Source organism: Almyronema sp., assembly GCF_052168255.1.
GTDB classification, from domain to species: Bacteria; Cyanobacteriota; Cyanobacteriia; order Phormidesmidales; family Phormidesmidaceae; genus Sphaerothrix; species Sphaerothrix epifaneia.
Window position 1 is genome coordinate 1 of record NZ_JBQLZL010000061.1, and the last position, 57,671, is coordinate 57,671.

A 57,671-nucleotide genomic window follows, 5' to 3' on the forward strand; every position below is an offset into this window, starting at 1 on the left:
TTCATTAGCTCTGTTGGCGAAGGATAGATCAAAGCGGGTGGGGTACCAGCCTTATGCTGGTTTACTCACACCCGCTTTTGAGTGAATCCATTGCAAAAGAGAGTAGACAGCAGCAGTTCTCTAGCTATAACTAAAGACAGAGGGCTGAGAGCAGAATGAAAGGCTTTCTGTCAGCGACTTTCAGCTTTAGGTGTCTTAATCCTAATGGCTACAGCTATAGCTGACTGGTCGGCAACTTTTTACCTTATCTTGCTTCACAGTTAATGTGGCTGTTGATGGCTTTGATCCAGATGCCTAATTCAGGGTGGATCAACTAAACTGCGCTAGTCCTTTTGGCCGTAGGGCAATCCGCTTTTGAGGGAGGGTTGCGAAAGCGGGGGTGAATGAAAACAGCGATCGCGATCGCTTTTTACTCGCCCAACGGGGAAATCATTCAATTTTTGGCAAAAGATATTTCTTTTTTATCGCACTTCTTTAGAAAAAATCTGGAAATATGCAGATTTAGAATAAGAGATGTTTCAACCTGGGCTGAGCTGATTTATATTTGCGAAAATTGGGCTGAGATTTTGGTGAAAGCCGTGGTTTTAGTCGAGCGCTAGTGTATGCAACCCTTTTTATAATTTAGACGTTTTGATAACGTCAATATTGGTGTTAAAGCAACTGCTGAATTAAATTTGGCCGTTGGAAAAGTTGCTTTTTCGATTTTATTTTTACCTCAAAGCTTAAGGAAGCTATCTACAAAAACTGCTTCCTCAGCTTTTGCAATATTTACCTAACCGGAGCTAACCAGGATGGCAACAGTTGTCCCTAAGTTTTCTGTGACTTTTGTGATTGGTGGTAAAGATATTACGCTGTCTTCCTCCGATTTACCCGATTCGCTGTTAGACGAAATTAAAGCACTCAAAGATCAGGGCAACCGCCAAGCCGCTCAAGAAAAGTTTAAGTCGGCTTTGAAGGAAGCTTTGTCTTTTAGCTTGCCTGCCGGACAGACGGTTTCGGTCAAAATGCAGGAATTGTTGAATTGGCTGCAAAGCAAAGGCTTTGATGTTTCTGCTGCTGACCTATTTGAAGATACGGTGATTACGATTACGGCTTTTTCAATTTCGGCTAAAGGAGAATTTGTGATTGCCTTTGAAATTGATTTAAATCTAGATATTTCAGAGGATCTTAAAGCCATTATTGACGTTCAAGAAATTGGTATTGGGTTCTCCTATAAAAAAGATGCGGCTTAGTGAATGCTTATGATTGATGCTTTGACGCTGACCATTGATGATCAAACCATTGTTCTAAATTTGCACGATTTAAACTCCGCCAATTTAGAAGCGGCGATCGCACGTTTAGGCGATCACTTTAGCGCAGCGCTAGCTGCCGAGGCCAGTTTAAGTTTGCAGTCAACCACGGGCAAAGTCGATTTTAGTAAGCTGCAACAGTGGCTCAGCGATCGCAGCTTTGAGCCGGGACAAACGGAGCTGCTAAACGATTTGCTCAGTCAAATTTTGGTTGATATTTCAGCTTTTTCAATTGCGGCTAACGGCGGCTTTACCATTGCCTTTCAAGCCAGCTTTGCCGATGCGATCGAAACCCAAAATTTATCTGCTGAGCTAAGCCAAATTATTGCCGCTTCGGAAGTCGGTTTGGGCTTGTGCTACCACCCCACTGCTTAAAGCTTCTGTTCGCGCCACCTATGGCGCTACCTTCCCCGCCAAGTTTGGATTTTGATCGCGAGTTTACCTGATTTTGTTTGGCTTAGCTGCTTGATTCGATGGCTCGGTTCTGCGCCTCTCCCCAGATACGGTGCTGTCTCTGTTGCCCCCCCTTGAAATGACCAGGAGTTCCTTTTGACTTCGACCCTCTCCCCCGGCTCTGGCAAATCGATTTCCGCTCAGGCTTATATTCTCGGTTCCCTGGGTGGCGTTGATATTCGCCTCGAAGCTGCTTACACCAGCGATTTTGAACAGCAAACGACGCGCACCTACCGGGGTGCTTTAGCCCAAGAATCGTCTATCAGTTTGCTGGGGCTAGCCAGCAAGCTAGGTGGCTTTACCCTGCCTGCTGGCATTCCTGATTTGCACCTGCTTGATATTAATATCGAACTCAAAACGACGGCACAGGGGGTAGAGTATTTTGCCTTCACGGGCAAGTCTACGCTGGCGTTGGGTAAAAAGTTTGACCTTTTGGGCGTCACCGTTGAACCGCCGCAGGGTATTTTGTTGACGTTTAGCTTGGTACGGCAGACGGTGGTGCAGGCAGGGCAAAAGGTGATCGAAGGCCGCTTTTTGCTGACGCTGGCGATGCCTGCTAACGAGCGACTGGTGGTATCTAGTGCGCTGGCTTGGACGCGGGATATTCCTGGTTTAGACACGCTGCGGGAGTTGCAGAATGATGAGGACTTGCCGCCGCAGGGATCGGCGTCTTCAGCCGAGGCCATCAGCCTGATTTTGCACGCTAACCAGGCGATCGCCCTTACGCTAGTCGATAAAACCTTAGGCTCAGCCGCCGCCGCCAAATACCTGGTCAACTTTGAGCCTACTGACTGGGCGTTGACGCTGCAATTTTTAGGCGAAGCTTTTCCCCTATCGCTGCCGAGTTCAAGTAGCAGCCCCCCTGTAGCCGCTCGGATGGTTGCACCCGCCGCCGCGCTCTCAACGCCTGCTGCTACTAGCGCGGCGGCTGAGTCAAAGCCAGCAGAATTTACGTTTCCCTTTCTCAAGTCAGACGGCCAGGAAGATACAACTCCCCCGGCTCAACCTGCTGGGCCTCCCAATGGAGCGGCATCCGGGCGATCGCCCTCTTCGCTGAAGCAGCTTAGCCAAAAGATTACCCTGGGCAAGCCCACCGACTTGGGTTTTGAAAGCGACCCCGAAACCGGAGCCAGCTTAATTAAAATCAGCTTTCCGGCCACCGTTACGATTGGCGGCATGAAGTTGCGCAGTAAACTGCCTGTCAAGTTCGCGATCGATCGCTTTGCCATTGCGGTTAGTCATCCCACGGGGCTAGAACTGTTCTCTGAGACGGAAAAGCTCCAGCCGCCGAAAAAGGAAGGTGCCACATCGGCGGCAGCTAGCGATAAGTTTCAGCTTTTGGGTTTAGAGTGGGAGTTTTTTGGCGTCAAGGTGCCGGATTTTGACCCCGAAAAGCCTCTGTACCACCACCTGACGCTGGTCACTAAAGACTTTAACTATCAAATTCAGCAGGCTGAAGGGGCCAGAATTGAGATTGCTTACACTCAGGCCAGCCGCGACCCGATTGTTTTTATTGTCGAAGATTTTGCGCTTTCGCCTAAAGGCATTAGTTTAACGGCGACGGTGAGCGATCGCCCTGCTCGGCTCAACGGCATCGACACCCAATACCGCTTTCACGGTAGCCAGCTACGTATTGTTGACAACGAAATTTTAGACTTCACCCTCAGCGGCTCCGGGCCATTGCCGCCTAAGCTGGTGGGCGATGCTATGGCCGATATTTCGCTGCAGTTTAAGCAGGTAGACGGCCATCTGAAGCTAGTGGCAGGCGGTGCCAAAATTCAGGGCAACAAGATTCTCGATTGTAAAGGCACCCGCTTCCGCTTCTCAATTGACGCTATGGGGCTGAAGTTCGTCAACGACGATCGCTTCCATCTTTATTTCACCCTGACGGGCAGCGCCCGCTTCACGTTGCAAAAGGGAGACGATCGCAAAAATGGGGCGCTTTCGCTACTGCCCAATATTCAAATTGATTTGGTCGATTGTCCGCTGACGGGCGATGCCAGCGTTATTGCCAAGCATGTCAAGTTTTTGATTGAACTGCCCAAGCCGATTGCCTTTCCCTTCTTAGGAGCCTACGAGTTTGAACTGCGGGCGATCGGCTTTATTCCTCAGTTTGCGCCTTTTGGCAACGATGTGGCGATGCAGATTAGCGGCCAGCTCAAGTTTGCTCAGGGCAAAGGCGACGTCGCCAGCGACAGACCCGATCTGCATTCGCTGTTTATTGGCTTGCCGGAGCCTGGTGGCTTTTTGCCCCGGCTGTATATGGATAAGCTGCCGCTGGATATCAGCGCTGGTGAAGCCTTTAAGCTTAACGGCGTAGTTGAATTCAAAGACGATGAACTGCTAAAGGGCTTTGAAGGCGAAGGCGTCTTAGAAATTCAAGGAATGCCGCCGATCGCTGCTAGCTTTGGCTTTTACCGGGTGCGCAAAAGTGAAGATCAGCCCTGGGTGCGGGCTTGGTTCATCTACATCGAAATTCGTCAGGTCAGCTTCCGGGTGCCCGTGGTCGAATTCTACATTCGTGAAGTCGGCCTCGGCTTTGGTTACCGCTATACCCTAGTCGGCATCAAGCGAGCCGACGAAGCCCAGAGCTTGACTGAGTTGCTAAAAGAGTTGAAGGTACTGTCGCGGACGCAAGGGGATTTGTCGCGTCGCGATCGCTGGTCGATTGACCTAGAAGCCGTCGGTCAAGATCCGCGTTGGACGATTGTGCTGCGGGCGATGATTGCCCAGCTTTCAGCGGCTCCCTCGCCGCTGACCTGGAATGCCGCCAAAGAAGAAGCCTTAGCCTGTGTTTACCTATTTGATGCGGTGATTGCCTTCCGCAGCGACCTCACCTTCTTTATGAACGTGCGCGGTTGGATCAACACCAGCTATGGCGCTTTTGTTCAAGCCCGCAACCAGGGCAAGAACCTGGAACCGCTCTTTAGTGGCTTTGTCTTTCTCTGGCCGCGACAAAAACGCTTTTTAGCCCATCTGGCTTCTAACCCTAACGGTCATCTGGGGAGCAAGCCGCCACTGCCAGAATTTGCCCAGTCGGCCATTCGCAGTTCTCAGTTTTCAGCGACGCTGTTGATTGAGCCAGGGCTGATGCATTTTGAGCTGGGCTGGCCGAATATGCTGCGCTGGTCAAACCAACTGGGGCCGCTCAATGCTGACATTCGCGGCGGCTTTATTTTCCGCATTAGCACCACCGAAATGGTGCTGGGCATTAGCTTTTTGGCGCGAGCCAGCCTAGAAATTTCTGCCAGCGTTAGTTTGGGGCTAGTGGGGGCTAGCGTCACCGCGCGAGCCAATGCTGCCTATGGAGCCCGTTATATTGGCGTGGTGGGCTTTGGCGCTAACGACCAGCCAACGCTTTATGGGGCAATTGGCTTAGAGTTGCGAATTCAGCTAGCGGTTTCTTTGTGGATTAAAATTCCGCTGCTGTTTAAGACCCTTCGCCTTAGCTACCGCTTTAGCTTCAACATCAACTTTACGGCAGGTTTAGAGTTTGCCGTTAATGGCTTGCGAGATGCCGGACTGCGCGGTTCGGGTACGCTGGCGATTTCGGCTATGGGGCATCGTTTGCAGTTTAATGTGCAGCTCAAGGCCAACCCCGATGCCGTTACCTTAGCGCGGCAGCGAACTGAGAAATATCTCAACTTAGGACTGGAAGCTACTGAAGTAGATACCTCGCTGCCGGGAGTAGATGCCAGCCAGCCCCAACCTGCCGCCCTGCGATCGCCTCAACCTGCCGCCCTGCGATCAGTCGTTGCTCAACCTGTGAGCTTTGCGGCTGCGCCTCAGCCAGAAGCGTTGACTCTAGAAGAGACGCCGATAACAGCAGCGGCGGCTGAAGGCGCGACAGCGTCGTTTGCGGAACCGTCTCAACCCAAAATTGAACGGCTACCGGATACCGCCTTCGATACACCAGACTATTCCGTTTTTGTGGTGCGAGAAGGCCCGGAGCAGTTTGCTTACTTTGTCTTGTTTCCGCGATCGATGCGCGATGGTGGCCAGCCAGGATTTTTGCCCGTACCGCCTGACAGCAGCGTTGCCTTTACCGCTGCTACCTACCGCGATTTTCGGCTGGCTTTCCCCACCGGGCTACCCCCCTACTTACAGTGGTTTAACCCCGTCAGCGATGCGTTTGAAGCCGTCGAGGCGATCGCCGCGGATCGAGCCGAAGTTTCTCAAACCGAAGACGGCCTTACCTGGCGGGCTGACTGGGGTCAAGCGCTGTTTGAAGACGCCGACACCTTTGAAAATGGCTCAGAACAGCCCGATCCAACCCAGCAGACGGTAACGCTGCAAGATTATCTGCGCAATGCCTACCTCACCGACGCCGACCCCCAGACCCAGGAGGTGATTCCGGTGCAGGATCCGGCTTCGCTGGCAATGACTGAAGCGGCCTTAGAAGATGAGCGGGTGCAAAATCCGTCAGACAATGCCTTTGAAGCGGCGGTGCGGGGAGCAACAGAGCAGTTTCGCGGTTCGCCCTTTTTTAAGCGTGACCCTAACTATGCCTATGAGCGGGTGCTAGAAGCCGCTTTTAGCTCGGAAACAACAATCTACGACGGCGATCGCGCGTCGAGCGACCCCAGCCAGGTTTTAGAGGCCAATCAGCAGGCTCATCAGGTTCGCAGTATGGTGATCAATGATTTGATGGGCGACCTGCAAAAATACGTCAACAGTGCCAACGCCGCCGAACGGCAGCAGGTGGCGCAACGCTCGGTGGCGTTTCAGATGGGGTTGGTGTTCCGGCTGCCCCAGCACCAGCGCCCGACTTGGCTAGATGAAAACGTGCCTCAAGCTGAAGCGCCGAAGCTGTTTCAGCGCGATCGCCGTCGCGGTACCCAGCCTGCTAGCCGCGATCGCTATTTGCGTACCTTTAATACCTTTGCAACTGACTTTGGCAAAAATCCGCCCCAGTTCCAGCGGGTGCAGCATTTTACCGACGCCAATACGATCGCCATTACCTGGGATTTGGTTCAGGCGCATTCCCCTACGGCAACGGCTGATGCCGAAACCAGCCTCACCCGTCTGCAGCAAGACCCCGAACATCATCTGCAATATTACCAGGTGCGGCGACGGCCTCTGAGCAGTCAAGCGCCAGAAGTGGTCTACCCGGTTAAAGGCGCGGCTGTGCTCAACCGTAGCCAAACCGCCGATCGCTCTGTCCTCAACATTCTCAAACCGCGTTTTCAAATTGTCGATCACTTTACCGAAGAAAGCCTTGACGACATTGTCAACCTGCCAGCCGAAGGACTCAGCTATCTCTACACCATCACCCCCTACGACTTTGCAGGCAATGCCGGACATCCGCTGACGCTAGTAGCTACACGCTACCCCAATGAGCCGCCCCCGGTGCCTGTAGACGCTGAATTTCAGGTGAACTATCAGCTCACGACAGCCAACACCCAATTGCAGGCGGTGGCGGCTGATCAGGCGATCGCGGCTGCACTGGTGCCCCCGGCGGCTTGCACCGTCACCTGGACGGAACCCAGCGATGCCCAAGCAGGCGTGCGGGTGCCAATTCAAGCCTATTACCTGATCTTTCGGCGGGAGACAACGCTCCCCATCGGCAGCTACGGCCTGGATAGCGCTACCCAGCGTCCGCGTACCAAGCTGCTGCCAACCAGCAACTCACGGGCTTTGCCCACTGATATCAAAATTGAGCTAACGCCTGAAGGGTTGCGCCGCGCCAGAAAAGCCACGGTGTCGTTAACCGAACTGCACCAGCAGGGAATTTTGACCGCTAATTGGCAGCCCCACTCCTGGAAAATCTATTTTCAGACGGTTTCGCTCAACCAGGTGCCTTCGGCGCTAGCGCCTGTGCAATTGTTGCTGCGGTTCAACTCAGCGGCTACTGATCAGTCAGACCAGGTAGAAGAACGCCGCCCCGCTGAGCTGGAATGGCTACCACAGCCGCTGCGGTTGCCGCTGTTGCCGCCAGAAGACCAGCGGGCTATTGTCGGCACAGCCCATTTCCCGATGCCGACGGCGCAGCTTAGCGCCCAGGGCATTGAAACTGCTGGGTTGAAGTTTGCCTTTGACGGCACCCCCGACAGCTTAAAGCTGGCTTATCGGCAGCATCCGCAGGGCATTCGCTGTATTCGATTTCGCTGGAATCAAGGCCCCAGCCAGCCGCTCACCTATCCGTTAGCGCTGACGGCTAGCTATGACCTGCTGGCGTTAGATATTGACGCTCACACGACGGAAACTTTTAGCGATCGCGATTTGCTAGCCAAAGCGCTGCGACCCATTCAAGAAGTGCAGATGCTTTCTGCCGCCGATCGCTTGCTGACTCCAGGTGATACCCTGGCTGTCAACCAATGGGAAGCCTGGTATCCCAGCGCGATCGCGCGGCGGTTGCACTATCAAGCCCATCCGGTGGCGGGGGCTGATATTGCTGAAAGCCCCTGGTATTCTTGGCGGGAGTCGATTTTGGTGTGGCCTCAATGGGTGGGGGTTACAGAGGGGGCGGGCGATCGCGCCACTGCCCTACACCCCTACTTAAACGACCTAACCCAAACGTTGCAAGCAACCTACCTGGTGTCGTTGCAGACTAGCCCACCGCTCCAACCCCAGACGCTGACGACTTTTTTGCAAGCCACCGCGCCTGAGGCGGATCCCTATGGTTGGGGGGTGTTGCAGCGTTTTGGCCTCACCACTACCTTCTCGCTGCGTCAGGCAGAGACAGGTGACGTTCTAGCAGGCGATCGCTTGCTTCAGGCGGTGCAAACCGTTATCCAACAGCTTGCCCCCCGCTACCCTGACCTAGCTCCCCATCTCCAGGTCGAGTTGCTGTTTCAGGCGGGGCAGAGCGTTAGTCTAGAGGCCGAGGCGGCTGTACCGCTAGCGGGTTTGCTGGGTCTTATCCAGATCAGTTTGCGACCAGTGATTCAGCAAGTGCAGCAGTACGGTATGGTGGCGATCGCGGGTGAAAACAATGCTCAAGCCCGCTTGCGGTTTGAATTTACGCAACCCTTTACGCTCATTGATCAATCTGACCCCAACGGCCCGCAGCTAACGCTAACGCCCACAATAGACCCGACGGGCAACCCCCAACAAACTCAAATTGAACGCACAGTTACCGTCCCGCTCAACGGCCAGGTGAATTTGCTGCTGCGGGCTGCGACTTTGCCCAGCGTTAGCCAGGTGATAGGGCAATCAGGGGCGGCTGATCAGACGTTGCCGATAGTCATTACACCGCTGGCGGTGAGCGATCCGCGCTCGGCTTACTTCACCGCTGACCCTGATCGCCTAGCGGCTGACTTTCAGACTGCTGCTGTCGCGGCGCAGCAGTGGCAAATCTTTAAACACTATGCTGAATCGCTCAACAGCAGCGAGGCTGAAACTCAAATTCAGGTGCCCACCAGTGGCAACGAACTTAAAACCGTGCTGCCCGATGTGCTGCTGTGGTCACTGCGTTTCTTTAACGCCGCTGCCGTCCCCAGTCAGACTGAACAGGGCTTAGCCCATACAGCAGCCGGTCCCTGGCTGGCAACAGCCTACCCCCGGATTGATACGCCCGCCCCCGCTACCCCAGACGAGAGCGGACGGCTGCAATACGACCATCTGCTGCCCGACAAGTGGGCCCATACCTACCGCTATTACATTCGGCCCAACAACCGCTACGGGTTGCTGTGGTCGAGCTTGCTCAAGTCTCCGGCGCTGTTTCCCGATCGCCGGGATGAGGCCGATTTAGCTGCAGCCCAGCCCGATCCGGCTGCGGGGGGGCTAGATGTCGTGCTAGATCGCATCAGCCCGCTGGCGATGCCTGTGGTGCTGAGTTCGGCTCGTTTAGATCCCCCAGCGGCTCCTGGTCAGCCTGTGCCGCCGGGACGAACTTGGGAAGTGATCATTGCCCGACACCCTGAACAAACGCTGATGGAGCGCAACCAAACCCTGGCGCGACAGCTACAGTTCCGTCAGGTGGCGTTTAGCTTGCTGCGCCGCTTTGCCTACACGGCCACCAACGGCGATGACTGGGTCAGCCGGATCAATAATCTCATGCGGATTCAGGGAACGGCAGCGGCGCAAAGCAGCCACAGACTCAGCCTCAAATGGGTTGAAAATACCTATCCGCAGGCCCTGCCCGCTGCTGCCGATGGCCCTCTCCCCGATCATATAAACTACCAGCGAATTCCCCTAACCGACGCCGACTTTGCCCAACTCAGCGCTGAAGATTTAGGGCAAATTGACGCTGACCTGCGCAGCCTAGATTTACCGCTGCGGCTGGGTAACTTCCAGCAAGGGGCGCTGGTGTTGCAGTGGGATGCTTTGCCTTTTTTCTATCAGCATCAGTTATTGGTGATTGCCCAAAGCGATTGCGTGGTTTCTCCCGTCAACAGTCTGATTCAGAAAGACTTTGAATACCGCTCTCCTATCCCCTCAGCCTGGATGGCCGGACAAGACCCGCAACCCGTGCCCTTACCTGCCCCGTTTGGCCGCCTTGGCATCCCTCCGGCTACCCTAGAGCTGGCTTTGCCCAGCCGTCAGGTGCGAATTTCGTTAAGCCAGCTTTGGGATAGCCTGCCGCCAGCGGTGCGCGATCAGTGGCCCAGTGAGCAACCTCAGGTGGAGGCCAACAATCAGCGTACCCCCTCGGCGCTGCCCGATTTAGCCGTGGTCTACCAGTTGGTGCAGGTGCAAGAAGGCAACCTAGAAGTACAGGTAGAAACCTGGGTAGCCCAGCCAGAAGGCGAACCCGAACAGTATCAGATTCGCCAGTTGGGCAAAACTTTCTGCGGCAACGTTACGGCAATTGAACCGCCGACAGCCCCCCAGAGCGACTACGGTTTGAATTTAGCCATTCGTCAGATTAACCAGGTACCGCTACAGCGACCCTATGACTTTTCGACGGTGGCTGAAACGACCCGTTATCGGCTGGCGTTTGAGGCTAGCGACCAGCGCTTGCAGGTTTTAAGCGTATTTACCCAGCGCGATCGCGATGCCCTCTGGCAAGTTTTGGCTCAAGCAACTGCTGAATCACAGCTTTTACTGGCAGCGGGTTTGACGACTGCTTCTGCCCTGCTCAACGACTGGTATGCCAGCCGCATTGTCGCCACTCAGGCTTTTTTACCCCCCGGTGAAGTTCAGCCTGTTGCTTTGCCCAATCTGACGGGGCTAGACTACCGCCATGTGCCTGCGACGCTGCTCTTGCTGACAGATGCCGCTGATCAATCTGCGATGCAAGCGCTAGCCGATCGCTGTGATGCTAAACTTCAGTTTGCTCTGTACCAGCTTTTAGGCCAAACGCCGCCACCGGGTGACGGTGCCGGGGTGGCGGTGGTGCGATCGCCCGATTTTAACGCTGCTGAAACCGCCTTTGCGATCGCCGCTGTGCCCTACCTCAGCCAGACAGATGTGCCCAGCCCGCTTCATGCCAACGTTCAATTAGACGGGCAGCAGCCCGTGCTGACCTGGTCTGGCTCAATGACCGCTGAGCAAGCCGCTGACCTGCGCCGTCTGATTTTTGATCACGCTGTCGATCGCCTGATAGCCAAACTCGAAGCGGCACAAGCCAGCAGCTTCTATAGCCCGCCCCCGCCTGCCCCGCCGCTGCCGCCTGCCGTAGAACCCAAACTGCGGCTGACGGCTGATGGCGAGGGGGCTACCTGGAGCTTGCAATGGACGGGAGAAATCACGGCGGCGGCTCTGAGTACGGTTTACAACTGGGTGCCGGGTGCGACTTATCAAAGCGGGGCGATCGCCCTGTTTAGATTGGTTTTAGCTGGGCAAAAAGCCTACGTCCAAGCGAGCGAACAAGCTCTGGCGGCGCAGCAGCGCGACCTGGCTAACCAACGGCAAACGCTGCAAAGCCAAATAGCGGTCATTGAACAGCAAATTCGCCTTCTAGAAGAATTGCCGCTCAACTTGGGCAGTAGCCAAATTGCCGCTTTACGGCGACAGCAGCAGGCGCTAACCCAAGACCTACAAGCCCTAGACTCGCAAGCACAAAGCCTACAGCAACAGCAGTCAGCGTTGACAACGGCTCAACAGCGGCTAGCGGCGGCGCTCACCCAGTTTGCCAACTTCACCACACCGGGAGAGGCCAACGCCATTGCGGCGACGCCAGCAGCAGGCGATTTTTTGACGACGGCCTATACCGTCACGCTGGTTTGGCGGGTGACACCGACTTTGCTGGTACAACGGCTGCAAGCCCAGGGCAATAACGCTGCTGCTGACTGGACTCAAACCCGCTTGACGATTCCGACCGAGACGGCGGCGCTAATCTGGCGCGACCTTTATGCAGTCGATGCGAGAAGCTGGCAAAGCCAGGTACAGGCCGTACTGGCTGGCTTTGTTCGGGGAACACCGCTGCAAACCTTCCTAACGGCTTTTAATCAGTTGATTGAGGCTAGCGAAGGCGTGACGTGCCGGGTTGACTATCGACCCTGCCAAAGTGACCTGTCGCCAGAGCAGAGGGCTGATGTGATTGTGCGGGGACAGTTGCTGCGCGGCAGGCGATCGCTTACCGAAACCGCAGGCAACCAGCTACGCGATCGCTTTGCCGCCCAGGGATCTGCCACGCAGACGTCTTTGCAGCGGCTCTTGGTGGACTTGCAAGATCGACAGGTGCTTGACAACCTCTACCAGCGCTGGTGGGTGCAGGGTTATCTGACGACGGTTTTTGATCTCAATCGTCTGCCGCCAGCCTTGCACGCCAAAGTATCGCTCACCCCGCTACCGGCTCCTACCGACTATGCGCTGATTTGGCGGGGCGTCATGACAGCTGCTGACCAAAGCGCGCTCAAACGCTGGCGTCAAGACCTGCCAGATTTAGCTCTGATTGATGCCCTTGATCAACTCATGCGGCTGGCTCCACAGCCGGATGAAGCCGATCGCCTCGATCCGGCTACCGAAACGATTGTGCTAGGGCAAGGCGCTGCCCCGGCTGTGCCGACGACGCTATCGACTCGGCTGCGCTTGGGTGAAGGTGCTATTTTGCGCTACCACGGCCTGATGACGGTGGCTGAAGCCCAAACCCTACAAACGCTGGTGACCGCTGGCGATCGCGCTGCGATTCAACAGTTGTTTAACCAATCGCTGACCCAAAGTCTGCAAGGGGGGCAACTCCACCTGATGGCTCGCCGAGGCAGTGCCAAACCAAGCGGTTTGGTTCGACTACAGCCGCTTGAACTGCCCCGCGATGTCGCCCAGCCTTGACCGATTTGACTTCAGCCTGATAGGGCTAACCCTTTTAGCCCTGCTGCTTGCCTGCTTCTATCTGTCGCTTTTGCCCCGCCGCCACCAGGAGACCCCCATGTCCCGCATTGCCGCTGATGCTCTAAAACAAGTCCAGATTACGGGGCCGCTTTGGTCGGCTGAGGTTGAGGTTTTACAGGCGATCGATTCGCAAAACTGGGCGTTTCGGACGCTCTTTCTGGAGACGACGCCCCAGACCCGCTGGGAGCAAAGCCAACTCTTTTTGCCGGGAACCCTGCTGCTGCTGAGCTTTGTGCGCCAGGTTAGGGTGCAGCCCAACGGGGAGGCAGGCGATCGCTATCTCTGGCAGCGATCGCCCGCAGAGATAGCGCCAACGGATTTATCCGTACCTGGGCTAAAAGCCAGCTTGGCCAGCGGCCAGTTGGCCTTGCTGCTAGTACAGGCCGAAGCCGCCGCTTGGCCAGCGGCAACGGGTGACCCCAGCGGCGATCGGTTTTTGCCGCCGTCGCTGCAGTGCATTGCTGGCGAGATAAGTTTGGCCGAACTCACACCGCAGTCCGGGGCGATCGAACGGCTGTACCAGGCGTTACCCCTTGAACGAGCTGCCGCCGCGTTTCAGCATCGCCAGCCCGCCTCTGAGCCGGATCAGCCCCCCCAACCTGCCCGCCTGCTGGCAGAAATAACGGTTCACAGCAGCGGGTTGTCGGTTTATGGGCAGACCTGGCTACCCTGGCAAAAAGAAGATGCCAGCCCGGTGCAGGCTCCTTTTTGGCTGCGGCGCGATTTTAGCCGAGATGCGGCAGGCAACGTCCGGCTGGGTGAGTTTAGGGTGCAGCCTGAAAAAGAGCGCTTGACCCCGGCTGAAGCCCAAACCTGGAAGGCGGTGTGGCAGCAGCTCAGCCGCTACCTGAATCCCGCCCATCCCCTAAGTGCACCTCAGTCAGAAGTGACAAGCGATCGCCTGCCGCAGTGGGTAACGCTGGAGATGACAGCACCGCTAGCTGTGCCCGATCTGTTTTGGCTGATGCCTGACTGGGGCGATCCGGCCAGCCTTCAGTTTGCCCCCGATGAATTTAGCCTGATTATCAGCGATCGCCCGCCCTATAACAGTCAGAAGCCGCCGACTTCGCTAGCTCGCATTGCCCCGACTCAGGTAGCGATCGCTGCTGCCGCCAGCGGCTTACAGCTCACCTTCACAACCACAAAGCCCGCCGCCCCGCCCCCCCTCGCCGCCGGGTCGTTGGGCTATCAGTATCAGGTGGCGGCTGACGGCATTCAAGAGCGCCTGACCACTACGGCGCTGAAAACCGCCTTTAGCCCGGTCGCCGTCGCCCGTTTTTTGCGCCATACTCAGAACCTCGCCGAGCCAGAGTGGATCCAAGCTAGCGATCCAACCCAGCAGCAACCCATCCAGCCGCCGCTGGTTTGGGGCTTCATGCCGCTCGAAAACGGCTGGGCGCAGATCCCGGTGGCTAACCTAACCGAGCAAATCTATCTCGACAGCACCCTGGAAAATCCGCTACCGACCGCTACCCCGGCTATGCTACAAGGCGCGATCGCCCTGGGTAACGAAGCGGTGCTGACCCAATACCCAGCCGAGCAACCCTGGAACCTGACCTGGACAGATGGCGATCGGCTGACGGGTACCTGGCAGCTTAGCACCACAGCGGCAGGCTTTCGCCTGAGTCAGATTGACCTAGACGTCAGCAATCCGGTGATTACCCTTAACGGCTTTTTCTGGCTGAGTCCGGCGGCACCGCGAATTGAAGATGCCCTACCCGATTTAGACGATTGGGTGACTGGGCTACAGTCTTTTGCCCTGAAAACGGCTCAACCGGATCAAGATTTATTTCCAGCGCCGATGCTGATGAGCCTCCCAGATCTGACGCTAGCTGTGCGCGATCGCAACAGCCAACAACCCTCGGCTGAACTGGGGCCTTGGCGTCTGCGTTACGAAATAGACGATCGCGTTCTTACCTGGGCCACCGAGGATGTTTCGGCGGCGACAACGGCCACGGTCTTTGCCCGCATGGTGCAGCAAGGGGTTTTACGAGCCGATACCTTTAGCGTTCAGCTACCTTTAATTTGGCAACGGCACGGGCGTCTGCCTATGGTGCAAGCTCTGCCCCTAACCCAGTCACAGACCCCCCCCAACTATGCCAGCGCCAGCCGCCAGCTCGTCCCGTTTGAATTGCCTGTAGACTCTCTGGGCTTACCGCAACAGTGGCTATTTGCCGCTGCGAGCGCGGCTAGCTGGCTGCGCCTGAGCGATCAAAGCTCGTCTGCCCCGGCTACCGACTGGCGATCGCAGTTTGATTTACCGCTGGTGGCTTTGTCCTTACCGGGGGTACTGCTCGATCCGCTGGCTGATTTAACGCCCCTGGGCATAGAGGCCGATCCGCTGGGGCTAACGCCCAATTACCGCTTTGATCTGCCCTATACCGACGAAATTAACGCCTTTGCTCAACTGCCCAGCCCGGTGGTCGATCCGACCGCTGTTTCGCCACTGCCCGACTCACCGACACCTGAAGCGCCGCAGCCGCTGACGCGCGAAACCTTAGGCGCTCACTGGCAAACCTTGAGTCAACTGGCCAGCTTAGCCAGCGCTGATGGCGTGACGGCTTGGGGCTGTTTGCAGGTTTACCAGGCTGGCCCCCCTGAAACCTGGCTTTTTAGCGTTGATGAAGTGGCGCTGGCAGAGGTGCTAACGGCTGGCGGCGTATCAGCCCGACTGCGGCAGCTCTTGAAGACCCAAGGAATAGCGTTGTCGGCGGCGGCGACGGTACAGCCCGATGGCGAACACTGGCTGCTGACAGACGGTGAAAGCCGCTACAGGCTTAAGCTCAAGCGGGGGCTGCAACACCTGATTGAACCTTTTGAATGGCTTGTGCAGCCCAGGTTTCAACTGAGCGAGTATCCGGGGACGCTGACCCTGCAAAATGGCGCGGCTACCAGCCTCTCGGCAGAGACGGCTCTAGCGGGTATTTCCGGCCAGTTTGCCGTAACCGCCGACCAGATCAGCCACCTGCCAGCGCCAACGCCTACGGCCTATACCCTGACGGCGGGGAGTATGGCCGCTCAGCTACAGGCAGACGGCTTGGCCGATCAGCGCGGGCTGGTGCGGGGATGGCCGCAGATTAACCAGCCCTGGTTACAAACCCCCGTTAGTTTTCGGGCAACAACCGATTTGACGATTCCCTATGCTTTGACCACGGCTCAGCAAAGCTTACCGCTGACGATCGATCGCCACTCGACCTGGCAGCTTTGGTTTCGAGATTTGCCTTTGCGTTTGCCTGAGGCCACAACGCTCACTACCGGAGTGTTTCAGCGGCGCGATCGCCTGTCGCCCCTGGCGCAAGATGTCAATGACCCGGAAGCTCGTTCGCGGCAGCATGATTTTTTAGCAGGCTATGAGTGGCGCTTGGCGGCGGATCCCGCCTCGACTGCTTATTTGCCCCTCTTTAGCCTGCACTTTTACCCCCTGACGCTAGAAACGGTAGCGCTAGCCAACGGCCAGTTACAAAAGGTGGTGATCATTGGACGGCTGCAGCTACCGTTAATGAGCGATCGCGAACTGACAGACTTTAGCAACGCCGTTGAGCTAACCTTTACCCCTGGCGAAACCGACGAACTCAACCTCACAGCGATCGCCCTAGTGGCCGAACAAGGTGAATGGCCCCTAGCGCTAAAAGACAATGAGGCCAGTGATGCGCCGCTGTTAGTTTGGCAAGCGGTGACGTTAACCGCAGCGGGCGACGGTCTAAAGCTGCAAAACCCAAAGCTCAAGTTTATTCTCTTCGACCACCTGTGGACGGTACCGCTAAACGACCTGCACCCCACGGCTGCGCCTGCAACGACGGCTGAGTGGATCTTTAGCGCCGCCACCCCGGCTCAAACTCAGGTTTATGCTGTGGCGGCTGAAACGGCGTATCTGCGTCCAGATTGTCTGTCTTTGACCCTTGATCCGGTGGGGCGTCACCATCAGGCTCATCTGGATATTCGGCTGGAATTGGGGCGATCGGCGGGTAGCGCTGGTGCGGCCACCTCAGGCGATCGCCTTGCCTGGGTGGGGCAAGTCAGATTTCCGCTGCTGACGGTGGCTGCCGACCCATCGCCCCAGTGGACACAGGCCACCCTTTTGGCTGCCCTCAGGCTTGACCCTACGGCTACCCCCCCCGCTAGAACGCTGGTGACCAGTTCGAAGGCGCTACAGTTTCGCTGGCAGCATTACCAGGTTTCAACCGCCAATGCCGACTGGCAACTGTTGCCCGGTATGGCTTTGCGATCGCCTCTAGCCGATGCCACTACCGCTGAAGCACCGGGATTTGCTGCGATTACCTTCGAGCTACAGCCCGTGGCCGAAGGCATCCCGACGCTGGTGCTCACCAGTGCCTTTTTAGAAACGCTGCTGTTTTGTCAATGGGGGCAGTTTTTGCAGACTGACGCCGAAAACCCGGCAGCGGTGCGCTCTGGGCAGCTTGCCCAGGTATTTGGTGCTTCAGCCGGAGAGGTGGTGTGTGCCTACACCACGACTTGGCAGGCCGAGGCAGATGCCTGGTCAGAAACGCTGCTGCTCAACGGCGTTTTAGAGGTTAAAAACCTGATTTCCTGGCCGCAGGCGTTGCGGGTTGAGGCTGAGGCTGAACCCACGCTGCTGCATCTGCCGCTGCTGCCGACGGCTTCAGGTTGGCGATCGCTGCCTCACTGGCGTCACAGCCTGCGTATTTTGCTGAACCAGCATCAGCTACCCGCTCACCTGCTAAGGGCAGGGGAAGGCAATTTGCTGTTTCAATTGCAGCCGCAAGCGCTCTGGCAGTTTTGGGCAGTAGTAGAGCATCAGCTCATTGCTGTAGAGTTTAGCGGTGATGGCGAGGCGCTGCAGATTCAACTCCGGCACGATCGCCGCTGGAGTGTGACCCAAGTCGTAAGCTGGATCGCCCCCGCTCAGTTTCAAGCCCGCTTAGAAAGCTGGGCTGCGATCGCCAGCCCCGACCCCAGCGCTGGCATAGCCCAAGAGGGCGCTGGCTATTTTGACCCGGCTTTGCGGACAGCGCTTTTGGCAGAACTAACGACTTTAGCCCAACCGCTGGTTCTGATTGAAGCCAGCGGCTACCACTGGCTCAACCAAGCGCCGCTGACAGCCCTCAGCCCGACAACGCTGCAGTTTTTACCCAACGGTAGCCAGCAGGGAATTCTTAGCAGCCCGCTCTACTATCAACCCAGCGATCCGGCAGATCCGCGCTGGCTGTTGTTGAATCTGCCTTGCTTAGGGCGTTTGCAGCCTACTGAGGCTCTGGATGTAACGGCTGCGGTACCAGCGCCGCTTCAAGGCGACCCGGTGCTGCACCTGGCTCAGCCACAGCCAGTTTCGCCCTTGGCTTTAATGCTGGCAAGCTGGCAACCGCCTGCCCCTGGTGATGTGACTACGATTCAGGTGGCGATCGCCGCTCTAGACACGGCAGCGGGTCGCACCTGGGGACGGTTAGACGCGCAATCGCTAGAAGAAAGCTGGTTCCGCCTACAGCACCCTGTGCCAGAAACGCTGCCCCGCCAGTTTCAAAGCGTAATGGCCGCTTTACCCGATTCACCTGCCCGCTTGAGCCGCGCCCCGGCGTTGAGCCAAAACATGGATAGTGGGCGTTTTGCGGTTCCCCCGGCGGCCAACCCCCTGGCAGGCGATCCAAGCCAAAGGCCGACCCCAGGTTTGTTAAAAACTCAGGGATTAGCGGCTCCGGCGGGTTTGCAAGTGCTTTACCAGTTTCAGGGGGGGACGGGCAACACCGTAGCCGATAGCTCTGGAGTGGGCGAACCGCTGGATTTGGTTTTGTTAGCTGCCCGTGAAGGCGATCGCGACAACGAAGACAACCGCGACAATCGCCGCGAAGAGACTGGCCCTGCTTGGCAATGGCAAGCCGACGGCCTCAGCCTTTTGCGACCTGCTGTGTTAATTTCACCCACCCCTGCCACCAAACTGACGCTGGCCTGTCAGGCGACCAAGGCGCTGACGGTCGAAGCTTGGATTCAGCCGACCTACGCCGCTGACTACCCCTATAAAAAAGGCCCCTTCCCAATTGTGAGCCTGTCACGACCGTCAAACTGTAGCTTTAGCCTAGAGCAAGGTGCCGAAAAGACCCGACGGGAACCGCCTGATTTCTTTGTCGCCCGGGTACAAACTTCGCAAACCAACGATGAAGGCAAGCGCTATCGGGATGATCTGCCCGGAGAGCCGTTTATTCAAACCGAAAGGGGGCGTTTGAGCCAGCGTCTTTGCCATGTGGTTTATACCCGCAACCCTCAGGGGGAAACTCGGTTCTATTTAGACGGTGAGTTGTTGGCCAGTCGCTTAGTACCGGGAGATTTTTCGACCTGGGATTTCGATCTGAGCCTAACGCTGGGAAATGAAGGCCAGCCCTATGACACTAGCGATCGCCTGTACAAAGGTAAGACCCCCTGGTTGGGCAAATACTACCGAGTCGCTATTTATAACCAGGCTTTAAGCGCTAGCCAGGTGGCTCAACACTTTGCCCAAGGCTACAGCGGCCCACTCAAAGCGACTGCCTACCCCTGGGGGAATACTGGCGTGCAGCTAGCCACCAGCCAACTGACGCAGCCCTCGCCCGTGGCTCTCAGCCGCTATGCCGCCGCTACCTTGCTACCACCAGCCTCTGCCGACACGGCCAATCCGCTGCCCCAAAGTTTTGCCGTTAGCCCCTATCTGGGCTTAGGATTTTTGCCAGCCGCCCCGGTTCCCTATCAAAGACAGTTGGTTTCAGCCGAACTGCTGTGCTTAGATCGGGTGACGCGATCGCTGCGCCCCATTGCTAGTCACCTTTGGGAAACCCTAAGCGCTCTAGAGCAAAGTTTGGTCTGGGCTAAAGAAACGCACCTGCGACTATCGCCAGAGTCACCGTTGGCGGTGTTGCGCTTTCGCGAAATCCGCCGCCTAAGCGCTGCTGATTCGACCCCAGAGGCGGTGGCGACGGTAATTACCACCTATACCTACGGCATTGTTGCTGAGTTACAGCCTGCAGAACTGCCGCTAAAACGGGTGTTTCGGCTGCGATCGCCTGTTAGCCAACTCCGCTTCCGCGAAGGGCACTTTGGCGGTAGCGTTTTACCACCGCTAGCAACGCTAAATTCCTTTGAACTATTGCCCCCCCCCACAACGGGTGCCCAGCCGCTTTACTTCACCCAGTCGCCCTCAAATCGTCCCTGGCCGTGGGGGCTGAGTGCCCTGCGGCTGAGCCTGCAAAATACGGGTCAAAAGCAGGGAGTGGTGGGGACTTTGGGCTTAGACGATCAGGCTGAACGGATACTTTGGTGGCAAGCAACTCCGTACACGGTGCAATATCGCTCGGCAACGGCGGCGGCTCGACCCACCGCCGGACTGCCTGCTCAATTTCGCTCGGCTGCGATCGCTAGCTTGCTCCCGGTAGCTTTGCAGCCCCCGCTACCGCTAATTGACGGTTTAGAACAGTTTCAACCTCAGGCAGAAGCGGGCGATCGCTGGCAGGCCATTCTGCCGGGGACGTTGCGCTACCTGATTGTCGGCGATCGCCCCGGCGTCTTTTTCAACTGTCGCCACCACATCCTGCGCCAGGGGGCTTTAGCCGCAGATCGCCCCAGTACAGGTTCGGTTTTGGTTTCTGGTAGTGTGCCTGTGCAACACCGCCTGCCGCGCCCGGTGCCTTTGCCCAGCAATACCCTACCGGATCAGGCTTTGCAGCCCTGGGCCAGTTACTTTGAACCCAATCGCAATGCCTTAGTCACCCCTGGGCCAGCCGACGAAGCCTTTTTTGGCTCAACCTTGGGCAACAATAATCTACCCACCCCAGCTCAACGGCTACGACTAGAACTGATTAGTCCGGCTGGGGGAGCGATCGCGGCGGATTGGGACGGTCAGCTTGTTTACCGCGTAGACGCCCACAGAGGGACGCTGAGCCAGCCAACGGCGTTGAGCGACTGGCAGATCACGCTCAAAGCGATCGCCAATGGTATCACAATTGCCTTTATTGCCGCAGACCCAGACACGCCCGGAGAACAACGCTATCAACCAGCCGACAGCCAGCAGCGCCAACAGCTTAAAAACTTGCTAGAACTACTGCCTGCCGGATCTACCCTGAGGCTACAGGCCGAAATTCAGCCAGCCGCCGCTGCTGACAACTTCAGCCAAACCCTGTCTTTCCGGCTGCGGCTGAGAGATCCCCTGGCGCTGCCGTTGCCGCTTCAGCCCCAGTTCATTCAGTTTGAAGATCCCGAATACAACCGCCAACTAGCTTCTCCAACGGCCTATACGGTCGCTCAGGTGCAGGTGCCCAATCCGACTGATCCCAGCCAGCCGCAGCTAGTGGGGCTAAAACTAGCCTGCGATCGGCGTGAATACAATCCCGATAGTGTTTTGTCCCTGCGCTATGACTGGCAGATAATTACGGCTGCCCAGCACTTTCAGCGCCTCAGCCTGACATTAAAACGGATTCGAGCGGGGATAGAAACGGCGCTGGCCCTCCCCCATCTAGCCCCCCGCTTAGCAAATCTTCCCAGTGCCGAACTAACGCAGTGGGCGCTGACAGATTTAGCGCGATCGCCGCTTACCCCGGTGGCTGATACTGCTCCAGCAGAAGCAGGCGCGCTCTTGCAGGCAGATGACACCCTACAGCTCACCCTCAATCTATACCGTCAGGCAGCCGCTAGCGAACCCGACCAACAGCTGGTACTACAGGTCAAAATTGTAGCGGAGCCTGTGCAACCTGCCCCAGAAGCGGCTTATGGATTGTTGCGTCGCCATCCAGACGGCGCGGTTGAATGTGTGCGCTTTGCCTGGGGAGTCAGCCCCAGCCGGGTAGAAATGATTAACGCCAGCGATCTGCAAACGGAAGTTGTGCGTCGTCGAGCCGTGTTTCAATGGACGGCTACCCAGCGGGTTGCCCAGGCAACAACTTACGCCGTCCAAAAGATTACCCAAACCGGGTCAACCGTCTGCTCAATGCCTTTTTCAGATCCGTCACCAGCCTAGCCTGAGCGGATAAAGCGCGGACTAGGAAATTGCCGACAACTTGATCGGCAGTTTGAGCGTGAATGTGGCTCCCTCTCCCAGCGTAGACTCACACCCCAGATAGCCTTTGTGCGTTTCGGTAATGATCTGATAGCTGATAGACAGACCCAGACCCGTGCCTTTACCCACAGCTTTGGTGGTAAAAAAGGGATCGAACAGGCGACGGCCAACGCTCTCTGGAATGCCGGGGCCGTTGTCAGCAATCAAAACCCCCACCCAGTTGGCGTCTAGAACCTGGGTGGTGATGGTAATGGTTGGCGCTAGAACGGCTGGATGCATTTCTAAAGCATCGATAGCATTGCTGAGGATGTTCATAAATACCTGATTGAGCTGTCCGGCGTAGCACTCAATTAGGGGTAAAGCGCAATAGCGGCGAATGACTTGAATTTCAGGAAAATCGGGTTTGGCTTTGAGACGATTGCCCAAAATCGTCAACGTACTTTCTATACCATCGTGTAAGTCCACCTGTTTAACGGCGGCTTCGTCTAGACGTGAAAAGATCCGCAGCGATTTAACAATGTCACGAATGCGCCTGGTGCCATCCTCCATAGACTGCAGTAGCTTGGGAAAATCCTGGCGTAGAAAGGGTAAATCTATCTCGACTAAGGCGGCTTCAATTTCTGGATCGCTGGCAGACTGCTTTTGCTCGTAGAGATCTAATAAGGCAAGAATTTCGTCGGTATATTGAATGGCATGTCGCAGGTTGCCATGAATAAAGCTGACAGGGTTGTTAATTTCATGGGCAATCCCCGCCACCATCTGACCCAGGCTAGACATTTTTTCACTTTGAATTAGTTGAATTTGTGTCTGTTGCAGCTCATCGAGGGCTTGCTGCAGGTCTTCTGCTTTTTGCCGCAAAGAGGCTTCTGACTGCTGTAGCGCTTGAGTTTGTTGTTCGGATGCTTGGCGGGCGGCTTCTAGCTCAGTGGTGTATTGACCTGCCCAACTGACTAATTGATTGAGCGCTTTTGCAAGTAAAGAGACTTCATCGTTGGTTTGGATGGGGGCTTGTAGCCGAAAGTTGTTGTCTTGGGTAACTTGGTGAGCCACCTGGGTCAGTTGTTCAATCGGGCTGGCAATTGCCCGACTGGTTAGGGTTGCCAAGGCGATAGCCAGACCAATGGAGACGGCCATACTGCTCAAGATGATGATCAGCCGGAACTGTTCTACCTGGTCTAGCTGGGCGGTGGCTTGAGTATAGTTTTGGGAAACTGTTTGCTGTATTCGCGTTAGGTCTTCTGAAAGTTGCTCTAGGGTGGTTGAGAGTTCGCTGGCGCTAGCGCTGCTCAGGGCGTTAGAGAGGGTTTCACTAGCGGCTTGCTTTTGATCGATGCCGTCTAACGCTGCCCAAATAGCTTGGGCAAACTGTTCGTAGGCCAGGAGCGTCTGCCGATACTGGTTCACTAGGGCTAGCAGTTGATCATCGACGGGGACGCTGGTTTGGGCGACCTGTTCGAGCTGATCGAGCAGGTGATTGAGCTGGCGTAGATCGGTGTTGAACTGGTTGGTTTCGTATTGCACCCAAATACGACTTTCGCCAGCGATCGCCAGTAACCGCAGCGGGTGGGTTTGAATACTTAAAAGCGAACGATTGAAATCATTGAGCAGTTCCTTTTGCTGATGCATTTGCTGGGTTTGCAACCGAGCAGACTGGGCGTAGTAGTGGCTGCCAATGAGACTACAAATGGTTCCCAGAATAGCGGTGCCCAGCGCCAGGGTATAGCCGAAGCTAATTTTCTTCGAGATGCTCTGATCAATTCTCAGGACTTGATTCAGGCGAATGAGTCCTATTGATAGCGGCTTGAGCATGGAATCGGCATGACTTAATCAGGAAAAAACTGACGATATGTTTGAATCATTACTCAATTGCTGAGCCTTGGCCAATCGCGTAATAACTTTCTCGCAGCATTTGATAGTCAGCGTCTTCAACCACAATCAATTCAGAAGTTTTGTACTTCTGGTTTGCTTCAGAAGCTGATAAGGCTGGCAGCAGCACATTGGTATGCTCAAGCATTTGAGTTTGCAGAGTTTGGATAAAGCCTTCCCCTAAGCTGGGATTGACCACAAACACATCTGCTGGTAGCGGGTCGCTGGTAGCGATTACCTGAATTTCTTTATCTTCTAAACCGGGTGTTTCCACATACTCAACATAGCGATCGTGCGAATCTGTCCAGGCGTCAACCTGACCCGTGCGCAAAGCTTCACAGCCTTCACGATTCAGCATTTCAATTTCGTAGTCACCTGGGTTGACGCCTGCATCTAGCAAAAGCTTCATGGGCACAATATGGCCAGCGGTAGAGCCTTCTGTGCGCATAGCTACTTTCTTGCCTTTGAGGTCGGCTAGGGTGTCGAGGCCGCTACCTACCCGCGTCATGACCATGGTGTAATAGTTAGATCGGGTTACGCCGACGATGGGTATGGCTTTGGCTCTTGCCCGCAGCAGCAAATATTCTGAAGGGCCAGCAAAGGCAAAATCGAGTTCATTGGCCAGTAGCGCTGGGGCTGCCGCCGAGTAGTTTTCGACCGGGTAAAACTCGACGGGCATTTTTAAGACATCTGCCAGGGCTTGGCGAAAGCTGCCAAAGTCTTGCTCTAGCTTGTCGAGGCCGCTGAGATCTGTCACGGCAAAGCGCAAGCGTTCGGGGCGCGGAGCGTCTGCTTCTGAACGGGAGGCGGTGGTTTTAGACAAGGTACAGCCGCCCAAAAACAGCAGGCTATAGATGAGGAAGGGGCGTCGTCTCAACATGGCAGTTCTCCGCAGGCTAAGTTCTGCTCAAAAAGATACTGATAGGCAGATTCGTACCTATTATTTTTCCCGCTGGATGGTTGGCCCTATCGGGTGAAGCGATCGCCGATTTAGAGCGAACTGGCGTTTGGGGCTTGCACCCGAATACTGGCTGCTGCATAAAATTCGCCGCGTTGCTCCAGCGTGTAATTACCCAACAGCAGTGCCAGCCAAATTTCTACTAGTGGCTGCTGTAAAGCTCGATGCAGTTCTAACAGCGGGATCTGAGTCATTTGCTGCTGTTGCATCCAAGTGGCGATCGCCTGAATCCAGGCGGAGACATTTTCGTCGTGGGCGGTCATTAGGGCTTGCTGGGCGGCTTCCTCGGCTGTAATTTGATCGATCATGGCCAGAACTTTGGTTTTGTCTACGGCCTCAGCTACCGAGTCTGCTGCTTGTTTGGCAACTTTGGCGGCGCGGCGATGGCGGCGCGGCTCCGTAAACATGGAAATATCGACCTGTTGCGTTTGGCGCACCAGCCCCTGTAGCCACGCTTCTGAAAACAGCGGTTCTTGTGGCTGGTAAGTCTCTTCCCAGGCGTTGAGTAGCCACTCGGCTTTGAGTTCGTAGAGTTGAGCTAGGTGGGTAATCAGATGTGCGCCCAGTCGGAGCTGCTCAGCTAGGGGCAGTTGGGCGATCGCGGCTTCAAACTGCGGCCAAAATTCCTGGATCTGGACGGTTTGGGGGGCAGCGGTGGCGGCAGCAAACGTGCGATCGATCGCCTGTTCTAAGGGATGAAGGTTAGACATCGCTGAGGCTCACCCCGTCGCTAGGAAGATGCCGCAGGGCACAGCCGCCAATAGGACATTCCAACGGCTCTAGACGAATGGCTGGCTCAAATTTGGTAATGCCATAGCGATCGCCCAACTGGGCTAAAACCTGGCTGAGATAGGTTTGAATTTGGCGATTTCGCAACCCAGCACAGTGAATTGGCTTGACTTCCATTAGTTTGACATCTCCCTGCCATACCGAAGCTGCGATCGCGTGTAGGGGGGCATCTTTGCGCTTATCGCGGTAGAGGTACAGGTAAGCAACGGCGGGTAAGACCAGGGGAATTTCCATCTCTACCCACTCGCCGTCAGCGCTTTGAGAAATCTGCTGCCGATAGCGAGAACGGCGCTTGGAATTGTTGTCTTTACGATTGCGATAATGCGAACGCCGTCGGGGACAAATCTTTTCATTCCAGCAGTTGTCGCCTGTGGAGCCGTGTCGCTGCTGTGCTTCAGCCGCAGACAACTGAGCGCAGGCTAAACATTTGGGGTTGACACGCCTTGGCATCCGGCTGTTGCTCGCTTAAACTCAAAAGGTCTGACCCAGGGTAAATCGCTCAAAGGGCGGTTGCATAAGCGATTGAGCGATCGCCCCCTCAGCCAACTCTGGTAGTGTAATTTTAGTGTAATGTTTGGGCGTTAATAGCAGCGATCGCCTCAGCTACACAGCCAGCAGGCAGCACCTGCTCTAAAACCTGTCTTTGGGCAATTAGCTGCTGTCGAAAGGCTGGGTCATGCTCTGCTTCGCGTAGGAGAACTTGCTGAATCAGCTCAGTCTGCTCTTGGGGCGTTTGAGCCACGTTGCAAGCCGTTAACTGATTGAGCAACTGCTCTAAACGGCCAGTCAGTTGCGTGGGGTCTGGATGGCTGGTTACCAAGCTGCGTACCTGGTGAGCGGCTTCAGTATACTCAATATTGCCTTGCGAAGCCAGGTTACTAATGGTGCTGCCAGAAATAAAGAAATTCGTGCCCAACGGCTGTTTGCTCAGGTTTTCTAGCGCCTGAGCCTGTGTCTCTGAAATCCCCGCAAGCTGTCGCACAAGCTGCTGGCTTTCTGCGAGGCGTTGTTTGGTGGCTTCGTAGTCGCGGTAGATAGCAGCTTTAATGGTGGACTCCAAGCTGTCGGCTTCGACTGTGACGACATAAGCCTGAGAAAGCTGCTGTTCTAGCTGCCGTTCGGCTTCTAAATCGCTGCTGGTAATTTTGACAATCCACAGGTTTCCCCGTTGTTCAATGCCGTGTAGGGCTAAGGCTAAATCGGCTCTTTCGGTTTGCAGTTTGTAAAAGGCTAAGCTGAGGGCGCTATAGCTAAAGTCACCTTTGAAAACTAATTCCACTTCATTAGGCGGTTTTTGAAACAGCGCTGCAAATTCACCTGCTTCAAAATTGCGGTTGACCGGATAGCGACCTAAGGGCGTGCCTGAGTGATACTTACGAAAAATGTAATCACAGCGCACCTCGCTCAAGTTGGTCTGCTCGTTGACACTCCAGTCAGCAATACAAACCTGACTCAAATCTGCACCCGTAAAATCGGCATCGGCGACCTGAGTTCTCACCAAAAGGCTACCCCGCAAATCGGCAAAGCGACAGTCGGCTCCGGTGAGGTTAGCGTCTGTCAAGTTAGCGTTGCGTAAGTCGGCCTGCTGCAAATTGGCTGCTGCTAGCTGGGTGCCCACGCTACAACTGCCGCGTAAATCGGCCTGCTGCAAATCTGCGCCAACCAGATTGGTGTAGGAAATATCTAGCTTGCGCATATCGGCGTTTTGTAAAAAGGCTCCTTGCAGATTGAGCCGTTGACAGTGGCGCTGGGAGCATTTGCCCTCGGTCAGCAACATTTGAACGGCAGCATGCGGTAAATCAAAGTAACGATTGTCTACCCTGGCTCTGTCTAAGCCAACGGTGTTTTGCAGGCAAGTGCGATAGAACTTAGCTGCTCGTAGATCGGTATTGGCAAGTTTAGAACCGCTCAAATCAACCTGACTAAGATCCAGGTTATAAAAAGAGGTGCTGCCGCAGGTCGAAAGGGCGATCGCCCAGTTTCTTAAAAACCGAAATGGAGAGCGTAGTTTTTCTGCTGTGCTGACCACCCCTGCCCCGCTAACCACCCCCGCTCCACCCAAAAGACCCAGCAGCGATTTCACTATTTTGAAGTTAATTGGCAGGGACAGCCAGGCTGATGCGGCTTGGCCCCCCACCTGGTCAGCGCTGAAAACAGCCGCCAAAACTAAGGTGATGGCTAATAGCAGCCACAGGCTGTTCAAGAAAGCTTTTTGATCAACGGCTAAAGCCAGAGTTGAAAAGGCAAGACTGGCTAACAGCAGACTGACAATCGTCAAGATCCAGCTCAGAGCCAGGAAAAATAAAAGCGCTAGGGTGTTTTCTACCGAGGCTGCCGGGATAGCCATCGAAATCAGCAAAAATACCAGCGTACTGACAAAGGTTGACCATACCCCCGCACTTAGCCCCAACCGAATCGTTTGTAAGCTCCAAATAATGGCGATCGCCGCCATGCAAAGGCCAATAAAAAAGCCATATTGTTCCCAAAACAAGGCAAGGCTAATAAAGCCACAGAGAACGCCTATACAAGCCCCTGCAGCGGCACTGAGGATCGCTATGCTAATCAATAGCAAAAGATGCAGGCTGAGGGATTGGCCAAAGACTTGAGACTGAAGATTACGGGTAATGTCTTTTTGAGAAAATTTTTTGCCAATCATCAAGTTTTTTCTCATTATCCCTGAATTTTGGGGTCGTGTTTTGTAGTTATACAGCGCTTTGAGCTAACTCAGCTATCACTGAACTGCCTACAGACGGCAGAAACCTGAAATCGCCATAATACGAAACCAATTAAACCCCCATTCAAAGGCTAAACGATGACAATTCAGGAAGTGCATTTACCCCCCCCGAAAGCCACCAAAAAATTTAGAGTGTTTAGTCGAATTGTAAACAACAAAACCATTCAAGAAATTATTTGTGATGGCAATACGGGCTTTTGTAAATGGGTTACGAGTAATTTGTCAGAGGCAGGAGATGTTAAAGCGTTTGTCGATGAAGCGATTACTTCGGCTACAAAACTCAAAATTTTAAACGCTCGCTCCGCTAAAATACAGCCACGATTTAAGTTTTTGGCAATTGGTCAACCCGATTTTTTGCCAATTGCATTTTTAGAAAAAGGATTGCGAGCCAGTGCGCCTGTGTGTCGTATCTGTCGGCGCTACAACCTTGACGACTTAATGGCACTGTTAGCCCCTCAAAACGTAGACGATTTTCCCGAAATTTTGCATCCTATTTCTATCCATTTGCAACTCGATCCCGATTTTTGGCAAAGATATGCTGGCCAAACGCTAGCGCTAGCCTGTCGCGATCGCCACTTTCAGCACCAACAAGCCCAGCAGCGAGAGGCTTCTGTCATTGTCCCCTTTGCTACGGGTTTTTTAGTGGGTCGCCATCACTTGTTAACCAACTTTCACGTTTTTCCCGATTTGGCGGTTGTCAGAGACTGCATCGCCCAATTCAACTATGAGCGAGACGCCAAGAACCGATCTCAAAATCCGGTTAACTATGCTTTTGACGCCGATTTTTGGGTTGGTAACGAAAGGTTGGACTATAGCCTGGTGAAGCTAGCTTCTCTTAGCTCTCAAGCCGAACTTGATCAGTACAAAGTTGACTATTATGCACCGGGCGACAACTTTGGCTGGCTACCCATGACGGCTAATCCAGCGATGGTTTCTCCCCCGCTGGCCTGTGATGACACGCTACTGGCTGATATTGTTGATGAAAAGCTCCGGTTGCGGTTGGCTCAGGCTGGCTTTGCGGGTGAGCCTGTCAGTTTAATTCACCATCCGCGCGGTCGGCACAAAGAAATTACTTTGTTTGACAATCGCGTACAGGCTATCTATGAAAATACGCTCGAATATATGACCGATAGCGACCTAGGTTCGTCCGGTTGCCCGGTTTTAAACCGAGATTGGGAACTAGTCGCCCTTCACCATGCTCTGGTAGTAGAAGACTGCGGCGCTGACCCGGCAGAGCCAGCTACCCCCCATGCGGCTCAGCCACCACAAACAAAAATGCTGGCGAGGGTAAAGGGAAGTGCAGGGATTCGCATTCATCGAATTGTGCAAGATTTAGAAACGTTTCAGGTCAAAAGAGAGCCAAGCTTAAATGCTTTTTTGCAAGAATATGTCCACAACCAGATTACCCGACCCAGCAAGATTTTTCTGTCGTTTATTGAAAATTTAGAACAGCCCACCACTTCTGCTCAGGATGTTCACATCTGTGCGGTTTTAAAGCAGTTAATTGAGCGGGTTAAAACCAAACTGCAAGCCAATCACTATCAGGTTTGGGTGGCTCAAAGTGAGACGCTCGATCCGTTAGCCCTGATCGACTGGATTAACGATAGCAGCTATCCTCAAAGCAACGTTGAGACTGACTATCGAGTAGGCGATGTTGCCCTGCAATTTTCGTTGATGCACAACTCAGAACATCCTGAATTAAGAGGTGTTTCTGCTTATTACATTGGCTATAAGGCCGAACGGCGATCGCATGCGGATATTGTTTTGCAAGCCTTGACCAAAGCCTTGCCAGAACTGCCCAATCGCGGTAGCCGTGCCGATGATTCGCAAAGCGTCAATGGTTTGCCTTTCTGTCAGGATGTGATGATGCCCTCTTTGATTTTGAATTTAGGGTTTTGGACGAACGCTGCGGATCGAAGGTTACTACAGGCGGTTGATGAGAAATCGGGTTCTCAGCTTTTTGAACAGTTAACCGATGGCCTAGCAAATGGCATTATTACCTGGAGCCAGAGCTTAAATCCCATGGCTGCTGTTTTAGCCGCGTCAGCCGCAACTGCACCCCTGGTCTATCGGCTGTAAGGAGACGGGCTTCTGTATCTGGCTTGACATTGTCAGTTAGCTAATTGGCCCATACTCCTTAAGTAGCCAGATGGGTTGGGTTGCTACTGCTAGAGCCACCAGAACAATGCGGATTCTTTTAGTTGAAGACGATAACCATTTAGCTGCTTCGCTGTCAGAAGCGTTATCGGCTCAGCGCTATACGGTTGATGTGGCCTACGACGGTGAAACGGCTTGGCAGCACATTAAGATGCTGCCCTATGATCTGATGCTAATGGATGTGACGCTGCCGCAGTTGAATGGGTTGGCTTTGTGTCAGCGCTTGCGATCGCATGGAGTTGATTCGCCCGTATTGATGCTGACAGCTAGAGACACCAGCAGCGACAAAGTGGCAGGTTTAGATGCGGGTGCGGATGCCTATATGGTTAAACCCTTTGACTTGGGTGAGCTAATTGCCCAGATTCGGGCGCTGCTCAGACGCGGCCAGACAGGCACAACGGCAACGCTGAGCTGGGGGAATCTCCGGCTGACGCCAACAACCTATGAAGTGGTTTATCAAGACACCCCTATTCGCTTAACCCCCAAAGAGTTTGCCATTTTGGAGTTATTGCTGCGCCACGGTCGCCGGGTGCTCAGCCGCCACTTTATTCTGGAAGTGATCTGGCAACTGGCTGATCCGCCCGGTGAAGAAACGGTTAAAGCGCATCTAAAAGCGCTGCGGCAAAAACTGCGTCAGGCGGGTGCGCCTCGTAACCTGATTGAAACGGTTCATGGCTTGGGCTATCGTCTGGGGCAAACCAGCTTGCGATGAGGGTGGTTTATTCAATGCGGGGCAGAGTGACCGTTATGCAGGTGCCCGTTTGAGGGGTGCTGCTTAAGCTCAACTGACCGCCATGTAGCTCAACACACGTTTTGACCACGGCCAATCCCAGACCAATTCCCGGTGTTTGGCCGACATTGCCGCCCCGGTAGAAGGCTGTAAAAATTTGGTCTTGAGCCTCGGCCGGAATGCCAATGCCTGAGTCAATGACCTGAAATTGCAGGGTTTCACCCACTTCTGCGATCGCTAAGCAAATTTGGCTACCGGGGGCTGAATATTTGGCGGCATTGGCTAGCAAGTTGGTCAAGATGGCATGCAGCAGCTTTTTGTCTAGATAGGCTTGCTCGTGGATTAGGTGATTTTCTAACACCAGCGTTTGTTTGGGCTGAAGCTGAATTTGCTCAAAAAGCTGTTGACAAAACGCTGCAAGGGAGACAATTTCTGGATTGAACTCCAGTTTGCCGGCCTCTGCCCGAGCCAGCGTCAAAATATCGCTCACTAGCTGAGCCATGCGTTTGGCTGCCAGTTGAATGCGATCGAGCGTGTGGTGCTGCTGCTGCAAACTGAGGCGATCGCCGTGGGCTGCGAGCAGTTGGGCTGAAACGCTAACGACGCTCAAGGGGGTGCGCAGTTCGTGAGACGCCATCGAAAACAGCCGCAGCTTGAGTTCACTCAGTTCGCGAGTTTGGCGCAGTTCGGCTTGCCAGCGAGAGAGGTAAATCAGCAGCGTAGCGGTCGTCAAGCAGCCAATCAGCAGCGTGGCTAAAGCGCTACGCAACCACGGTCGCGGCGCAGTGGGCACAAAGATAATTTGCCATTCCCGCTGCCCCAGTTGCAGGGGCTGGGTGCAGTCGAGGCCGCTGTGGCAAAAAGACTCAATCGTCGCTATCTCAGCGGTGACTGGCGGTGGGCTGACCTGCTGGGCTTGGGCGTTGTAAAAGCCCAAAAACTGCTCTGATAGCTGAGCAGTTTGATCAAAAAGATAAAAATCAATATCGTCGTTGAGGTCACTCAGCGATTCTTCTACCACGTCGGCAATGCGAAAGACGCCTAAAATATAACCCTGGATCTGCTGCCGTCTGAGTTCGGGGGTAGAGGCCAACTGGCGGTAGACAGGCACAAAAACTAAAAAACTGTACTGGTTATTGGCAGTTTCTTGCACCAGTTGTACGCGAGCTGTAGCCGCGATCGCCCCGGTATCTCTGGCTCGTTCTAAAGCGACGCGCCGCGTTTGATCCGAGGCGAGGTCATAGCCCAGGGCGACTTCGTTAGTTTGCCACGGTTCTAAAAAGGTGACGGGCACGTAGCTATCGCGGCTGGCAGCGACTGTTAAACGATCCTTGCGATCGCGCTCTGTAATCTTGGCCTGGGTCTGTTGGGTTCTAGCCTGTAGCCATTGCTCGTAGCTTGCCCGCTGCTCGTGGGGAACCAGCGGTGCCCACTCTAAGGCTTGAATGCCGGGATAGGTACTCACCACCCGGCGGACAAAGCGACTAAAGACTTGTTCGTCTACTGGCTGATCTGTGGCGTCGTACAGGTCACCAATAGATAACAACAGTTCGTTATAGCGATTGAGGGTGCGCTGTAGGGCAGTGGTTAAATTGCTGGTTTGTTTTTGCCATTCGCTTTGTTGGGCTAGCCGCTCCCAACGCTCTACCCAGGCTGTGGCTATAAACGTCATGCCCAAACCCAGCGTCAAAATCAGCCCAGCGGGTAAGTAGCGGTAGAAAGCAACCATCGCGAATGTGTCTGCCCAAACCTGTAGCGATCGCGATCGTAACTTTTATCGGTTAAAGAATTTGAAATGAGTCAATCTTTCCGATTTCTTCCCCATTTCTTTCCCAAATTTTGCTGCGCCTGCCAGTAACTTGAAGCCTAACTTAAGGACACCCACGGCCCTTTTAGGTTTCAAATTGTAGTCGTTTTTACACCTTTTTGAAAACTAAAACGTTGCCTGCCCGTTTAGCTCATCAGGTTGCCTTTTTCGGCAGCGTCAACTGTTTGAAAGGCGACGGGGCGCTGATGGATGTTCTGCTGATTTGCCCTCAACCCCTTTTAGCTGCTATGAGACGCCGACACTTAATCAAAACGAGCCTGGGCTTAGCGACAGGAATGGCGATCGCCAACGGTTTAAAAGCTTGCAGTACCCCCTCAACGACAACGGCCTCAGTAGACTCTGCCGCCGCTGGCTCCCCCGTTTCTGACGCCAAGTTGACAATAGTGCAAGGTGGCGGCTTTCCCAACAGCCTCGATCTGCACCGCGTTGGCACCAACCGCCCCGCCTACGGCATTTCCTGGGTGATGTACGATCGCTTGATGACCTTTGGCACCAAAGAACTGGCCGATGGTTCGTTGTCCTACGACTACACGGTGTTAGCGCCAGAACTGGCCGAAAGTTGGGAAATGGCTGCTGATGGTTTATCAGTTACGTTTAACCTGCGGCAAAACGCCACCTTTCATGACGGCTCACCCGTCACCGCCAACGATGTTAAATGGTCTTTTGATCGCGCTGTTTTAATTGGCGGCTTTCCCACGTTTCAGATGAAAGCAGGCGCTTTAGAAAGCCCCGAACAGTTTGAAGTGGTGGACGACCACACCTTCCGAGTCAAATTTTTACGACCCGACAAGCTCACCCTGATTGATCTGGCGGTGCCGATTCCAGTCATCATCAATTCAGAGCAGGTCAAACCCCACCTGAGTGAAGCCGACCCGTGGGGAGCCGAGTGGCTCAATGCCAACGATGCGGGCGGCGGTGCCTATCAGCTAGCAGAGTTTAGACCCAACGAGCGCATTACCCTAGCGCGCTTTGACGACTGGAAATCAGGGCCACTGCCCCAAATTCAGACGGTGATTGTGTTGAACGTGCCTGAATCGGGCAACCGACGAGCGCTGCTAGAAAAAGGAGATATTGACGTCAACTATGACCTTTCTGAAAAAGACCAGAAAGAGCTGGCGGCTATGGACAAATTTTCCATGGTGTCTACCCCGATTGAAAACTGTCTCTACTCCATTGATATGCACAGCAACCCAGAACTGCAAGGAGCTGCCAATCCCTTTGCGGATGTCAAGGTGCGTCAGGCCGTAGCCTATGCAACGCCCTATGAAGCAATTATGGAAACTGCTTTATACGGCCAAGCCGTACCCCTCTATGGCACCGGAAAATTTGAGCCAGACTCGGTGGCGTGGCCGCAGCCTACCCCTTACCAAACCGATCTGGCTATGGCTAAAAAGCTGATGGCTGAGTCTAGCTACCCCGATGGCTTTGAAACTACTTTAGCCTTCGACATGGGGACAAAAGAGTGGGCTGAACCAACCGTAGTGCTGCTGCAAGAAGCCCTGGCCGAATTGGGCATTACCGTCAACATTGAAAAAGTGCCTAGCGCTAACTTTCGTTCGGTGCTAGTTGAGAAGAGTCGGCCAATGATTATCAACAACTTTGGTGGCTGGCTCAACTATCCTGACTATTTCTTTTTCTATGCTTATCACGGTCAGGACGCGACTTTTAACGGTAGCTCTTATAAAAATGCGGCGATGGACAAGCACATCGAAGCGGCTTTGGCGAGTGAACCGGGTCAACCTGAGTATGCCGAAAACGTGACTGCATTTATTGCGATGGCATGGCAGGAAATGCCCCGTGTCCCGCTGGCTCAGCCCAAGCTATCGGTAGCTATGCAGCCTAATATCAGCGGCTATCAGTACTGGTTTCACCGCCAGCTAGACTTTCGGCAGTTGCAGAAAGCTTAGATCGACAACGATGAGGTGGCGCAACTGGCTGCTAGCGGGCTGCTCAGCGGTGGCGGCTTGAGCAGCGGGCGATCGCACGTAGAAGATATCCCCTATTCATCCTATGGCAAAGCATTCAACCGTTCGAACCATTGGTAAACGCTTGCTGGGGGCGGTGCCCAGCGTCATCGGCGTGATTGTGATTACATTTTTGCTAACGCGGGCGCTACCGGGGGATCCGGCTGCTTTTTTTGCTGGGCCTGCCGCTACCGCCGAAGCGATTGAGGAAATCCGCCGCAGTTTAGGCTTAGATAGAACCTTGCCGGAGCAGTTTTTACTCTATTTAGGCGATTTGATCCGGGGCGATCTCGGCGTTTCGCTGACCACGGGGCAAACGGTTGTTTATGACCTTACAACCCGGCTGCCAGCTTCGTTGGAGTTGACTTTGGCCGGATTGATCTTTGCGATCGCCGTTGCTTTGCCGCTGGGGATTTTGGCGGCTACTCGACCTAACTCCTGGATTGACCATGCGGTACGGTTGCTGGCAACGGCTGGGGTTTCGCTGCCGACCTTTTTTACTGGCTTGTTTTTGGTGTATGTGTTGTATTACCGTCTGGGGCTTTTCCCGGCTCCTTTGGGGCGTTTAGATATTCTCTACAGTCCCCCACCAGCGGTAACGGGTTTGTACCTAATCGATAGTTTGCTGGCGGGGGATCTGGCGCTGTGGTGGGCGGCGGCGGCGCAGCTTTGTTTGCCAGCCGTAACTCTGGGGCTGTTTGCCTTAGCGCCCTTAGCCCGGGTAACCCGCGCGGCCATGCTGGGGATTCTCTCTAGCGACTTTATTCGGACCGCTCGTGCCAGCGGCCTACCGCCCCGCCAAATTCTCTTTGGCTATGCTTTTCGCAATGCCCTGCTGCCTGTGGTTACCACCTTGGGTATTGTGTTTTCGTTTTTGCTGGGAGCCAACATTCTGGTTGAAAAGGTGTTTGCTTGGCCGGGAATTGGTTCTTACGCGGTTGAAGCGCTGGTGGCTTCTGACTATGCCCCCATCCAAGGGTTTATTTTGACGATGGCGCTGCTGTATGTGGGGCTAAATTTGCTGATTGATTTGCTCTATGTCGTGATTGATCCCAGAGCTGGAGTAGACGCATGACGACCACCTGGCAACACACCCGCTACGTGATTAGCGAAAACCTAATTACCTTTGCTGCCTTTGCCCTGTTTTTTGGCTTTTTGCTGTTAGCTGTTTTGGGAGAAGCGATCGCCCCTTATGATCCTCTGGCTAGCAATTCAGCGATCGCGCTACAGCCGCCTAGTGCGGCTCATTGGTTTGGCACCGATCAGCTAGGGCGTGATGTCCTCAGTCGGGTGATGGTAGCGGCTCAGCTAGACTTGGGCATTGCTGTGCTAGCGGTGGCGCTCTCCTTTGGGGTAGGCAGCGTTCTCGGAACCTGCGCCGGATATTTTGGCGGCTGGTGCGATCGCCTGATTTCTCGGGGCATCGACACGCTGATGGCCTTTCCGCTATTTGTGCTGGCGATGGGTTTGGTGGCGGCTTTGGGCAACACCATCGAAAACATCATTTACGCCACGGCAATTATCAACTTACCCCTTTATATGCGGGTCATTCGCTCAGAAGTGCTGGTGCGACGAGAAGCCGGATTTGTAGAAGCTGCTCGCCTAACGGGCAATGGCGACTGGCGCATTATGGCTAAGCACCTGTTTCCTAACGTGCTACCTGTGATGATGGTGCATGTTTCGCTGAATATGGGCTGGGCGATTTTGAACGCAGCGGGTCTATCTTTTATTGGTTTGGGCGTGCAGCCGCCGACTGCCGAGTGGGGGATTATGGTTGCAGAAGGGGCTACTTATATTGTCTCTGGCGAGTGGTGGCTGGCGCTGTTTCCGGGGGCGGTGCTGATGCTGGCGGTTTTTTGCTTCAACTTATTGGGCGACGGCCTGCGGGATTTGATTGACCCGCGAATGCGGACATAGGGAGCGGTGGCAGCGCTAAGGCGATCGCTGATGTTTGCTAGCTGATAGCCACATCTGGCTGCACCGTGTCATTTCAACTGGGTTAATCTTTCTGTCTTTTCCAATTCAAAAACGATGACTTCTTTTCACTCCGCTTCTGCGCCGCCGCTGCTGAGCGCCTGCTCGACTGCTTTGCTGGCGGTCGAAAATCTCACGGTTGAGTTTCGTACCCGTTCTGGCAGGGTGAAGGCGCTAGAGTCTGTTAGTTTTGCCGTTCAACCCGGAGAAACCGTAGGGATTGTGGGTGAAAGCGGCTCTGGTAAGTCGGTAACGGCTTTTACGCTGATGGGGGTACTGGCACCAGCGGCTAAAATTACCGCTGGCAGTGCCCGCTTACAAACTGACAGCGTCGCCGTGGATTTGCTCAAAGAACCGGAATCTTCTCTGCGGCAGCTACGCGGCAAAGAACTGTCGATGATTTTTCAAAATCCCCGTACGGCGCTTAACCCCATTCGCAAGGTAGGTCAGCAGATCAGTGATGTGCTGCGTTGCCACACCGATTTACCCCAAACGGCTCTGCGAGCCAAAGCCCTGGAGATGTTAGCCAGTGTTCGCATCCCAGACCCGCAAAAGCGCTACGACGCCTATCCTTATGAACTGTCTGGCGGGCTATGTCAGCGGATTATGATTGCGCTGGCGCTGGCCTGTGCCCCCAAGCTCTTGGTGGCGGATGAGCCGACGACAGGGCTAGATGTGACCACCCAGGCGACGGTGATGACGCTGATTAAAGATCTGGTGACGCAGCAGCAAATGGCGACGGTGCTGATTACTCACGACCTGGCGCTGGCTTCTGAATACTGCGATCGCATTGTGGTAATGCATGCTGGCCATGTGGTGGAATCTGCTCCCACCGATCGCCTTTTCTGCCAGCCCCGTCATCCCTACACCGCCAAATTAATCGCGGCTACACCAGAGCCGCATAAGTCTTTTGCTGACCTGGTACCGATTGCAGGTAATCTGCCCGATTTAAAGGCGGACGATTTGCCCCCCTGTCGCTTTAGCCAGCGCTGCGATCGCTATGAAGCCAACCTTTGCAATCAGACTCCCCTTGCCCGCCAATACGTTACCCCTGATCACGCCGTTGCCTGTTGGAAACCGCTCTCTGCCTAAGACCTATGACTCAACTTATTGCTTCACCCTCGCTAACGGCGCTGCCCCTGCTGCAGGTACGCGATCTCTGCAAAGTATTTCCCGTGGGTAAAAACGCTCAGCTACACGCCGTCGATCGCGTGTCTTTTGATATCCAACCGGGGGAGAGTGTTGGCTTGGTAGGCGAATCGGGCTGCGGTAAGTCAACGCTGATTCGCTTGATTACCCGGTTGCTAGACGTCACCTCTGGCAAAATTCAGTTTGAAGACACGATTCTCAGCACGATAGCAGTGCGTCAGTTTCCTAAAAGTGTTTACCGCAAAGGCATTCAGCTAGTCTTTCAAGATCCAACCGATAGCCTCAACCCGCGCTTTACCGCCTATGACACCATCACCGAGCCGCTCAAGCGCTTAACGGCGCTGCGCGATCGCCGTCAGTTGCAAGACCGCGCGGCTGAGCTAGCTGAGCTAGTGGGGTTGCCGTCTGCCTTGCTCAGCCGTTTTCCTCACCAGCTTTCAGGGGGGCAAAAAGCGCGGGTGGGGATTGCCAGAGCGATCGCCCTGAATCCTAAACTGCTGGTGCTAGATGAACCCACCTCGGCTCTAGATGTTTCGGTACAGGCGGTGATTTTGCATTTGCTGGCAGATTTAAAGGCTCGGTTGGGCATGAGCTATTTATTTGTCTCTCACGACTTGAATGTGGTCAGGCTGCTGTGCGATCGCGTTTTGGTGATGTATCTGGGTCAAATTGTCGAAGCGGGTTCGGTCGCTCAAGTCTTCAACACCCCGCACCACCCTTATACAGAAGCGCTGATTTCGGCCATTCCCAGCTTTGCCGCCAAGCCTCAGCCCATTGCCCTTTCCGGCGAACCTCGCAGCCCTATCAACCCCAACCCCCAAGTGTGCCGTTTGTATGGCCGCTGCCCCCAAGGCGAAAGCCGCTGTCAGCAAGTCATGCCAGAATTGCAGGCGGTAGCAGATCAACACTGGGTAGCCTGTCATTTTCCCGTTGGCCAGTCAGCGGGCTAACGGGGCGCAACGCTGAAGGCGGCAGTCGGTGAAAGGACAACTGTGAAGGCACTTTTTGCTTCCTGCTCAAGAGTGCGAAATACTAGAAAGGAATCGATTAGGCTAGTTGAGTTGTCTGTGCGATCGCTTATGCCCATCCAATTGCTTTGTGAAAGTTCTGATGCGTGGCTACAAGCCGTCATGGATGATTTTGATAGCTTTTTGATTGATCATGCCGCCAATGAAAAAAAAGCGTCGAGTTCAGCCCTAACGTTAGCAGCCCACTATCCTGACAAGCCAGATGTGGTAGCGGCCATGATTGATCTGGCGATTGAAGAATTGAGGCACTACCGCGAAGTGTTTCGGTGGATGTGCGATCGCCGCTTGACCGCCTCAGCCGACCAAAAAGACGCCTATGTGAAACAGTTTCGCACGGTGCTGCGATCGGGTACCGATCAGTACTTTTTAGATCGACTGCTAACGGCTGGCATTATCGAAGCCAGGGGTCTAGAGCGCTTTGCCAAAGTAGCCGCTGCCTTACCTTTGGGGCCCCTCAAAAGCTTTTATCAGTCTCTGACGCGGGCGGAAGCGCGTCATGCCGATTTGTTTCTGGCTCTGGCTACCCAATACTATTCTGACTCAGACGTGCAGGCGCGTTTAGCCACTCTGCTACAGGTTGAAGCCGATATTTTTCAGTCTTTGCCCGTGCAGCCAGCCATCCACTAATATGGCCGCCTCTGTAATTGACCACTACTTAGAACGCCATGCCGAACCCATTGTGGCTTGGTTTCAGACAACTGGCATATCTCGCCTCCCCCGTACTTACCAGTTTGTTTTGGTGATTCCGGTGTTTAATGAGGCTGGCCGCTGTTTAGAGCAGGTCTTGCCTGCCGATCTCCGTCAGACGTTGGTAATTGTAGTTGTTAATTCAGCAGTAGATAGCGACCCCCTAGCCGTCGCTCACACGGCAGCGTTTCTTAACCTGTTTCAACCCGGTGCCGAACCGATGAGTTGGGTTGCTCTATCGCAAGAGAGCGATTGTCTGGTGGTAGACTGTGCCACACCGGGCCGACAACTGCCAGCCAAACAAGGCGTTGGTCTGGCGCGCAAAATTGGGGGTGACTTGGCGTTGGCCTGTATTCGTCGGCAGGTCGTGCGCTCTGCCTGGATTCATTGCACTGATGCTGATGCTCAACTGCCGCTAAATTACTTTGACGCCGCCCCGCCGCCGCCGGATGTAGCCGTCGCCATTTATCCGTTTACGCATCAGCCGCCGCACAACAATATTGTGTTTTATGAACTCTCTTTGCGCTACTACGTGCTACAGCTAGCGCAGGCGGGTTCGCCCTATGCGTTTCAAACCATTGGTAGCTTGCTGAAAATCAATGCTTATCACTACGCGGTGGTTCGCGGTTTTCCTAAACGGCAGGCGGCAGAAGATTTTTATATGCTCAACAAGTTAGCCAAGGCGGGGCAGGTCTGGCGCTTAAAAACGCCTGCCATTCGGCTAGACTCTCGCCTTTCTAATCGGGTGCCTTTTGGCACAGGAGCGGCGATGCAGCGATTAGCCCAAAAACCCAGCTTTACGCTTTATCAGCCTCAGATCTTTGTGCTTTTAAGCCTTTGGCTGAGGTTAATTCCTGCTTTGTGGAGCGATCGCGCCGCTTTGTCACTGTCTGAACCTTTGCTAGGAGCGGCTTTGTCTAGCCTGGGGCTGGAAAAAGTGCTGACCCCTGCTTATCAGCACTGCCGCGATGTCAACTCTTTTTGTCGCTACCTCTGGGGCTGGTTTGATGCTTTTAGAACGCTGAAGTTTATCCACTACTTGCGAGATCACGCTTTGCCCAATTGGCCCGTTGCCCAGGCGATCGCGCCGCTGACCGGGTTACCCGCCTCTATGCCGCCTGACTTGACCCTATCCGACTGGCAGCGATCTAACGCCAAGCTGATTGCGCTAGAACACCAACTGCCTCTTCAGGTTGGCCCTACTGTCATGACAGCCCCCCAGCCGCCGCTGACCGGAGATTAGCGATCGCCCTCGGCCTGAGCGGCTGGCTCTATCGCATACCATAACCGGGTTGCTAATCTTTTGACGATGGCACAATTAGCTTAATCAGGCTGTCGATCATCACTGCTGACTCCATCGGCATCATGTCTTGACCGTGAAGGATTTTTTGCATCATCACATAGCTGATCAGACTACCGATAAAGATGCGAGCAGTCGCTTCTGCATGGGGCAGATTAAGCTCAGGATGAGCGGCAAAGTATTGGCTCAGCAATAACAGCACCTTTTGCGGTAAAGCGCGAACAAACAACTGCGCCAGCGCCGGAAAGCGCCCTGATTCGCCAATTACCAGCCTTAAAAAGGCGATGTATTCCTCATCGGTTGCCAGCATTGCTAACAGCTTGGTGGCGACCTGATGCAAAACCACAGTCGGTTGTTCTGCCCACGACAGCGTGCTGAATACCGTTTGAAACCGCTGCAAAGTTACCTGCTCAATCAGCGCTGTAAATAGCCCTTCTTTATCCTGAAAGTGTTTGTAAATGGTAACTTTAGAGACGCCAGCCGCCGCCGCGACGCGATCCATACTGGTGCCTTCATAGCCGCCTTCTAAAAAGATTTCTAAGGCACCCTGCAAGATTTGAGCCTGTTTAAGCTGTGCTGAGACAGAGCTAGTTGGCAGTGTGCCCATAGTGCTTACCTGCAAACGTCGATTGTTTGAAATGTTGTGACAACCTCAAGATTTGGCGATGGCTTGGAGCGTTCAGACTATACTATACCGTATAGTACAAACTAAAACAGCAGCTCACGGGTTCATCATGGCTCAGCTTGCATCGCCCCACCCCGATTCTCCCCAAGCAGACGCGCAACCTTCTGCCAAACAGGGTTTAAAGCGCAAGCTGCGTTTGCTGGTACCGCTGGGGCTGTTATTGCTGGTGGTCGGGTTAGGGGTTCGCTATGGGCTGAGGCAGCCGGAGGAGGAAGCGATTGAGCTAAGCGGACGCATTGAAGGCTACGAGACTGATTTAGCTGCTCAAGTAGGTGGCAAAGTTGTGGCGATCGCTGTGCGTGAAGGCGACCAGGTACGGCAGGGGCAGGTGATTGCGCAGCTTGATGATCAAGCCTTACAGGCGCAGCTAGTGGCTGCCAGGGCTAACGTCGCCGCCGCGCGGCAGCAGGTCAACCAAGCGCAGCTACAGCTTGACGTGCTGGCTAGCCAGGTAGAAGAAGCTCAACTGACGCTACAGCAGTCGCAAGGAGATGCGGCAGGCCGAGTCGATCAGGCGCAGGCCACCGTTGCTACAGCTCAGGCGCAGCTAGCCGCCGCCCAAGCCCAAGCCCAGCAGGCTGCTTCTGCTTTGGCACTTGCCCGTAGCGATCGCGATCGCTTGTCTACCCTTTTAGCAGCAGGCGCAATTGCCCAGCAGCAGTTTGACCAGGCTCAAACCGAGTTTGAAACTGCTCAAGAGACGCTGGCGGCTCAACAGGCGGCGGTTGCTGCTGCCCGCCAGCAGGTCAGCGCTGCCCAAGGCGGGCTGACCCAAGCCCAAACCAGCCAGATTAACCCTGAGATTCGAGCCACCCAGGTGACGCGTAGCCAGCTGCAACAAGCGCAAGCCGCTGCCCAGTTAGCTGCCGCCCAAGCTGAGTTAGACCAAGCCGAAGCGGCTCAGGCTGAGATCGCCGCCCGTCTGGAAGATTTAGACATTCAAAGCCCGATTGACGGTGTTGTCGTTAGTCGCATGGTTGAGCCAGGAGAAGTGCTAGCCGCCGGAACCCCGGTGTTAACGGTCATTAACCTGAGCAATGTCTACCTGCGGGGATACATTGCCGAAGGGGAGGTGGGCCGGGTGCGCGTTGGTCAGCCAGCCCAGGTCTATCTAGACTCAGCCCCCGATCAGCCTTTAGCGGCTACGGTGACCGCTATTGATACCGAAGCTTCGTTCACACCAGAAAATATTTATTTTCAAGCTGACCGGGTTACCCAGGTGTTTGGGTTGAAGCTGAAGATTGAAAATCCTGCGGGATTTGCCAAACCGGGCATGCCGGCTGATGGCGAAATTTTACTCAAACCGGAGAGAGACTCATGACCGCTCTGCTGACGCACTCTGCGCCTGAGTCATCCAGCGAAACTGCGATCGCCGTTCGACAGCTACACAAGCGTTATGGAGCGCTCGAAGCCCTCAAAGGAATTGATCTAAGCGTCAAGCGAGGAGAAATTTTTGGCTTGATTGGGCCGGATGGGGCGGGTAAAACTACCACCTTTCAAATTTTGGCGGGGGTGATGGCGGCTAGCGAAGGCGAAGTTACCATTTTGGGGCGGCTCCCTCGGCAGGCGCGGCTAGAGCTAGGCTACGTCACCCAGCAGTTTTCGCTCTATGCAGACTTAAGCATTGCCGAAAATCTGCGCTACCGGGCTGGGCTACGGCAGATTCCAGCCGCCGAATTTTTGGCGCGATCGCAAATGCTTCTAGAGCGGGTAGATTTGCATCGCTTTCGCGATCGCTTAGCCGCCCAACTTTCCGGTGGCATGAAGCAAAAGCTAGCCCTTTGCTGCGCTCTCATTGCTAACCCTAAAGTGCTGTTGTTAGACGAGCCGACGACAGGGGTAGATCCGGTGTCGCGGCGAGAGTTTTGGGATTTGCTGGCAGCGGTCGCGGCGGAGGGGGTAACCGTTATAGCAGCAACGCCCTATCTCGATGAAGCTGAACGCTGTCACCGAGTTGCGCTCATCTATGCTGGGAAAATTCAGCAGTTGGGAACCCTGGCAGAGCTGCGAAACAGTTTGGGGCTGAGCCGGGTAGAGGTGCGCTCAGACGATGTTCTGACGGCTGAAGCGGTGTTGAGTCAAAGCAAGGGCGCTATTGTCGATATTCAGACCTTTGGCGATCGCCTAGATGTTTTGGTGACGGCGGCTGACGCTGGTCAGCAGCAGATTCGCTCGGTCTTAGCCCAGCATCACCTATCTTTGCCAACGCTGCGCTTAGAGCAACCAACGTTAGAAAATGTATTCGTCAATCGCTTGCGACAGCAGGGTTCAGACCCTCCCTATCTGCCCTTTCCGACTTATCGCACTGGTCAAGCGAAAGGTGAAACGGCCATTTTTGCTCAAAATCTGCAAAAAAACTTTGGAGATTTTCAGGCTGTCAAAGGGGTGGATCTGACCGTCCGCTACGGCGAAATTTACGGCTTGTTGGGAGCCAATGGCGCGGGTAAAACTACCACCATCAAAATGCTGTGCGCTCTGCTGCCCGCCAGTGGCGGTGACATTCAGCTAGCTGGCGAAACCAGTCATTTGAATCGGCCTGAGGTGCGATCGCGCATTGGCTATATGAGCCAAAAGTTTACCCTCTACGACGATCTGACCATTTTGCAGAATCTAGAATTTTATGGCGGCGTTTACGGCGTACCCCGCCCTCTGCGGCGCGAAAAAGTAGACTGGGTACTCGAAACCTGTGGCCTCAAAGGTCGAGAAAATATTCTAACTGGTAGCCTGCCGGGTGGATGGAAGCAGCGAGTGGCGTTTGGTGCTTCTGTCATGCATGAGCCAGACATTCTCTTTTTAGATGAACCGACCTCTGGAGTTGATCCACTGGCGCGACGGCAGTTTTGGCGGCTGATTCGAGATTTTGCCCGACGCGGCACCGCAGTTTTGGTGACCACCCACTATCTGGAAGAAGCCGAAAACTGTCATGACATGGCCTTTATGGTAGCGGGTCAAATTGTCGCCCAAGGTTCACCTAGCGCCATCAAAACCCGTCAGCCCGGTCAACTCATTGAGCTGGTATCGGCACAAAACCAGGCGGCCTCAAACGTGCTGAAGCAACACCTAGAGGATTGGCGAGTATCTATCTTTGGCGATCGCCTGCATCTGGTTTTAGCGGATGCCGACCGCGATTTAGCCAGCGTCCGGCAGTGGCTACAAGCCGCGCAGATTGACGTTATTTCTACCCGCTTGATCCCTTTTTCTTTGGAAGACGCTTTTATTGGTATCGTACAGCGAGCATCGCAGCTATGAAACGGGTGTGGTCACAGAGCCTCAAAGAACTTAACCAGTTTCGTCGCGATCGCCTGACGGTAGCACTCGCTTTTTTGCTACCGCTGGCGGTACTGCTGATTTATGGTTACGCCATTCGCTTAGAAGCCAAAAATATTCCCCTCAGCGTTCAAGATTTTGACAACAGCTTCCTCAGCCGCACCTATGTTGAACGCTTGTTTGCGACTAACCAATTCGTGCCCACACCTTTAGCAGGTAGCCCGACGGCTGTAATCGATCGCGGCATAGCCAAAGCCACCGTGTTGATTCCGCCCGATTTTAGCCAAAAAATCAAGTCGCGGCAGCCCGTCACGGTGCAGGCGCTAGTCGATGGTACCGATGTCAACAACGCCCGCATTATTCAAAACAGCCTGCAAGCCACAACGCAATTTTTTCTACGCAGTCGGGGTTTAGCCCCGGCTGCTGTCGGCTCCTTTGCTCAAGCCTCACCGATTCAGGCTCAGATACGGCTGTGGTTCAACCCTGGTCGGCAAGAATCCCTCTATATTGTTCCAGGCATTTTTGGGGTGTTGTTGTGGGTTTTTCCTTCCATGCTGGCTGGAATTGCGATGGTGCGCGAAAAAGAACAGGGCACCATTGTACAGGTCTATGCTTCTGACCTCAGCGCTACCGAATGGCTTTTAGGTAAAGAACTGGCTTATTTGATAGTGGGTTTGGCGGAAGCGTTGGTGGTTATGACCGTGGCGACGGTGTTGTTTGGGCTGCGCTTTCGCGGTGATCCAACACCTCTCTTGGTGGGGACGATAATTTATCTAGCCGCCAGTGTGGCGTTTGGGCTATTAGTGGGGGCGCGGGCTGGCAATCAAACAGGGGCTGTTCAGGGAACGGCGATCGCGGGCTTTCTCACCGCTTTACTGCTATCTGGATTTATTTATCGGCTAGAAAATATTCCTTTCCCGCTATCGCTGCTCTCCCATGTCATTCCCGCTCGCTACTACATTGAAATTACCCGCGATGCTTTTGTCCGTGGTACAGGCTGGCTAGGGGTGGGATATGCTCCGTTGGCGATCGCTTTAATCGGCGGCTGCTTTTTGGGGCTGGCCAGTCGCCTCTTGCGGCGGATGCAGTTTCCCGATTGAAGCGGAGGTAGCTAAAAGCAACAGACTCAGGCAGCGGGCAAAATACAAGTTTTCTATCAGCGGCTTTCAGCAATCTGAGTATCTCAGCCCCGGTGGCTACCGCTATCCTTCAGCCCCCCAATCTCTTGCCACTTACCCGTAATACCGATTCTTCAAAAGAAAGGTACAGATGAGACTGACGAAACGTATGCAGAGCCAAGACTGTTCAATTCAAAATCGAAAATCCAAAATCGAGAATTGATATAAACCTGCTAGTGGCCTTTCTCCCATGAACCCTTTTCGTTCACTGCTCAATACCCGCCTCTGGCCGCTAATTTTGAAAGAGGTGCGGCAAATCCTCAAAAACAGACAGATTATTTTTCTGTTGTTGTTTCCGCCGACGATTCAACTGCTTGTTTTTGGCTTTGCCCTCAATCCTGAGGTCACTGGCCTGAGCCTGGGGATTGTAGACTATAGCCACGGCTCAGCCAGCCGCGAGTTTGTGGCGGCGCTGGTAGCCAACGACGTGTTTGTGGTTGAAACTTTTCCGCCCAGTGAGTCGGCGTTGGCTCAGCAGGTACGCACTGGCAAAATTTCGACTGGGCTGGTGATTCCGCCTGATTTTGAACAGCGGCTAACGGCTGGCCAGTGGGTGGACGTGCAGGTGCTAATTGATGGCGTTGATGCCAACACGGCTGGCATTGCCCGTGGCTATATGCAACAGCTTATCAGCCGCTACGGCCAAACGCTGAATCAGCTTGAGCAGGTGCCAGTGGCGGTGGCTGTTCGCTTTTTGTATAACCCAGGCTTGCTGAGCAGTTGGTTTTTTGTGCCAGGGGTAATTGGCATTGTCCTCACCCTTACCGGATCGCTGGTGTCTTCTTCAACGGTGATTCGCGAAAAGGATGTAGGAACGTTAGAGCAATTATTGATGACGCCTGCAGCAGGTTGGGAAATTTTGGCCGCTAAAATAGTGCCGCTGTTTGGGCTGCTAATGGGAGATGTGCTGCTGGCTTCTGCGCTTGGCTGGCTGGTCTTTGGTTTGCCTTTTCGCGGCAGCTATTTGTTATTTTTGGCTTTGTCGGCTGTTTATGTTTTTGTTTGCATTGGAATAGGCATTTTGCTAGCAACCTTGGCTCGCAATCAGCAGCAGGTGATTTTGACGTCGTTCTTTTTTAATGTGCCGCTGATTCAGCTTTCTGGGGCGATCGCTCCGATTGAAAGTATGCCAACCTTTTTTCGGCTGCTTTCTTTTTTTGACCCGTTGCGGCACTACGTTACCATCGCTCGTAGTCTCATCCTCAAAGGGGTGGGCTTGACGGTTTTATGGCCAGAAGTGGCTTTGCTGATCGGCTTTGCGCTGTTGCTGCTAGGGGTTAGCATTGGCCGCTTTCGGGCCCAGCTGAACTAGGCGATCGCCCATAGCAACAAACCCCGGTACCTATGACGTTTGAGCAGAGAGAGACGGCTCGGTCGTATAGGCATAGCGCACGCCCAAATGTTCAGCGATTTTGTCGAGAATATTTTCACGCCGAAAAGGCTTACTGACGAAATCGTCACAGCCAGCCGACAGGCTAGCGGCTTGGTCTTCATCAAAAGCGTTGGCGGTTAAAGCGATGATTTTGATGGGATTGGAGGGTAAAGAGGGGCTATCGGTTTCAGGTTTGCGGGTTTGCTCCCACAGACGAATGCGGCGGGTTGCTTCCAAGCCATTCATCACTGGCATTCGCATATCCATCCAAATCAAATCGGGTTGCCAGCTTTGACAGGTTTCTACGGCTGCTTGGCCGTTGACGGCTTCACATACCTGAAATCCTAAACCTGTCAGCATACGAACCAGTAGCAGACGGCTAACGGCATTATCTTCAACCACCAGAATGCGATAGCGTTTCTCGCCGGGAGCCAAGCCCGTCACCTGATGGGCGGCATCAGGCGATCGCTGCGGTGCTATCTGAGGCTGATCGACGCAAATGTCAAACTGAAAAGTCGTGCCCCGGTTCAAGGTACTGCTCAGCGTAATTTTGCCCCCCATCAGCTGAACCAGTTGCTGACTAATCGGTAAGCCTAGACCCGCCCCGTCACCCGATTGCTGACCGACTTTTCCTTGCATAAAAATGTCAAACAAACTGTCAGCTTCGTCGGGAGCAATGCCGGGGCCTGTATCTTCAATGGCAAAGCAAAGGCGTGACTGCGGCTTGGGGCGATCGCTAGATGGCGTTGGCGCTTGAGCGCTGGCAGGCGAGAAGGGAGGCGTGTCTTCGCAAGCTGAAACCCGCAGCACTACCTGACCCACCTGAGTAAACTTGATGGCGTTGCCCAGCAGATTAATCAAAATCTGCCGCAGCTTGCCTTCGTCGGCAGTAATGAGTGGCGGTACCGCAGGCGATCGCTCAAAAATCAGCTTTAATCCTTTAGAGAGGGCTTTAACCTTCAGCATGGCTTCGAGATTATCCAGAAGCTGATGCAGGTTAAAGTCTGTTTTGTGCAGCGTGACTTGGCCAGACTCAATTTTAGAAATTTCTAAAACGTCGTTAATCAGCGCCAGCAGGTGCTCGCCGCTTTGGTTGATGATATCGAGATATTCTCGCTGGGGCGAACTGATGGCAGGATCGCTGCTGATGAGCTGGGTAAAACCAAGGATGGCATTGAGCGGCGTACGCAATTCGTGGCTAACCCTGGCTAAAAACTGGCTTTTGGCCTGAGAGGCCATCTCGGCGCGAATTTTCTCTTGTTCAATCTTGAGCTTTTCTTCAGCTAACTGAAGGCGCTGCTGCTGCAATTTCAAAATAGCGTAGCTTTCAATTAAGCCTGCGGCAACGCCCAGAGCGACCAAAGCGGGAATAACAGGAATCCACCAGCCGCTGATAAAAGCCAGGTAGCTACCGCCTAGTAAGATCCCTCCCGATAGGGCAATAAAAGCCAGCAAAATTGCCAGTCGAGCAACAATTTTCTCCCCCTGGCGGTTGAACTCTAGCAGCCAGCCGTAGCCAACTGTGCCTACCCCCGACCAGATCAGCACCCAAATCCACTCCCAAGGCTCTGCCCAAACTTGAATGACCGGGCGACCCTCAAGGGCGCTACTGAGCAACTGGCTGGCAATGTTGGCGTGAATGATAACGCCTGAAGTTGATGTCGGCGAATTGATAAGGCCGCTGCTGTAAGGGGTATAAAACAGATCGTTGAGACTGGGGGCGGTACTGCCAATGAAAACAATGCGATCGCGAATCAAGTCGGCATCAAATCGACCGGCCAAAACGTCTGTCAGTGAAATGCTGGGAAAGTGCTCTTGATGACCACGGTAGTTCAGCAGAATTTGGTACCCTCCCATATTCGTGCGCACATATCCGCCATCGTTAGGGCGCAGCGGCACAAAAAGACCTTGCCCTAGCCGATAAGAACTACGCTCGGCATCTAGTACCTCTAACGTAACTCCCTGAGTTGACAGGTACCGTAGCGCTGCCTCTACGCCCAAATTGAAGCGCACCTGACTGTCAGCGTTGTAATGAGAAAGCAAAGCCCGACGTACCTTGCCGTCGGCATCGACAATTAAATCGGTTAGCCCCACTTGACGATGGTCATCTAAAACATCGGGGGGGCCAACTGTGCGCCCTACCACCTTTTCGACCCCTATCAAATTAGGGGTTGACGCCATCACCTGAATCCAGCTTTGAGATCCAGGCTCGACAGGCAGGTTGCGATACATGTCTAAGGCGATAATGCTGGGCTGCTGCTGATTGAGCGTTTGGATAAGCTGGGCTAAGGTGGCATCTGATAAAGGCCAGTGTCCTAAACGATCAATGTCTGATTCATCGACGGTTATCAATAACAGCCGCTCGTCGATAGATTCCGTCGGGCGCAGGCTAAAAAAGCGATCGTAGATGTTCCACTCAAGTAATTGAAAGCATCCCGTAAACTTAACGGCAATGACACATACCGCCACCAACGGAGTTGTAATTAAGACAGCAGGCCATCGCATTTTGATTTTTAACTTAGTTTTCCCTCAGTTCTAAAAAGGGTTGGTTTGCCAGCTCGGCCAAACCTTCTGACTCTAGCAGTTGTCTCCAACTTTGTGTGAGAGCGGCATTTTCCGGCTGTGGCTGCTGTAGCTGAATTAAACCACTTAGCATGTCGTACCAAACGCCTGCTTGTCCGTAATCAGCGGTTTGCTGTACGAGTGAGCGTTCATTGGTATTTGTGTCGGCAACTGTTTCGATCCGCTGAATGTAGCCATCGACTAAGGGCATGTCTGTTTGGGTGGGTTGGCACATCAAGGCAAGGGACCAGCGATAGGTCGCTCCCAATGCCAGCGGCGGGCTATCTTCGGGTAGCTGAATTCCCATAATTCCACCCTCTGCGGGCAAAGGCAACATTGCCTGGTAGATTCCTCGATTTTGCGGGTCTCTCAGGGTAAAGTGAGCTTCCTGAGCCACAGTCGGGGGCACGTATACCCAAATGGTTGGGTGAGCAGCCACCGTCAACCCAACGCGAGAGGTGGGCAGCAGCGCTGTGAGCGGTACGGTGTAGGCTTGGTCTTGACTGCATTTAACCTCGGCAGGCCGCGAAGCCCCCCCGCGCGAATCGTCTGCTGGGTCGGTGTTGGGGGGAACGAAGCGGACGACAGGTGCCGGACTGGTGGAGTTGGCGTAAGCCCTTAACTGTTTGGATTGGGAAACCCCTTCAGCTTTGGCTGGAGAATAGCTTCCCCAGCTGATGGCTACCAGCAGAGAGACAACACTCATCCCTAGCAGTTTGTGGGCTAAGCAGCTTGATTTTGTAAGATTCATCTGCGTTTCTCCTAAGCTTACAAGTTGGGTTGAATAATCATTTTGGGGTCTGTCTAGCTACAGGGGGCTTAGGTAGATGCCGATTGACGATAACGGTGCGATCGCTTGGTAAATGGTAGCCAGGAAAGTCTCGGATTATACAATAGCCTACCCAGACGTCAGCACACCTGCACCACAAAGTAATGTTTGCTTACAGCCAGTTACCAATGAGGACGAAGGGTGCCCAGTAAAAGGGATGATGGGTCATATCTTCTTCATGTAGGAGGGTTAATTGAGCTAGCCTGAGGGCTTCGGCTTTGGTGTTTTCCGGATGTTGGGTCAGTTGGCGATAAAACTCACCCATCAGTTTGGCAGTAGAGGCATCATTAACCTGCCAGAGGGTTGCCAGCGTGCTGCGTGCGCCTGAGCGCAAAGCCATTCCTGCCAGACCGAGCGCAGCGCGGCTGTCGCCAGCAGCCGTTTGACAGGCACTCAAAACAAGCAGTTCTAGCGGCTGGTTTGGGTTTTGTACTCGCGGCTGTAGCAGTTCGTCTAGGGCGGTAACGTTAATTCGGCCATCCCAGGTGACGAGAAACGTTTCTTCGGCTGCGGAGCTAAACTGACCGTGCGTGGCAAGATGCACAATCGGAAACGGAAAGTCGTTGAGAGATTGACGCAGTTGCTGAGTGGTAAAACGCTGGTTGAGTAACTGCGTAGCTGGCAGGGTATCGGCTACTTGATCTAGCTCGACTTCAACGGCTGGTAGGGCTGAAAATCCTTGTTGGGACTGGCTGAGTCCGGCGGTAAGGGCTTTGAGTCTCTGAGTATTGAGCGATCGCGGTTCGAGCAACTGTAATCCTGGGCTTAAGGCAATGCTATAGCGCTCAATTAGGTACTGATCACCATCGTATAAAGCCGCCATCGGCAAATTACGTAGCGAGCCGTCTAAAACAAAGACTAGTGTTTGAATTTGACTTTCGGCTAGGGCGGCTTCAGCGGGGCGAATCAGCCAATCATAAAGCTGCTGGGATAGTCGCAGCCGATCTTGCTCAAAAAAGTGGGGATTGAGATAAAGCTGCAATTCGCCAATTACCTGTTCTACGTCTGCCTGGGGCAGTTGGGTTTCAAAGTGAAACAGGGGTTGTCCGGGGCGAGAGACAACGACGGCTAAGCGATCGGGCAAAATGATGGGATAAATAACCGCAGCCTCCGGATCGACGGTGTCAATAGCGCGAGGGCTGGCTTTCAGGCAAGCTTGTCGAAAGAAGTTGTTGATTTCGGCTAGCTGTAGCGCTTCGATCAGTTCACGGGCTTGTTGCAGGTTGGTTTGGCTGGGATGAGAGGTTAACAGTAAGGCTACTAACTCGCGATAAACTGGCTCAACATTTTCTTTAAAGGAAAACTGCAAGTCGGGGTTGAGGGCTACTAGTTCTTGGCGCAGCGCCTGCAAATGTTCAACGGCTCGACTGTAGGCGGCGATCGCAGCGGCGGTTTGTCCTTGCTGATGCAAAATTCGGCCTAACTGCCACTGAGCAGGTGCGGCAATATCGGTCGCTTTCATGCTTTCGGCTAGGGTAATGGCCTGTTGGGTGGCTGTTTTGGCATCTGGCCACTGCCCTAAGCTTTCGTACAAATGACCGAGTTGTTCTAGGGCATAGGTTTCTGCTCGTAAATCTTGCAAAGTCTTGGCGGCTGTAATTGCCGCTACTAGCCGCTGCGCTATCTGACGAGGACTGAGCAATTCGGCGGTTAAATCTGGAGATTGACGGCGGCGGTTTGTGGCCGCTGAGAGAGCCATCAAGTTAGCAGCAAAATTGACCTCAGCGTATACGGCCTCACGGCTGGGGGGCAGGGTAGCTAAGTCTGCTTGGATCTGGGGTAGCAAAGCCTCAGCTGCAGCAGACTGATCCATTTCTAGCTGCAGACTGAGCTGATTGAGCAAAGCCTCTACCCGAAACAGCGCACTAGGGGCTAGGGCGGCTGCTTGTTGATAACGTTCTAAGGCTGCATCGCTGGCTTGCAAAGCTCTGAGCGTGTTGCCTAAGCTGAGCAGGGTAGGGCTAACCTGATGGGTAAACACGGGCTGGGTAGCCGCCAACTGCTGAGTGAGGCTCAGGCTTTGTTCTAGCAATGTTTGAGCCTGAGCCAAATTGCCGACTGAGTGCAAAGCGATGCCTAAAAGTCTGAGTCCGGTGGCTTTGATAGTTTGATCAGCCTCAGCCTGCAGCGAGTCTAAGGCACGCTCTAATAGCGTTTGCGATCGCCGATAATACCCCAGCGCCTGTAGAGCTTTTGCCTGATTAATCTGGCTGCCTAGCTGCCCGGTGGTATCCCCTAAATTTTTGTGCAGATCTTCGGTTTGCTGCCAGGTGGCCAGCGCCGCTTCCGGTTGCCCCAACGCTAGCTGTAGGTTGCCCTGGGTATTGAAACCAGCCGCTAATAAAGAGCGCACCGTCTCCGTGGCGGGCGACAAGCCTTGGAGCAAGCTGAGGCTGTTGGCATTGGCGCTTGTGGCTGCTTCCCACTGCCCTAGATTGAGGTAGGCCAGTGCTAGATAATGCAGCGATCGCGCTTGCTCTAGCCCGTTTCCTTGAGTCTGATAATGCTGTTGAGCCTGCTGCCAGATCTGGGCGGCCTCTGCCAACCGCCCTGCTGCGAAGAGGGTTTTACCTTGCTCAATCAGGCTGCTAGCGTCGAACGCTTCACCTGGGTCGAGAGCCACTGCTGTTTTTGCAGCGGGTGCTGGCCAAAGGGCTGCCGCTGTGTGAGCGGTTACCGGAGAAGCGATCACCACCAGCAAAAAGCTCATGCTGGCCAAAGCGACAGCAAATAACCGAGGAGGGACTTTAGGAAACCGCAGAAAAGGCATGAAAATATAAAAAAGATTAATTTATGATTTGATAGTTAGTTTATGAATGAGATCTTTTTAAGAATTGTTTAAATCAAGAATGCAATAGGCTACATTGATTCAGGTCTGATCGATAAATTCAAAGAAGATAATAACCAGCTTGAGACAGGTTTTAGCCAATCTGATGAAAAAGTTGATAAAAAAGGTTGCTTTTAGCCGCTTTACCAGATTTGTGCCTGTCAGAACCCCCTTGAGTGAGGTTTTTTTATTGGCCTAATTGCTGCTTACCCAGCCATTATTACTGATTTACAGGCTTGAGTTGAACAGACTGCAATTACCTTTATCTCAATTTTAAGTTTTTGACTTTGAAGATAAACTTACTGGCGTCAAAATTTCCGGATCTCAGTGATTTCTCTCGTATGACGCCCCAGCTTCAACTGAGAAAATAGCTTTACCAGGAATCGTTTAGATTAAGAGGCGATCGCCAATGTCCCTGCAATTTTCAGGTCGATTAAAACGTTTACAAGGGTGGGGATTTGTCGGGTTGATATGGGTCGGATTGGGAGAATGTCAGTTGCCGATCAAGGCTCAAATTGTGCCAGATGCGACCCTGCCCATCAATTCAGTCGTACCGACCGGATGTACAAACTGCCTGATAACGGGGGGAACGCCTGACGCCAACCATCAGGTGCTCTTTCATAGCTTTGAGCAATTTTCTATCCCGACTGGTGGCAGCGCTTTTTTTCAGCCCGATGGGGGGCTGCTGGGCACGCTAGAAAGCATCGTCACTCGCGTGACGGGTCAGGGAGCAATTTCAAATATTGACGGTGCGATCGCCTCTCCGGTTACCCTTTTTTTCCTCAATCCCAATGGCATTGTCTTGGGGCCTAACGCCTCTCTGACTATTGGCGGCTCTTTTATCGCCAGTACGGCGGATAGCTTGCAGTTTTCGGGAGGCGGTACCTTCAGCGCTGTAAACCCCCAGGCTCCGCCGTTGCTGACACTGAGTACCCCGGTGGGGCTACAGTTTGGGGGCAATCCAGAGCCGATTGTCAATCGTTCTCAGGCTGCTAGTGCCTTTCCGGCTTTACCCGTGCCGCCCGGTCTGTTAGCGGCCAATGCTGGCTTAGAAGTGATTCCCGGTCAAACGCTAGGTTTGTTTGGCGGCGCAGTTAGCCTAGAGGGGGGTAACCTGACGGCGCTGCAAGGACGAGTTGAAATTGGCAGTGTTGCAGGTGGCACTGTCGATTTGACCCCAACGTTTAACGGGTTTGCCGCAAGCTACGAAAATGCTCAAGGAGGGGGTGATATCCGGCTGAGCCAGGGATCTCAGGTGAATGTGAGTGGCTTAGGGGGCGGGCAGGTGCAGCTGCAAGGCCAAACGGTGGCAGTGCTAGACGGTTCGCAAGTGCTGTCTTACACCCTGGGCAATCAACCCGGCGGAAATATTGACGTAAACGCGATCGCTGCTGTTGAAGTCGCAGGTGCCAATGGCCCTATTCTCAGCGGTTTGCGTACCGATACCCTGGGTGACGGTGCGGGGGGAGACTTAAACATTCGCACGGGGCAATTGCGTATTAGCGATCGGGCGTTGTTGTCAGCTTCCACAGTCGGCCAAGGCAGTGGCGGCGATCTGACCATTCGCGCCCGTGATTTGATAGAAATCAGCGGGTCTAGTTTTGAAACTTTGCAGCAAACGTTGTTTTTAGGCGCTATTCAAGGCACTGTGCAGCTTACGGATGCTGAAAGTGGTTTGCTAGTCGGCACCGCTGGGCCAGGGGCAGCCGGACAATTGAGCCTAGATACCCGCCGCCTAGTACTCCGTGACGGAGCGCTGATTTCGACCACGGCGGCTGGTTCGGGGCGGGGGGGAGATACCTTGGTCAACGCCAGTGAGTCGGTAGATATTTCTGGTTCTTTGTTTTTAACCGGAACGTTGCAGGGAACCACCCAAGCGGCTGGTAATTTGAGGCTCGATACCCAGCGTTTGACCTTGCGAGATGGGGGGTTACTGCAAACGTTTACGTTTGGCTCTGGGGCAGGGGGTGACCTAGTGGTAACTGCCACTGAATCGATTGACCTACTGAGTACGCCTTTAGGGGCGATCGTGCCGACGGGCATTTTTGCCAATAGCATCTTTGGCACAGGCGCGGGCGGCGATATTGCCGTTACCACAAATCGGCTGACTATCAGCGGCGGCGCTCAAATTGGCAACCAAACCGGAGCTTTGCTGGGGACGGGGCTGATTCCTTTCGGTGGTCCTGCCGGAGACGTTATCCTCACGGTGGCGGATACGGTGGAAATTTCTGGTTTTTCCCCTGACAGACGCTTTCTCAGCGGCCCAGGAACAACCAGTTTTAGCGGTGCCCCGGCGGGTGACATTCGCCTGACCACAGGCAATCTCACTATTCGTGAGGGGGCGAATATTTCGACGACGACCCTCAGCCAGGGAGCAGCAGGACTTTTGACAGTCAATGCTGCTGGCGTAGTAGATCTGGTGGGTCGGGGCACCATCAACCCCCTTGGCATTCCGGTAGAGGTGCCCAGTAGTCTGGTGTCTTCATCGGGTCGGGCTGACTTTCCGGGGTTAGTAGCCAGCGGAGCAGCGGGATCGCTCCAGATTACAGCCGGAGAGTTGCGTATTCGTGACGGGGCAGAAGTGGCTGTTAATAGTTTGGGGACAGGTAATGCCGGTACGGTTGAGGTAAGGGCAGGGCTAATTCAGCTAGACAATCAGGGTACGATTACGGCTTCGATGGTTTCTGGGGCAGGGGGGGATATTGACTTGCAGGCACAGACGGCAGTGCTGCTGCGGCGAGGTAGCCTGATTTCAACCAATGCGGGTAATACCGATGGGGGCAACATTGCCATCAATACGCCTTTTTTAGTTGCCATTCCGCAAGAAGACAGTGACATTACTGCCAATGCCCAGCAGGGGCGCGGTGGGCAGGTCGTGGTGACGGCTCAAGGCATTTTAGGAACAACTTTTCGAGAATTTCTCACACCAGAGAGTGAAATTACGGCTACCTCAGAGTTAGGGCCACAGTTTAACGGCGTTGTGGTACTCAATACGCCTGATGTGGATCCTAGCTCTGGTTTAATTGAACTACCGACAAATTTAGAAGATCCCAGCGATCGCATTGTCTCGGGTTGTCCTAGCGATCGCGGTAATCGCTTTGTGGTGTCTGGGCAAGGGGGCTTACCGCCTAGCCCGACGCAGCCGCTACAATCGCCACTGGCCTGGCAGGACTGGCGATTTTTGCAACCTGAAACAGCCACCGCCCCTTTGGTGACTAGCACAGTGCCAAATCGAACCATTGAGGTTAGCGCCGCTCCGGCAGTGCGATCGGCCTGGGTAGAGGCCACAGGCTGGCAGGTGGATGCAGCCGGACAGGTGAGTTTTATTAGCCAGCAGCCTGCCAATGCGGCTCAAACTGCTCAGGTGGATCTTGTTGCTACCTGTCAGCCGATAAGGTCATCTTTGTAGGTTTGCTATTGGAGCTAAATGCAGAGGGCAAAGGGCAGAAGCCTTTCTGTCAGCGGCTTTCGGCAACTGAAGTGTTTCAGTGCTGGTGACGATAGCTGTACGTATTCGTCAATGTAAAGAGATAGGGCGGCAGGCTGTTCTACAGAGGGCGCTGAGACGGGTTATGTCAATTCTTGATTTTCGATTTTCGATTTTGAATTAAACAGTCTTTGCTCTGCAGACGTTTCGGCATTCTCATCTGTACCTTTACGTTGAAGAGTCGGTATTGGCTTGAGGCCGAGGGCAACGTTGGATCGTCACAATATGGTCATCAGTTGGTCATCTCTGGCTTCTAGAGTGAAGATTAGCTGTGCATGAGGCAACTGTTATGGCTCTGGCATCATTGATATCAATCACTGCAGGCCCGCTGGTTATTTTGGCTCTGCTA

The 57,671-nt window shown here is 54.2% G+C and carries 28 protein-coding genes; 18 read left to right on the forward strand and 10 right to left on the reverse strand.

The genetic code is table 11. The features are described 5' to 3' along the window. Positions 1–791: 791 nt before the first annotated feature. The 4 genes from ACTS3T_RS13525 to ACTS3T_RS13540 all read left to right on the forward strand — a co-directional run bounded on the left by ACTS3T_RS13525 (position 792) and on the right by ACTS3T_RS13540 (position 21,912). Positions 792–1,232, forward strand: a complete 441-nt coding sequence (locus tag ACTS3T_RS13525) for a hypothetical protein (protein ID WP_462935192.1) — start codon at positions 792–794, stop codon at positions 1,230–1,232. Between the two features lie 9 nt (positions 1,233–1,241). Continuing rightward, positions 1,242–1,664 carry a hypothetical protein gene (locus ACTS3T_RS13530; RefSeq protein WP_462935193.1) on the forward strand — a complete coding sequence of 141 codons (423 nt, stop codon included), beginning with the start codon at positions 1,242–1,244 and terminating at the stop codon, positions 1,662–1,664. 174 nt (positions 1,665–1,838) lie between these two features. Further along, positions 1,839–12,899, forward strand: a complete 11,061-nt coding sequence (locus ACTS3T_RS13535) for a hypothetical protein (protein ID WP_462935194.1) — start codon at positions 1,839–1,841, stop codon at positions 12,897–12,899. Positions 12,900–12,996: 97 nt separating this feature from the next. Then, on the forward strand, positions 12,997–21,912 hold the full coding sequence (locus ACTS3T_RS13540) for a LamG-like jellyroll fold domain-containing protein (RefSeq protein WP_462935195.1): 8,916 nt from the start codon (positions 12,997–12,999) through the stop codon (positions 21,910–21,912). A 21-nt stretch (positions 21,913–21,933) separates the two neighbouring features. Here ACTS3T_RS13540 and ACTS3T_RS13545 read toward each other — a convergent pair whose 3' ends face one another. The 5 genes from ACTS3T_RS13545 to ACTS3T_RS13565 form a co-directional block, all read right to left on the reverse strand. Next, positions 21,934–23,760, reverse strand: coding sequence for a sensor histidine kinase (locus ACTS3T_RS13545; RefSeq protein WP_462935196.1), 1,827 nt, complete (start codon positions 23,758–23,760; stop codon positions 21,934–21,936). A 49-nt stretch (positions 23,761–23,809) separates the two neighbouring features. Continuing rightward, the gene (locus tag ACTS3T_RS13550) at positions 23,810–24,697 is read right to left on the reverse strand and encodes a PhnD/SsuA/transferrin family substrate-binding protein (RefSeq protein ID WP_462935197.1); all 888 of its coding nucleotides are present in this window, start codon (positions 24,695–24,697) and stop codon (positions 23,810–23,812) included. A gap of 110 nt (positions 24,698–24,807) precedes the next feature. Continuing rightward, positions 24,808–25,485 carry a hypothetical protein gene (locus tag ACTS3T_RS13555; RefSeq protein WP_462935198.1) on the reverse strand — a complete coding sequence of 226 codons (678 nt, stop codon included), beginning with the start codon at positions 25,483–25,485 and terminating at the stop codon, positions 24,808–24,810. Continuing rightward, positions 25,478–26,014 carry a hypothetical protein gene (locus tag ACTS3T_RS13560; RefSeq protein ID WP_462935199.1) on the reverse strand — a complete coding sequence of 179 codons (537 nt, stop codon included), beginning with the start codon at positions 26,012–26,014 and terminating at the stop codon, positions 25,478–25,480. Before ACTS3T_RS13560 ends, ACTS3T_RS13555 begins: the two co-directional genes overlap by 8 nt. A gap of 112 nt (positions 26,015–26,126) precedes the next feature. Further along, positions 26,127–28,220: a pentapeptide repeat-containing protein gene (locus ACTS3T_RS13565; protein ID WP_462935200.1), complete on the reverse strand. Its 2,094-nt coding sequence runs from the start codon at positions 28,218–28,220 to the stop codon at positions 26,127–26,129. Between the two features lie 156 nt (positions 28,221–28,376). Here ACTS3T_RS13565 and ACTS3T_RS13570 point away from each other — a divergent pair, with 156 nt between their 5' ends. After that, positions 28,377–30,377 (forward strand): trypsin-like peptidase domain-containing protein, encoded by a 2,001-nt coding sequence (locus ACTS3T_RS13570; protein ID WP_462935201.1) that lies wholly within the window; start codon positions 28,377–28,379, stop codon positions 30,375–30,377. A gap of 106 nt (positions 30,378–30,483) precedes the next feature. Continuing rightward, complete coding sequence (locus tag ACTS3T_RS13575; protein WP_462935202.1) at positions 30,484–31,167, forward strand: response regulator transcription factor; 684 nt, start codon at positions 30,484–30,486, stop codon at positions 31,165–31,167. Positions 31,168–31,174: 7 nt separating this feature from the next. Here the strand turns inward: ACTS3T_RS13575 and ACTS3T_RS13580 are convergent, their stop codons facing one another. Further along, positions 31,175–32,914 carry a CHASE domain-containing sensor histidine kinase gene (locus tag ACTS3T_RS13580; protein WP_462935203.1) on the reverse strand — a complete coding sequence of 580 codons (1,740 nt, stop codon included), beginning with the start codon at positions 32,912–32,914 and terminating at the stop codon, positions 31,175–31,177. A 326-nt stretch (positions 32,915–33,240) separates the two neighbouring features. Here ACTS3T_RS13580 and ACTS3T_RS13585 point away from each other — a divergent pair, with 326 nt between their 5' ends. The 7 genes from ACTS3T_RS13585 (at position 33,241) to ACTS3T_RS13615 (ending at position 41,058) form a co-directional block, all read left to right on the forward strand. Further along, positions 33,241–34,920: an ABC transporter substrate-binding protein gene (locus ACTS3T_RS13585; RefSeq protein WP_462935204.1), complete on the forward strand. Its 1,680-nt coding sequence runs from the start codon at positions 33,241–33,243 to the stop codon at positions 34,918–34,920. A gap of 103 nt (positions 34,921–35,023) precedes the next feature. Then, positions 35,024–36,052 (forward strand): ABC transporter permease, encoded by a 1,029-nt coding sequence (locus ACTS3T_RS13590; RefSeq protein ID WP_462935205.1) that lies wholly within the window; start codon positions 35,024–35,026, stop codon positions 36,050–36,052. Next, positions 36,049–36,894: an ABC transporter permease gene (locus tag ACTS3T_RS13595; protein ID WP_462935206.1), complete on the forward strand. Its 846-nt coding sequence runs from the start codon at positions 36,049–36,051 to the stop codon at positions 36,892–36,894. The genes ACTS3T_RS13590 and ACTS3T_RS13595 overlap by 4 nt, the downstream gene beginning before the upstream one ends. 114 nt (positions 36,895–37,008) lie before the next feature. Then, positions 37,009–38,043, forward strand: coding sequence for an ABC transporter ATP-binding protein (locus tag ACTS3T_RS13600; protein WP_462935207.1), 1,035 nt, complete (start codon positions 37,009–37,011; stop codon positions 38,041–38,043). Between the two features lie 5 nt (positions 38,044–38,048). Further along, complete coding sequence (locus ACTS3T_RS13605; RefSeq protein WP_462935208.1) at positions 38,049–39,050, forward strand: ABC transporter ATP-binding protein; 1,002 nt, start codon at positions 38,049–38,051, stop codon at positions 39,048–39,050. A 129-nt stretch (positions 39,051–39,179) separates the two neighbouring features. Next, a complete protein-coding gene (locus ACTS3T_RS13610; protein ID WP_462935209.1) occupies positions 39,180–39,755 on the forward strand; it encodes a MiaE family protein in 576 nt (191 codons plus the stop codon). A gap of 1 nt (position 39,756) precedes the next feature. Next, positions 39,757–41,058 carry a hypothetical protein gene (locus ACTS3T_RS13615; protein WP_462935210.1) on the forward strand — a complete coding sequence of 434 codons (1,302 nt, stop codon included), beginning with the start codon at positions 39,757–39,759 and terminating at the stop codon, positions 41,056–41,058. A gap of 52 nt (positions 41,059–41,110) precedes the next feature. Here the strand turns inward: ACTS3T_RS13615 and ACTS3T_RS13620 are convergent, their stop codons facing one another. Next, complete coding sequence (locus ACTS3T_RS13620; protein ID WP_462935211.1) at positions 41,111–41,722, reverse strand: TetR/AcrR family transcriptional regulator; 612 nt, start codon at positions 41,720–41,722, stop codon at positions 41,111–41,113. 127 nt (positions 41,723–41,849) lie between these two features. Between ACTS3T_RS13620 and ACTS3T_RS13625 the strand changes: the two genes are divergently transcribed. The 4 genes from ACTS3T_RS13625 to ACTS3T_RS13640 all read left to right on the forward strand — a co-directional run bounded on the left by ACTS3T_RS13625 (position 41,850) and on the right by ACTS3T_RS13640 (position 47,557). Further along, positions 41,850–43,121: an HlyD family secretion protein gene (locus tag ACTS3T_RS13625; RefSeq protein WP_462935212.1), complete on the forward strand. Its 1,272-nt coding sequence runs from the start codon at positions 41,850–41,852 to the stop codon at positions 43,119–43,121. Then, positions 43,118–45,049: an ATP-binding cassette domain-containing protein gene (locus ACTS3T_RS13630; protein WP_462935213.1), complete on the forward strand. Its 1,932-nt coding sequence runs from the start codon at positions 43,118–43,120 to the stop codon at positions 45,047–45,049. Before ACTS3T_RS13625 ends, ACTS3T_RS13630 begins: the two co-directional genes overlap by 4 nt. Next, entirely contained in the window at positions 45,046–46,167 is a 1,122-nt protein-coding gene (locus tag ACTS3T_RS13635; RefSeq protein WP_462935214.1) for an ABC transporter permease, read from the forward strand. Before ACTS3T_RS13630 ends, ACTS3T_RS13635 begins: the two co-directional genes overlap by 4 nt. A 268-nt stretch (positions 46,168–46,435) precedes the next feature. Continuing rightward, positions 46,436–47,557: an ABC transporter permease gene (locus ACTS3T_RS13640; RefSeq protein WP_377963162.1), complete on the forward strand. Its 1,122-nt coding sequence runs from the start codon at positions 46,436–46,438 to the stop codon at positions 47,555–47,557. Positions 47,558–47,587: 30 nt separating this feature from the next. Here the strand turns inward: ACTS3T_RS13640 and ACTS3T_RS13645 are convergent, their stop codons facing one another. From ACTS3T_RS13645 to ACTS3T_RS13655, 3 genes are all read right to left on the reverse strand, one after another. Next, on the reverse strand, positions 47,588–50,122 hold the full coding sequence (locus tag ACTS3T_RS13645; protein ID WP_377963160.1) for a CHASE2 domain-containing protein: 2,535 nt from the start codon (positions 50,120–50,122) through the stop codon (positions 47,588–47,590). Positions 50,123–50,135: 13 nt separating this feature from the next. After that, complete coding sequence (locus ACTS3T_RS13650; protein WP_377963158.1) at positions 50,136–50,930, reverse strand: DUF928 domain-containing protein; 795 nt, start codon at positions 50,928–50,930, stop codon at positions 50,136–50,138. Between the two features lie 190 nt (positions 50,931–51,120). After that, entirely contained in the window at positions 51,121–53,778 is a 2,658-nt protein-coding gene (locus ACTS3T_RS13655; protein ID WP_377963156.1) for a CHAT domain-containing protein, read from the reverse strand. Positions 53,779–54,244: 466 nt separating this feature from the next. Here ACTS3T_RS13655 and ACTS3T_RS13660 point away from each other — a divergent pair, with 466 nt between their 5' ends. After that, positions 54,245–57,244: a two-partner secretion domain-containing protein gene (locus tag ACTS3T_RS13660; RefSeq protein WP_377963154.1), complete on the forward strand. Its 3,000-nt coding sequence runs from the start codon at positions 54,245–54,247 to the stop codon at positions 57,242–57,244. Positions 57,245–57,671: the final 427 nt, after the last annotated feature.

What these genes read in the sequence shown, in the direction of transcription:
- ACTS3T_RS13550 (WP_462935197.1), bottom strand. Translation starts at nt 24,697, where the DNA reads ATGTTGAGACGACGCCCCTTCCTCATCTATAGCCTGCTGTTTTTGGGC.
- ACTS3T_RS13595 (WP_462935206.1), top strand. Translation starts at nt 36,049, where the DNA reads ATGACGACCACCTGGCAACACACCCGCTACGTGATTAGCGAAAACCTA.
- ACTS3T_RS13540 (WP_462935195.1), top strand. Translation starts at nt 12,997, where the DNA reads ATGTCCCGCATTGCCGCTGATGCTCTAAAACAAGTCCAGATTACGGGG.
- ACTS3T_RS13630 (WP_462935213.1), top strand. Translation starts at nt 43,118, where the DNA reads ATGACCGCTCTGCTGACGCACTCTGCGCCTGAGTCATCCAGCGAAACT.
- ACTS3T_RS13560 (WP_462935199.1), bottom strand. Translation starts at nt 26,014, where the DNA reads ATGCCAAGGCGTGTCAACCCCAAATGTTTAGCCTGCGCTCAGTTGTCT.
- ACTS3T_RS13625 (WP_462935212.1), top strand. Translation starts at nt 41,850, where the DNA reads ATGGCTCAGCTTGCATCGCCCCACCCCGATTCTCCCCAAGCAGACGCG.
- ACTS3T_RS13590 (WP_462935205.1), top strand. Translation starts at nt 35,024, where the DNA reads ATGGCAAAGCATTCAACCGTTCGAACCATTGGTAAACGCTTGCTGGGG.
- ACTS3T_RS13640 (WP_377963162.1), top strand. Translation starts at nt 46,436, where the DNA reads ATGAACCCTTTTCGTTCACTGCTCAATACCCGCCTCTGGCCGCTAATT.
- ACTS3T_RS13635 (WP_462935214.1), top strand. Translation starts at nt 45,046, where the DNA reads ATGAAACGGGTGTGGTCACAGAGCCTCAAAGAACTTAACCAGTTTCGT.
- ACTS3T_RS13530 (WP_462935193.1), top strand. Translation starts at nt 1,242, where the DNA reads ATGATTGATGCTTTGACGCTGACCATTGATGATCAAACCATTGTTCTA.
- ACTS3T_RS13580 (WP_462935203.1), bottom strand. Translation starts at nt 32,914, where the DNA reads ATGGTTGCTTTCTACCGCTACTTACCCGCTGGGCTGATTTTGACGCTG.
- ACTS3T_RS13525 (WP_462935192.1), top strand. Translation starts at nt 792, where the DNA reads ATGGCAACAGTTGTCCCTAAGTTTTCTGTGACTTTTGTGATTGGTGGT.
- ACTS3T_RS13585 (WP_462935204.1), top strand. Translation starts at nt 33,241, where the DNA reads ATGAGACGCCGACACTTAATCAAAACGAGCCTGGGCTTAGCGACAGGA.
- ACTS3T_RS13605 (WP_462935208.1), top strand. Translation starts at nt 38,049, where the DNA reads ATGACTCAACTTATTGCTTCACCCTCGCTAACGGCGCTGCCCCTGCTG.
- ACTS3T_RS13620 (WP_462935211.1), bottom strand. Translation starts at nt 41,722, where the DNA reads ATGGGCACACTGCCAACTAGCTCTGTCTCAGCACAGCTTAAACAGGCT.
- ACTS3T_RS13610 (WP_462935209.1), top strand. Translation starts at nt 39,180, where the DNA reads ATGCCCATCCAATTGCTTTGTGAAAGTTCTGATGCGTGGCTACAAGCC.
- ACTS3T_RS13575 (WP_462935202.1), top strand. Translation starts at nt 30,484, where the DNA reads ATGCGGATTCTTTTAGTTGAAGACGATAACCATTTAGCTGCTTCGCTG.
- ACTS3T_RS13565 (WP_462935200.1), bottom strand. Translation starts at nt 28,220, where the DNA reads ATGATTGGCAAAAAATTTTCTCAAAAAGACATTACCCGTAATCTTCAG.
- ACTS3T_RS13570 (WP_462935201.1), top strand. Translation starts at nt 28,377, where the DNA reads ATGACAATTCAGGAAGTGCATTTACCCCCCCCGAAAGCCACCAAAAAA.
- ACTS3T_RS13645 (WP_377963160.1), bottom strand. Translation starts at nt 50,122, where the DNA reads ATGCGATGGCCTGCTGTCTTAATTACAACTCCGTTGGTGGCGGTATGT.
- ACTS3T_RS13555 (WP_462935198.1), bottom strand. Translation starts at nt 25,485, where the DNA reads ATGTCTAACCTTCATCCCTTAGAACAGGCGATCGATCGCACGTTTGCT.
- ACTS3T_RS13650 (WP_377963158.1), bottom strand. Translation starts at nt 50,930, where the DNA reads ATGAATCTTACAAAATCAAGCTGCTTAGCCCACAAACTGCTAGGGATG.
- ACTS3T_RS13545 (WP_462935196.1), bottom strand. Translation starts at nt 23,760, where the DNA reads ATGCTCAAGCCGCTATCAATAGGACTCATTCGCCTGAATCAAGTCCTG.
- ACTS3T_RS13600 (WP_462935207.1), top strand. Translation starts at nt 37,009, where the DNA reads ATGACTTCTTTTCACTCCGCTTCTGCGCCGCCGCTGCTGAGCGCCTGC.
- ACTS3T_RS13655 (WP_377963156.1), bottom strand. Translation starts at nt 53,778, where the DNA reads ATGCCTTTTCTGCGGTTTCCTAAAGTCCCTCCTCGGTTATTTGCTGTC.
- ACTS3T_RS13615 (WP_462935210.1), top strand. Translation starts at nt 39,757, where the DNA reads ATGGCCGCCTCTGTAATTGACCACTACTTAGAACGCCATGCCGAACCC.
- ACTS3T_RS13660 (WP_377963154.1), top strand. Translation starts at nt 54,245, where the DNA reads ATGTCCCTGCAATTTTCAGGTCGATTAAAACGTTTACAAGGGTGGGGA.